Here is a 56,220-nt window from a genome sequence, read left to right on the forward strand (position 1 = left end):
CCCCCCCCCCCCCCCCCCCCCCCCCCCCCCCCCCCCCCCCCCCCCCCCCCCCCCCCCCCCCCCCCCCCCCCCCCCCCCCCCCCCCCCCCCCCCCGTCCGTGCGAGGCCGGAGCCCCGGTCAGTTCAAGGTGATCTGACGGTTGGTGAGGCCGCCACGGGCGCGCCGCTCCTCGGCCGTCAGCGGCGCGTCGTCGGCGAGCGCCGCGGCCAGCCGCTCCGCGAACGCGGCGGCCGGCTTCTCGACGTCCTCCGCGCGCACCGCGGTCGGCAGATCCCACACCGGCACGGTCAGGCCGTGCGCGCGGAACGAGCCCACCAGGCGGGTGCCTTCGCCCAGGGAGGACGTGCCCGCGGCGTGCAGCCGGGCCAGGGCGTCCAGCAGCTTCTCCTCCGGGTGGGTCATGACCCAGCGCAGGTGGTTCTTCTCCGGGGTCTCGCACCAGTAGGCGGCGTCGACGCCGGACAGCCGGACCGTCGGGATGGCGGCGGCGTTGGCGCGGTCCAGGGAGGCCGCGACCTCCCCGGTCGCGTTCTCGGCGTTCTCGACCCAGAAGTCGAAGCCCTTGTGCACGACGGGTTCGAACGGCGCCGACGTCTCCAGCAGGTCCTGCAGACGCGGCCCGTCCGTACCGGTGCGCTCGGCGGCCACGGGGCTGCCGGGAGGCGCCGTCAGGGCGCGCTGGAGCGTGTGGGCCAGGTCGCGGCTCAGGTCGCCGGACGCGGTGTCGTTCTGGAGGCCCAGCAGGACGGCGCCGTTGTCCCGGCGGAGTGCGGGCCAGGCCATGGGCAGCACGGTGGCCAGCGTCACCGACGGCACGCCCTCCGGCAGGCCGCCCTTGAGGGTGAGCTCCACGGTCGCGGCGGGTACGAGCTCGCGCAGCGCGACCCAGTCGGCCTCGCCCGGCAGGCCCTCGAAGGGGCGCTGGACGAGCTCGGCCACCGCGTGCGCGGCCTCGCGGCCGTGGCACGCCTTGTAGCGCCGTCCCGACCCGCACGGGCAGGGCTCACGGGCACCGACGACGGGGATCGGGCCGTCGACGGCCGACGGCGTGGCGGCCTTGGTCTGGGGGCGGCGCTTCTTGGCCATGGTGAGCGGGTCTCCCGTTGGGGTGCGGATATGTGCGGCGAGCCTAGCGGCAGGCCGTGCCGCGGGGCCGCCGCGCGCCGTGTCCCCGCCGGACGGGCGCGTCCGGCGCGGCACGCGTGACTCCAGGGCTCCGGAGGGCGTGACTCCGTCTTGAGGCGGCACGGCCGCGCGTGGCGGAGCCGGAGGGCGGGGCGAGGCCCGCGGGACGCGAGGACGGTGTCGCGGCCGGACGGCGGATGAGCCGCCGCCGGGCTGGAGACGTCGCCGACGGACTGGAGGAGAGCCGTCGCCGATGCTGCGCACGAGTCGGAGCCAGCCCCGGAGCAGCCAGGCGTCGCCACCAAGCCGGAGCCGCCGAGACAGAGCCGCCAGGCCAGAGCCGCCAGGCCGGAGAAGAATGAGGACCGTACGCCGACGGCGCCCATGTGAACGCGGCCAGTGTGGTGATGGGGTGCCGCGGATCCGCGGACTTCCGACGTCCGCTCCGCGGGGCACACCGGCCGTACGCAGGCGCTTCCGAGCGCGCCCGCTCATGACGACCGCGCTGGTCTACGCGCGTCGCATCGTCGTCATGCCAGCTCGTCGATATCCGTGAACGCCATCTCGGGTGCCAGCTCCATCCGCGTCGTGAAGCTGTCACGCGCCGACAGACGGGCCCATACGGTCACCTCGCCACAGGCATCCCGTACGCCCCAGTCCTGGGAGAGGGCGCTGATGATGTTCAGGCCGCGGCCCCCGCGCGCGGTCACCGAAGGTGTGGCCGGAAGTGGCCGGGTCGGGCCTCCCCCGTCCGTGACCTCGACCGTGAGCCGGCCGTGCGCGTCGAGTCTCCAGGCGGCACGTATCCCCCCGTCCTTCCCCCCGTCTCTGTCGCCGTTCTCCGGACTCAGCGGGCGCCCGTGCCGGTACGCGTTGCTGAGCAGCTCCGAAAGGATCAATACAGCGTCGTCGATGACCGAATCCGTTACCCCGCTGATGCGCAGATCCTCACGCATCCGGTGTCTTGCCTGGCCCACACCGGTTGGACCATGGGGTACGGCCATGATCGACGACGTGGGCACCTCCTGTGCCACCACCAACGCCACCCCCGAGACCTCCTTTGCCCCACGTCAGGGGATGGATGCCCCAATGGACTGGACCGGAAACCGGCCATCCCGGAGACGGTGGGGCACTCGGCGAGGTCGAACACGCACCGAACGCGCCGGTGCACTCCATGTAATGGAGCTACAGCCGGCCGAGCTGTGAAAGCACCTGTTTGGGCCGGTTCGTGATGACCGCGTCCACTCCCGCGCGGACACACAGTTCGACGTCGGCCGGGTCGTTCACCGTCCACACGTGGACCCGGTGCCCCGCGCGGTGCACCCGCGCCACGTAGCCGGGGTCCTTCCGTACGATCCGGATGCTCGGCCCCGCGATCCGTACACCCGCGGGCAGCCGGCCGTCGCGGTGGCGCGGGGAGACGAACTGCATCAGATAGACGGTCGGGATGCTCGGGGCGCCCGCCCGCACGCGGTGCAGGGAGCGCGCCGAGAAGCTCATCACGCGCACCGGTGAGGGCTCGCCCGCGGGCGGCTCGGTGAGGCCGAAGCGGCCCAGCAGGTCGAGCAGCTTCGCCTCGACCTGGCCCGCCCAGCGGGTCGGATGCTTGGTCTCGATGGCCAGCTCGACGCGGCGGTCCGCGTCGACGACGAGTTCGAGGAGCCGCTCCAGGGTGAGGACGGAGGTGGCGTCCAGATCGGGCTCCTCCTCGTCCGTGGCCATGCCCTTCCACGAGCCGAAGTCGAGGGTGGAGAGGTCGGCCAGTTCGAGGGAGGAGACCGCGCCGCGGCCGTTGGACGTGCGGTTGACGCGGCGGTCGTGGACGCAGACCAGATGCCCGTCGGCGGTGAGGCGCACATCGCACTCCAGCGCGTCGGCGCCGTCCTCGATCGCTTTGCGGTAGGCGGACAGGGTGTGTTCCGGAGCGTCCTCGGACGCTCCGCGGTGGGCGATGACGGCGAGCGGGTGGCGCTCGGGGCGGAGGTCCCGGGCCGGGTGCGCATAGGTCACCGCGTTATGGTGCCACCGCCTGGCACAATCGCGCATGCGCACTGTTTGCCTTGTTTGCCCCGGAGTAAAGGGCTACAGGTCCGGTCACAGGCTCCGCTTACGGTGGTCTGACGTGTCATGGGAAAAGCTGGCAGCAGACCGGATCCATGGCATGAGCACGGGGGTGTGCCCGTAGCCAAGGCCGGGCGCCGCGCATGACACTGATGTGCACCTGACGATGCACGTGATGAGGAGAGAGCTGTGAGCACCGAGAACGAGGGCGCTGCCGTTCCGCCTGCGCCCGGCCCGGGTACGACGCCTGCGGCGTCGGCAGCCGAGCCGGAGCGCCCCGTTCCCTCCGTACCGCCGGTGCCGAGTGCTCCGCCGGCGGCCGGTGAGGGGGCGGCCCCTTCCGCTCCGGCTTCCGCTCCCGCAGCCCCTTCCGCCCCCGCTGACGCGCCCGCTCCGGCGGAGACGGCGCAGCTTCCCGCGGCCGGTGCGGGTGAGGAGAGCGCGCCCGCTCCCGCCCAGGCCGCCGCGCCTCAGCAGCAGACCGCCGCCTTCGCGCCGGGCGCGGCGCCCGGTCAGCACCAGCCCGGCGCGCAGGGCGGCTGGTACGGCGGTGGGCCCGGCCCGCAGCAGCCGTACGGCGGCGCGCCCGCGGCCCCCGGCGGCCCGACCGGCGTGTGGGGCGCGCCGGGCGCCTACCCCCCGCCGCGCAAGCGCGCGGGCGGCCTCGTCGCCGCCGTCCTGGCGGCGGCCCTCGTCGCGGGTGGCGTCGGCGGCGGCATCGGCTTCTGGGCGGCGGACCGCAACAGCGGTGAGTCGTCGACGACGCTCACCGCGTCCGGCGACCCGAAGACGGAGAGCCGTACGCCCGGTTCCGTGGCGGACATCGCGAGCAAGGCGCTGCCCAGCGTCGTCACCATCGAGGCGCAGAGCGGCGGCGGCGAGGGCGGCACGGGCACCGGCTTCGTCTACGACAAGCAGGGCCACATCCTGACGAACAACCACGTCGTCGCGTCGGCGGCGCAGGGTGGCGGCAAGCTGACGGCGACGTTCTCCAACGGCAAGCAGTACGACGCCGAGGTGGTCGGCCGCGCGCAGGGTTACGACGTGGCCGTCATCAAGCTGAAGGACCCGGCCGGCGCGGCCCTCAACCCCATCCCGCTCGGCGACTCCGACAAGACGGCGGTCGGTGACGCGACGATCGCGATCGGCGCGCCCTTCGGTCTGTCCGGCACGGTCACCACCGGCATCGTGAGCGCGAAGAAGCGGCCGGTCGCCTCCAGCGACGGCGGCGGCACGGGCAACGCCTCGTACATGAGCGCCCTCCAGACCGACGCGTCGATCAACCCGGGCAACTCCGGCGGGCCGCTGCTCAACGCCCAGGGCGCGGTCATCGGCATCAACTCCGCCATCCAGTCCGCCAACAGCGGCGGCGGCTTCGGCGGCGGCCAGCAGCAGGCGGGCAGCATCGGCCTCGGCTTCGCGATCCCGATCAAGCAGGCCAAGAACGTCGCCGACCAGCTGATCAAGACCGGCAAGCCGGTCTACCCGGTCATCTCGGCCACCCTGAACACGCGGGAGTCCGGCAACGGCGCCAAGATCGCCTCCGGCGGCGACGGCAGCGCCCCGGCCGTCACGCCGGGCGGCCCGGCCGACAAGGCGGGCCTGAAGGCCGGCGATGTGATCACCAAGCTCGACGACACGGCGATCGACAGCGGCGCCACCCTGATCAGCGAGATCTGGACCCACCGCCCCGGCGACAAGGTCACGGTCACCTACACCCGCGACGGCAAGCAGGCGACGACGGAGATCACCCTGGGCCAGCGCGAGGGCGACCGGAACTGACATCCCACGGCCATCCCCCGGCCAACCGACCCTGCACGCACCAAATGAGCAGACGGTAGGCTGTACCCGCTCCGCAGCAGGTGGGCGGGTGCGGGGAGGCTTGCCCGAGCGGCCTAAGGGAACGGTCTTGAAAACCGTAGTGGCGGCAACGTCACCGTGGGTTCGAATCCCACAGTCTCCGCCATATGCGCGTTAGCGCAGGTCAGAAGAGGTGTCCCTGGGTGGGGCACCTCTTTCGCGTTGGGGGCTGTCTCACCTCGTACCGCCTGTTTCCCAGCTCTAACCGGCGCGTGCGGACCAGGCGCGGACCAAGGTCCGGGCGGTCGTGTGTCCGCTCTCAGCCTTAGGGCTTGTCCGGTGGGTCGGCACCGATCCGTGGGACACGCCTTCGGCCCGCCCGGCTACTGTAATCCGCCGATGTCAGGGGCAGGAGTCAATGCGGACCGAGCCGATGGTCACGGACGGGTTGAAAAACATGGGGCTTGGGCCCTGCCTAACGACGTTGCCTGTGCAGTTACGGAACTGGAAGACGGTCATGCTCCCGCTACCCGCCCTGCTGCCAACCGCGACGCTTTGGATGTGGGTGGTCAGGGACGGATTGACACATTGCCCGACGCTGACTTCCCGAGAGCTGACGGTCGTGCCGTCGTCGACTTGAAGTGAACAGGTGGCAAGAGGGGCGGCTGAGGCGGCGGTTGCGAGGATGAGGGCGGCCCCGAGTGATCCGATGGCGCTGCTGGTGCGGGCGAGCCAGGGCAGGGATGGCATGGGTGGCCTCCAAGTGTGGTCGCTGCTGTGCGCGTGCACTCCCAGGTAAATCATCTGATCGTGGGACAGTTAACGCAATCACTCACAGGAGTGGGGGGCACGAACCCGAATCCAGGGCTGACCCCTCGGACACGTCCCAGCGACGAGGCGGGGGAACGGCTCGTCGCACCAGCAACGCAACAGCTCCCCTCTGACCGTATCGGGACGGTCGGAGAGGAGCTGTTGCGAGTCGGTATTCAGGAAGCGGCGTTGAGGGCTTGGTCGATGAGCTCGTTGGATTTCTGCTGGACGCCTCGGATGATCTTTGCGTAGAAGCGGTACAGGACGGCGATGCTGTGGCCCGCTCGTCGGGCCACCTCGGCCGGTTCGACTCCGGCTTTGAGCCAGAGAGAGATTCCGGCGTGGCGAAGGGCATAAGGCACCTCGGCCAGAGGGGTCTTCAACTCCTCGGGGGCGAGGACCCTTTCGCGGGCGGTCTGCCACAGTTCGCAGTATTCGGTGGAGCGGACCCGGCCGCCGCGTGCGGCGCGGAAGAGTCGGCCGTCGGGGGCGACGCCGTACGTCCTGATGTGCTCGCGGACCATCCTTACGAACACCGGTGGGATGGGCACCGATCGGGTGGCCCGCCGAGCACGGTGCTTCAGGCCGCGTTTCTCGTAGGACTTGCCGTCGTCCGTCCATCCTGAGCCGACCTCAGGGCGACTCTCTTCGAGGAGGAGTTCCCCCCAGGCGTCTTCGTCGTCCTCGGGCGGCAGGATGAAGTCCGACTCCTTGACCGCCACGGCTTCGCTCGGGCGCGTGACGGCGTAGTAGAGGCAGCCGAAGAAGGTTTCGAGGTGTTCGCCGCGTGGTCCTTGATCCTTCACCGCCTGCATCAGTGATCTCGCGAGCCGCGGGTCCGGGACGTACCGGAAGTCGATCTCGTCGTCTGTCGGCGGCGGAGACCAGTTGATGCGCTTCATTGGGTGGACCGTGAAGATCTCGCGTTCGACGGCATAGCCGAGAACGTTGCTCAGGACCATGCGCTTGCGCTTCTCGGTGTTCTCGGCGGCCATGTCGCCGTTGAGCTTCAGGGCCAGCGCTCGGAGAGCCGTGCGCAGGTGATCAGGCTTGGCTGCCTCGGTGATCACCAGTGAGTGCTTGGACAGCCAGCTCAGAGCCGCTATGACGTCGGCGGGCGGTCTCTCGACTTCCAGGCGGCTTACCCACTCGCCTTCGTCGTCCTTGCAGAGCCTGAACGTCCAGGCGTAGAGGGCCTGTCGCATGACTTTGGGGTCGGGTGCACCCCGGGTGGTGTCGACCAGGACAGGCGTCACGATGGCCAGGGCTTCGGCGATGCTGGCCCGGTGCTTGGCCGAGGTGTCCGGCCACTTCATGAGGACGTACGCCTTCGTGTGCTCGAACCAGGTGGGCGTGTTGCGTGCGAGCAGTTCCCCGGCAGGGAGACCGGTTTCCGTGTCGAACTGCTCGCGTTTGCGGAGAGCCGCCAGCAGTTCCGATCGTCGGCCGTCTGCCTGTTCCCAGAGCCGGAAGCTCTTGGAGTGTTCCCGGCCGCCGACCACCCACCGGATCATGTGCGGCTTGGCGCGGCCCTTTCTGGTCCGGATGTCCCAGAACTTCACGTCGTAGGTCAGCACGCCATCGACTCCTCGCAGGCGACGAACCAGGCGTCGAGGTCGTTCCGGCGTACGCGTATCTGTCCGTTGGGGAGCTTCAGGATCTTGGGTGCCTTGCCGCGGGCGCGCATGCGGTAGAAGGCGGCGCGGCTCATGCGGAGTTCTTCGAGGACCTCGGGGAGGGTCAGGGCGGGGGTTCGGGTGGTGCTCATTGCCAGGGCTCCCCTTCGGTGGTGGCGCGTCGTTCTTGGTCGATGTGGTGGCGGACTTGGGCGGCGAGGAGGTGTTCGCCGGGGCTGTAGCCGGAGCCGAGATAGCGCCAGTCGGAGACGAGGAGGACCGTTTCTTCGATGCCGGTGGGAGCGTCGTGCTCGGTGGGTCGGTGCCAGGTGCGGCGGATGTCGCGGAGGGCGCCGAGGGTGGTGGAGTAGCGGCGGGATTTGGTGGAGAAGTGGCCGCGGAAGCCGAGCATGTGGGCCCATTTGCGGAGGCGGAGTTCGGCGAGTTCCTCCAGGCCGCCGAGGTCCCAGCAGGTTTCGATCATGCGGCGGGCATGGCGGCTGATTTTGAGGGTGGCGAGGGGTTCGGCCTGTCCGGTGCCGTGGCACTTGCCGCAGGGGCGGGAGGCGCCCTTCTCGGTGACGGTGGTGCCGGTGCCTGTGCAGGGGTAGCAGTGCAGCGGCCGGTCAACGGTTCCGGCGGATTCGGCGCCCTTGGTGGCGTACTTGGCGACGTAGCCCGCCACGGCCTCATCGCTCAACGGGGCGCCGGCGGAGGCTTCGGCGATCTCGCGGACGTCGATCTGTTCGCCCCACCGCAGCAGCTTCGGCCCGGTCACTGTGGAGTCCACGGAGAGCGTGACGTGCCCGGCGGCCGCGGTGATCGCGTCGGTGAGCACCTGGGTTGTGGCGGCGGCCGGGGGTGGCTGGGTGCTGCCGTCGGGGCCGTCGAAGCGGATGACCGCGTGGAAGTGGACGAGGCCGCGGCGCTGGTACTCGGCGACCTTGGCGTAGGAGAGCCGCAGGTGGTCTTTCAACTCCTTGAGGGGCAGGCCGAGGGCGCGGGCGACGTAGCGCCGGAGGTAGGTCGTGAAGCGCGCCCACAGTTCGCCTGCGTGGGCGTTCCACAGGACGGCGCCCGCGTAGTCGTACCGGTCGGGGTCCAGCGGCGTGCCGAGGACGGGGGAGCCGTCGGGGTGGGTCCGGCCGCAGCGGCAGCCCAGGGTCTTGCCGGTCTTGGCCCGGCGGTTGCCGTGGACCGGGCCGAAGGACGGGGCGGTGAGGGTGGCGAAGACGCGGGGGTGTGCACGAACGGTCTCGGGGATGTTCTTGCCGCCGGTCAGCCCGGCTTTGATCAGTTGGTAGGTGTCTCCGGCGTAGACGCGGGAGCAGGCCGGGCAGCGGGAGACGCGGCGGTTGCCGCAGGTGGTCAGCAGGCGCCCGGTCGGCTCGTCGGCGGTCGAGTACGAGCGCAGGATCTCCTGCGTGGCGGCGTCGACGGTGGCGGTCGAGCCCATGAGCTGTACGGGGCGGGTGCAGCCGCGGACCTGTCGGACCTGCTCTTGTACGCGGTCGAAGTCGGGGAGTTGGAGCAACTCGATCAGGTCGCGGACGGCGGGGCTGGCGACATGGCGGAGGTCGAGGAGGCGGGTCATGCCGTCGGGCCTTTCTTACTGGTGCTGAGGCCGCCGCCCGGCAGCAACTGCCCATTGAGACAGGCGGGTTGCTGCCGGAGGGCATGGCGGATCGAGACGGGTCGGACGAGGGATCGCCAAAGGCGGCGGGAGGGTCAGGCGGTGAGCTGGGCGTGTGCCGCGGCGGCCAGCGGGAGGCCGACACCGAGGCGGGCCCTGAGCTGGGGCACGGTGATGGGTGCCCCGTGCTCTGCCTGGTGGGACTCGGCGATGGTGCGGGCCGCCTTGAGCAGCGGCTCAGGTACCGCAAGGGCGGCGGCCGCAGGGACCGGGGCCGGAGCTGGGGACGCCGGCATGGGTGACGGGACCGGAACGGGGGCCGGGCCCGGGGCCTGTACCGGAGCCGGGGAAGGCCAAGGATCTGCGACAGGCACCGGGGCGTCGAGGACCGGTTCAGTCACCGTGGCTTCAGCGGCGGGGGCGAGCCCGACGGCGGTCTCGACGGCGGGACCGGGCACGGGCACGGGGTCGGGGGCGGGTGTGGTGACGGTGTGGAAGTGGCGCAGGAGCTGCGGGCCGACCTGACCCCAGCCGAGGAGGAGCAGCGGGGCGACCGCGTCGACGGCGGCGCGGCCGTAGTGCCCGGCGGCGATGGGTTCGGCGATATTGAGAGCCAGGGTCAGCAGGCCGGACAGGTGCATCAGGCGAGTTGCCGCCCTCAGCTCCGCCGCCGGGACACCGCGCAGGGACAGGTAGCGCAGGCCGACCAGGAGGCCGACGACGGACAGGTCAACCATGGGAGCGATCAGCGGAGCCACCGGGGCCGGGACGCCGAGGCGCAGGGCCAGGGCCCAGACGTTGCCGAAGGAGAAGACGAACGCCAGCCCGGCAATGACAGCCATGACCACGGTCACCGTGCGCTGAGTGATCCGGTTCTCCACCATGAGGATTCACCTCCTTTCACGAGGGGATTGAGTGCCGGGCAGGTCAGGCCGCTTCGGCTTCTACGCCGTCGAACTCCGCCTCCAGGCCGTGCGGGCCGGTGAAGGCGGCGAGGAGTCCGGCCGGGTCCTGGGTGAGGTGGGCGGTGGCCTCTGCGACCCGGGCGGCGTCGGCCGGGTCCACGAACGGGGTGCGGATGCGGGTGTACCCGGGGCGCCCCTGGATGGCCATGGACGCCACACCCCGGTAGACCGGGCTCTGCAAGGAAACGGGGTTGGCATCGGGCCAGTTGCGGATGTCGTCACCGAGCGCGGCAACCGAGGCTTCCGCGGTCCTCTGCGCGAAGCTGAGCCCGACCGGGCACACGTCCCGGATGAAAGTCGGGATCGCGTCACCGGTGCTCTTCTGCGTGGCGAGGATGACCAGGATGCCGACGGAACGGCCCTTCTTCACCAAGTCCTCAACAAGCCGCGCGTTCTCCGCCGCCAGCGCGGCGAGCTTCTTCGTCTCCGGGTCGCTGCCCTTGTAGTCACGGAAGTACGTGTGGGCTTCATCGATGACCAGAACGGTCAGCGGCCACGACGCCGAGGGGCCGACGTGCCACATGTTCGTGGCACCGAGGAGGCTGCGGATCGAGGCGGAGCGGTCCCGGCGCAGCTTCACCAACCGCTTGAAGAGCGCGTTCGCTTCGGCCAGATCGTCACCGACGAAGGCGAACAACCGCCCGATGACGTCCGCGTAATCACCCTCATGAGCAGCGGATACCTTGCCGTCCGCCACCGCGAACTGCACCGCCGGAGACGGCGCCATATCGCAGACGAACTTGTTGATCAGGCTGGTCTTCCCGTAGCCGGGAAGCCCGGCCACGGTCACGCCGGGAACACCGTCGAGACCGACGTCCATCGGCTCCGCGTACTCGTCCAACCCCAGGTCCCAGATGGCCAGGTCCGCAGGCTCCTCCCCGGTCGGCACGTGCTCGGTGGGCGCGCTCAGCGGGTCCACGCGCACCCCGCGGATCACCACCCGGCCGGGACCGTCCGGGAGGACGGAGACCCTGGTGCACCGCCACGCGTCCGCCAGGTACGGGGCCGCACGCTGGAACTCCTCCAAGCCGACCTTCGGCAGGCAGGTTGCCCGGACGACTACCCCGTAGTGATCGGCCGTGACCACGATCCGGGGCGTTCGCACCCGCGGTTTGGGGGTCTTGCCTTCCTTGGTGGTCAGCTCGTCCATGAACGTGGGCGTCCGGTCGGTCACCGTCAGACCGGTCAGCCGGGCCAGGCGCCGCCAGCGACGGCGGATGACGAACGCCTGCCGCATGCTCGCCCGCAGCATCCCGTCCGCCCGCACGTACCGCACGATCCCCAGCACGAGGGACAGAGTGATCAGGGCGGCGATCAGGGCGAGGACCGCCCCGGCGATGACCGGGGCGACCTCCACAACATCGGACACGTTCACCGGGCGCCCCCGGGTACGTACAGGAAGCGGTAGAGCACCTGCCGCAGGTCCACCAAGTCCTCAGTGCCCAAGCCCGGGTAGCCCCGCGACTCGATCAGAGCGCCGATGTCGAGGACCAGGCCCAGCGTGAACCGGGGATCGTAGTCACCTTCAGGAACGATCGGGAGTATCCGCCCGGCGGGCCTCACTGGACCAGCTCCAGAGACGACGCCCGGTAGGCGACACCATCCGACAGCGACCCGTTGAAGATCCGCGCCCACGGGGTGGCGATGAGGTCGACCGGCCGCAGAGCCCGGCCGGGCTGGAGACCCTCCGGCAGGCCCGAAGCCGGAACGGTGATCTTCATGACGTCGGCGCGGCCGTCCTCCATCAGCATCACCGTCACCGTGTACAGGCTCTCCCCGCTGTCCCGGTCCGTCGCGATCTCACCCGTGGCCGGGTCCTTGATCTTCGGAGCGGGCAGCGTGCCCGCCATCATCACCGCAGAAGGCAGCAGTGCAACACGAATGCGCGTCATAGCCATAGCAGTTGAGTCCTTTCATCACTCCCGGGGCGTCGTCCCGGCGTGATCACAGACAACCACACCACCTACATCACATGCAACACCTACAACACCTAGTTCATGTGTCTTAGGTGTGGTTGGTGGGTGATATAGGTGTGCCATCTGTGTGGTAAGCGCCGTATCCTGCGGGCATGACACTGCCGCTCGAAGACGATTCGAGGCCGCCGTACATGCAGGTGGCCGAAGTCCTACGCAAGGAGATCAGTCAGGGGCGGCTCAAGCCAGGCGACAAGCTTCCAACCTCCCGCGACCTGCAAGAGCGCTACAGCATCGCCAGCGCCACCGTCCAGAACGCCCTTCGTCTGATCAAGAGCGAGGGTCTGATCTACACCGTGCAGGGGCGCGGCAACTTTGTCCGCAGTGACGCCGCCGCGGAGGCGGAGCCGGGCGCGGATGCCAAGAAGGGGACGGGAAAGGCCGGGCCGGAGACCCTCCCCCCGACCCGGATGCATTCCGCCGAATACAACGAACTCGCTCAGCAGATCAACGAGTTGACCGCCACTGTGGATGACCTCCGAGCGGTCGTCCGCGAGCTCACATCAGCGCTTCAGAAGAAGTCTCGGCGATAGCGTCTGCGAGAGCCTGGATTTCCTCCCACAAAGCAGCCACCTCACCACACAGCTCCGCCAAACGCCCTTCCAGTGCCGCGATTTCGTAATCAGACATACCGCCCCCCGTCTCCGCACCTTACTTAACGATCTTGACCGGCGCAGCTCAAATACGTGACCAGCGCGCGCCATGTCGCGACCTGTTGATCAGTAGAGCAGTAAGTGCCTGTGGATAGATTTTTGCGAGCCGCCGGGTAGCTGGACGCGCACGTCACCACCAGGCCCGATGTGGCCAACAGGGCTTCAGGAACGAAAAAGGCCGCCCGAAATCCAGAGCGGCAGAAAAGGTGCGACGCCAAAGGGCGACAAGAGAAACGTCGAGGCGTCGGAGGCCGAAGTGTCAGAGGAAGTCGCGCATTCCAGCGGAAGGCGTGAGAGGCACCGCTCCCCGATACGGGGCAAAAGAGCCAGGGCGGGCGGGAGTTCAGGCGGCCCGTTGCGGGCGCATTGCGACACTGGTCAGCGTGCAGTGTCCCCTGCACAGCAGGGAAGGCAGCTCTAAGCAGCCTCTCACACCCCCTTCGGCGATCAGCGTACGAAGATCATCGCATGCACAGGCCACCCATCCGAATCAGCCGCAGTGTGATCTGAACCGGACCACGGCCACCATGCATTCGAAGGGTCCCCCTCCGATTCGGTGACAGCCGTGGAGCCCTCGGGAGCATCCTGAACGGGCTGGGGACGCGGTCTCGGTCGGTGGGGCTGGCAGAGCGTCTCGCGACGCCGGATGGTGGTGGGCGGGCAGGCTGTTCAGAGTTTCTGTACTTGTTCAAGGCGGCCCGCTGACGCGGCCCGCGCGCGCTGGCGGCCCGTGGCCGCCGCCCGCTCCTGTCTCCGCCCCGCTACACGGCGGCCCCCGGCCGCTCAGCGCGCAATACCGCTTCGCCCACCGCACAGAGCACGTCCCGACCCCCGACCATCCGGCCAGGCCCCCCACCTTCCGCCGCCGCGAGTCGCGTGCCGAGCCCCACCTCCAGGACCACGCTCCCAGCCGTGCATGTGCTGCCGACACCCGCGGTGACACGACCTCGGAGGCAGAGCCTCAGACATCAATGGCGTGGTACCTGTCCGCTACGGCTGAGCGAGGCACACGTGGCGGGTGATCGTCACAGCGCGGGCGCGTCGTGGCTGACTGGTGGGGGTGGCCGACCACGAGGGGAAGCGTGATCGGCCAGTAACTCCGGTGCAGGCAATCTGAGATCAGGTTGAGGAGATGGTCTTCAGGGCGAGGGACCTCAGCGGTGCGAGGCGGGTTCGGGCCGGGCCGTTGTAGACGGCGTTCGTGCAGACAACCAGGTAGCGGCCGGTCGACGGGGCGAGGTAGAGGCTGGTGCCGGTGAAGCCGTGGTGATACGCGACGGACCCGCCGTCGGCGAGAATCCACGACAGGCCGCGATCGAGGCCCGGTTCGATCGCGGCTTGCGGGACGAGGCTGGCGTCGAGCCAGGTGCCCAGCGGGTGGGTCTCGTCGGCGCAGAGCAGGGTTTGGGCGTAGGCGGCGAGGTCGGCGGGGGTGGAGAACACCCCGGCGTGTCCGGCCACACCGCCCATGAGTGCGGCGTTGTCGTCGTGCGCGGTTCCCCAGGTTCGAGGGGCGCCGAGGAGCCGCTGTTCGGTGGGCGCGACGTCGGGTGTGCGGGTGACCGGGCCGTAGGACGTGCTGTGCATGCCGAGTTCGCCCCACATGGCAGCCGCGAGTTCATCGAGCGGCCGACGGTGGATGTGGGTGAGGGCGAGGCCGAGAAGGATGTAACCGCGGTTGATATAGCGGTGCGTGCCCGGGGTGTCCTCCAGCGGTTCACGGCACAGGAGTTCGTGCAGCGGCAGGTCCGCACCCCGGTAGTGGTCCAGGCGGGTGGAGGCCCGGATGCCGGAGGTGTGTGCGATCAACTGCCGTACGGTCGTCTCCCCGCTGGGCGTCTCGCCGTTCATCGCGGGAAGGCTGTCGCGAACAGGGGCGTCCAGGTCGATCAGACCGTCCCGGACGGAGCGGCCGATAAGCGGCCAGGTGGCGACGACCTTCGTCAGGGACGCGATGTCGTAGAGGGTGTGCGCGGTCGGCGGCTGCGGTCCGCACTCGGGGGCGACCATGCCGGCCGCCATGACTTCCTGCTGGCCGTCGATGCTTCCGGCGACGACGACACCGCCAGGGCCCGCGCCGTCGGCAACGACCTCACGCAGCGTTTCGTGGAGGCGGGCGGTGTCATCGGCGCTGAACGGTACGGGCATCTAGTCCTCCGGTTCGACGGTGATCTCGGCGCCCAGCCTGGCCAGGTTGGCGAGCAGATGGCCGTAGCCGCGCCGGAGATGGTGCAGGCCCCGGATCGTAGAGGTGCCGTCGGCCGTCAGGGCGGCGATCAGCAACGCCGTCACCGCCCGGATGTCCGCGGCCTGCACGTCCGCAGCGTGAAGCCGCTCGGGGCCGCGCAGGCGGATCATTGACCCGGTGGTGGTGATGTCCGCGCCGAAGGCCCGCAGCGGGGCGACGTGGGTGTCGCGTCGTGGATACACGCGTTCGCCGATCAGCGAGGCCCCGGCAGCCTGCGTGAGCATGGCCGCCAACTGCGGGGCTGTGTCGGTGGGCAGGCCGGGGTGGGGGCCGGTAGCCGTCTCCACCCCTGACAACGTCCCGGCGAGCCGTACGCGGACGGTTTGGCCGTCGGCAGTGAGGGCGATGCCCGCGCGGGCGAACGCGGCGATCAGTCCCCCGGGAAGATGGGCGAGTGTGATGCCGTCCAGATCGATGCTTCCGCCAGTCGCAGCAGCCGCCATGGCGACGGTGGCTGCCTCGATGCGGTCGCCCGCCACCGTGAAGGTGCCGCCGTCGATCCAGTCGCTCCCTGATACGTGCAGCCCTTCCACGTCCCAGCCGATCGCCACACCCCGCCCGGCGAGGAACCGGCAGGTCTCGGTGACTTCGGGCTCGGTGCTCGCACTGGTGATCAGCGAGGTTCCCGGCGTACGCGAAGCCAGCAGCAGCGCGGTCACCGTCGCTCCCAGGCTTGGCCCGTATGGGGTGTTCACGTCCACGGTGAATGCGCGCAGGCCGCGCCGCCCGGACAGAACCCGGAGGCCCTGCGTAGTGGGAATGATCTCTGCCCCGGCTGCGTGCATTGCCGCTAGATGCCGGTCGATCAACCGAGGGCAGAACGCGTCACCACCGGGGTACGGGAAGACGACCTCCCCGGCCCTGGCGAGGACGGCGGCAGCCAGTACGACCGCCGTGCGGATCTGCCGACCGAGATCCTGATGGATCACCGGGCTCAACGTGTCGGCCGGGCTGACCATGAACCGGTTGCCGTCGAACGTCGCATCCGTGCCGGTGTGCTGGAGGATGCGGGCACAGACGCCGGTGTCCACGATGTCAGGCGCCCGCTCCAGGACCAGCGGGACGTTGACCAGGAGTGCGGCCGCATACAGGTGCAGGGCGATGTTCTTGCTGCCCTGCACCGGATACCGGCCAGCCAGGACCCGGTTACCGGTGACCTGTACGAGCCCGTCCGGGACGGTGGCCATGCCGGTCACCTGGCCCGTGATCCGGCGGGCAGAAAGCCGCCGATGTGGTCGCGGGGGTAGAGCACGGTGCCGGGTCCGATCAGCGTGCCCGGCGACAGCATCGTCCCGGCGGGCAAGGCGACCTCGTCCCCGATGACCGCGCCGAATTTGGTCTGGCCGCTGCCGATCCGGTGGCCGTCCAGATTGACGGTGATTTCCTCGATCGCCGGTTCGGCGACCGGTCCGCGGTCGCATCGCAGGCCGGTGGTCGAGCTGAAGGCGCCGAAGTTGACCCGGCGCCCGATCACGGAGTCGCCGATAAAGCAGGGGTGCTTGGCGAAGATGTGCCCGGCCAGCAGGCTACGGGTGATGTCCGCGCCGAAACCGATCCGGCAACCGGGGCCGATCACGGCATAGTCGCGCACCAGTGCGCCAGCCCCGATGACCGTGCCGGAGCAGATCACAACGGGGCCGGTCACTTGGGCCCCGGCTTCGATGCGTGCCCCCGCCTGCACGATGACCTCGCCCCGGCACAGCGCTCCGTCCTCGATCGTGCCGCCCCGGTCCTCGTCCAGGCCGCAGGCGACCGGGTCGTCCAGGTCCGCGACCATGGTCGGCTTGATGTCGAACACGGTCCGGCAGCGGGCCAGCAGCCCCGCGACGTAGGGGCCAAGGTCGTCGGGGCCGAGGTAGTAGCCCGTGCTGAGCCGTACGTCATCCGCCGTCGCTGCGGAATCAGGAAGGTGCTGCTGCATAGGGATGCCTCCCATAGCGTCGAAGGGGCCGAGGTGAGGAGAGGTCCGCGCGCCGCACAGGCACACAGGGCCTGTTGTGTGCGGGCGTTGAAGGCCCCGGCGTCCGGCAGCATGGGTCGATACCGGACGCCGGAGGCGGTCTAGGCGGGGGCGTCGGCGGCCGGATCGGCATCCGGGGCGGCCACTGCGAACCCCGAGTGTCTGGAACCGGCGTTCACGTCGTGATCGACGATCACCGCCAGGAGCGAGAACCCGGCGACCGTAGCGGCCAGCCAGGCGATCACGCCCGGGACCTCGTAGTCGATTCGCGACCGGTGGCGGCCCATCACCGCGGCACCATCGAACGGGCTCGTTCGCGGGCGGACAGAGCCCGTTCGACCTGGATGGCTACCGCGTACAGCTGACCCGGGTCGAGCACCAGTTCCGTACGGATGGCTCCGCCGTCGCGAAGGCGCACCTCCACCGGCAGCCGGGCTTCCTCCAAGGCGTGGTCGTAGCGGGCGTCCCGCTGCATCAGGACCACGCGATCGATCACGAGGGCATTGTCAGATCCGCAGGTGCCCTGGGCCGTCTGGCCAGCAGCCATGCTGTGCGTAACCTCCTCCGGAGGGACGCCGGTTCTGCCTGTTCCCGTGCCGTGCATCGTGGGATCACCGTCTCTTCTGTTCACCAGGGCCGCCGAGACAGGGGGAAGCGCTGGCGGCCGGGCCGCGGGTACGGGATGTCATGCCGAGGCTTGGACGATCAGTCGGCGATGCCAGTTAAGGACGGAGCGACGAGCGCGGTAACCCCATACAGGGGGCACCCACGGTGGGTACATTCCGTGGGGGGTACCACCAACTCAGGGGGTAGGCATGGAACTTCCGGCGTCACCGGCAGCACTCCCACCAGCCTTGCTGAATGATCAGCGCGTCACCGATGCGCTGGCCCGCCGTGATGTCGGCGCCGTGTTCGCCCTGGCCCACGAGGCCGGCATCAGCTTCAACCGCATCAGCGAGGCGTGTGGCATCCGTGCTGAACGAGTGAGCCAGATCGCGCGGGGGAATGGGGCAGTCACGTCCTTGCGGGGCCTGGAAAAGGTCACCGACGGCCTTCGGATTCCGGGCCGGGACTTAGGCTTGGCCGAGAGGCCATGGGAGAGCGCAGGCTCACGAACTCCCCTACAACATCAAGAAGATGGAGAAGACCCCATGAAGCGCCGCGACGTATTGCGCGGCGCGCTCGCTGCCGGTCTGGCAGGTCCCGGGCTCGCCGCTTTGACCACCACCCGCCACGACATCGACATCGCACTTGCCGCCGACCACACGACATCCGATCTCGGCTTCTGGGAAAGCACCGCCGAGCGGTACGGGTACGGATATCACGGTCAGGCCCCGGCCGACGTGCTGTCGAATCTCGCCGAGGACTTCAGCGAGCTGAAACCCCTCCTGTCCCGGCCGCAGACAGTCAAGGGCCGGGCCACGCTGTGCTACGTGACCGGACAGATGGCGGGCATGGTCGCAATCGTCCTGCACGACCTTGGTCAGGACCGCGAAGCCCATCGGTGGTTCCGCACCGCGGGCCGGGCCGCGGAACAGTCCGGTGACAACCTCCTGCATGCCTGGGTCCTGGGCCGCGAGGCGATGGTGCCGCTCAACTACGGTGCCCCGCAGGCTGCCGCGCAACTCGCCGATCAAGCCCGGCACCTGGCGGGGGACAAGCCCAGCGCCGCTGCTGCACTGGCGTCGGCCGTCGCTTCCAGGGCTTACGCCATTGGTGGTCACACGGAGAAGGCCCGTCACGCGGTGGCCGATGTCGAAGCCCTCGCAGAGCGGCTCACCCCCCAGCAGCATGCCGACACCTGGTTCGGCTACCCGATGCAGAAGCATCACGTCCACATGAGCCAGGCCCTGACCCTGCTCGGGGAGACCGACCGGGCCTACGAGACCCAGGCGCGGGCACTGGAGCTGTCGCGTGCGCCGTCGCACATGACCAGGGCACTGATCGCCATCGACCAGGCAGCCTGCCGGGCCCGCGACGGCGACCGAGCCGAAGCGGCGCACATCGCCGCCAAGGCGTATGGCGGCCTGCCCGTCTCGTACCGGACCGGACTCACCCACACGAGGGCGCTCGCCCTGTACCGGGCGCTCCCCAGCGATACCCCCGGCCTGGACCAGCTTGCAGACGCGCTGGGCACCGCCAGCTGACCTGATCGCGGGGTGATCCCGGAGCTCGCGGACCAGGCGCGGACCAGACCTCCGTCCGAGAGCGGCAGACGGTAGGCTGTAGCCCGCTCCGCAGCAGGTGGGCGGGGCAGGGGAGAGTTGCCCGAGCGGCCTAAGGGAACGGTCTTGAAAACCGTCGTGGCAGCGATGTCACCGAGGGTTCAAATCCCTCAGCCTCCGCGTTTGTGGCCGTGCGGCCAGGTGGAAGGGGCGCCTCTGATTCGGGGGCGCCCCTTCGTCGTTGAGTTTCGACTCAGCGTTCAGCAGTGGGCCGGCAGCGCGGCGTGTGCCGTCGGCCGTATGCTGACGCCGCCCGGCGACAGATCGGTGAGCACTTATGGCGAACGCGTACGAAAAGATCGCGGACGAGCTCCGTGAGGCCATTCGTTCAGGTCGGCTTGTGCCGGGTGAGCGGCTGCCGTCGGAGGCGGCGCTCGCCGAGCGGTACGGACGGAGCGTTCCGACCATCCGGGACGCGCTCCGGCTGCTGCGGTCCGAGGGGCTGATCGAGAAGTAGCAGGGCCGTGGCAACTTCGTTCGTAAGACGCGTACGGCTGTGCTGTGCAGCAATCTCCGGTATCAGTGGGAGAAGAATCGCGCCCGCCGACCGGAATCGGAGCGGGCCGCGACCGGGGCGACGGAGCACGACACCGGCCTCGAGGTGCGGGATCTTGTTTTCCGTACCGCCTACCGCGAGGTCAAGGCGGCCAAGGAGATCGCGGATGCTTTCGGGGTGCCGGAGGGCACGGCCCTGATCGAGCGCACGTACCGGACGCGGTACGCCGCCGAGCGCGCTCCCTTCGCGCTGGTGACCTCTTATCTCGTGCGCGACATGGTGGCGGCGAATCCAGCTCTTCTGGATGTCGCCAACGAGCCCTGGCCCGGGGGCACTCAGAACCAGCTGTTCACGGTCGGGATCGAACTGGCCCGTATCGAGGAGCACGTCACCGCCCGCCCGCCGACCCTGGAAGAGGCGGACGAGCTGGAGCTGGAGCCCGGTACCGCGGTGATCCTGCTCCGGAAAACCTCCTACGACGCCGATGACCGCGTCGTGGAGCTGTCGGACATCACGCTCCCCGGGTGACCGTACGGAGATAACGTTCGTCACTCCCTTGGAAATGTGGTGAGTGGCGTGGCCAACTCACGGCTCCACGAGCCGATTTCACGTGTGACTGTGGTGGATGGCGTGGTCCGCCAGGAGCGGGGTGGCCCCTCCGCGACCCGTGCCGTCGAAGCGGAACCGCCTCGTACGGCGGCCGTGCTTTCTTCGGCAGATGTCCAATTTTGAATGAGTAAGTTGCGGCCGTCGTGGCATCGGTGACGCGTGAAGCCGTCCTGAGATAAAGGACTTTGCACTGCTTTGACTGTTTGTTTGCTCGTGGCTATGGTGGCAGCCGTAACCGGCGGTACGGATCGAGCGGCCCGGTTGCGTTGCGTCGAACGGGGGGCGAGCAGATTACTGCCGCCACGGGGGTGGATCCAGGTTGAACCTGTCAGCAGACAGAGACAGCAGTTACGACGACGTTCATGTCTGCGGTGCGCCGGCATGGGTTCGGGACGCTGACCTGTCTCTTCTGACCGCGCGTGAACGTGAAGTCCTCTTCGCGCTCGGAGACTGTCTGTCGAACGCCGACATCGCGGGCCGCTGGTTCGTCACGGAGCGGACGGTCAAGAAGCATGTCACCGGGGTCTTCACCAAACTGGAGATCTCCTCGCGGGCGGAAGCGGCCGTGATAGCGACCTACAAAAAGTGCGCCGTGAAGTGCCCCTGAGGACACTGTGCCGCTTTCCAGAGGCGTGGCATCTTCTTTGGGTCAACACTGATCTCAGGGGAGAATGACTGTGTCTGCGTCAATTCTGGTGCCGCAAAACGAAATCACCGCCGAACCGCTGGCCGCGAAGGCGGTCAGCTCGTACACCTCCGCATCGATCGGCGCCTACGTGGCCGCGACGACGGCGCCCGCACGGGCCATCTCGTCGATCCGGGCGAAGGTCGACAAGGGGCTCGTCCGTTACGACGCCTGGTTCCTGGTGTTCACCGCGGTCATCCTCGGGCTGGGGGCCACCATCTATGCCGGGCTGGTCGTCTGGTGTGTGGTGAAGCAGGACAAGAAGTTCACCGGTTCGTGGTCCTTCAAGGACTACGGGCTCAAGGTCAGCGCCGAATGCAAGTAGCCGTCTGACGGCCCGGCTTGCGAAGCGCCCAGGAAGCCCCGGCAACGGCCCGGCTTCCTGGGCACCGCCCTGATCACGGATTCGGCAAAGGACCCACGCGACAGTGTCTCTCCTGGACGTCAACGACGTCAGCTACTCCTACGACGGGATCGCCAACGTCCTGTTGGATGTTTCCTTCACGGTCGAGGAAGGCACGATCGTCGGACTCGTAGGGCCCAACGGCTCAGGAAAGTCCACGCTGGTCAAGAACATTTTCGATCTCGTGCGCCTGCAGTCCGGATCCATCAGGATCGGAGGCCATGAGCACGACCGGCCCGGGGCGAAGCGGCTGAGCATATACCTGTCCAGCAACGATTACCTTCCCGAGTTCCTCACCGCCCGCGAATACCTCTCCATGATGGGCAGACTGTTCGGCCTCGACGTCGACCACGACGAAGCCATGCTCCTGTTCCGGAAATTCTCGATGGACGGCCGCTATGACGACCTCATCGAGGACTACTCGCACGGCATGCGCAAGAAGACGCAACTGGTTTCCGCCCTCGTGATCCGCCCGCCGCTGACCGTCATCGACGAGACCCTCAACGGCATCGACCTCGAAGCGCTGCACCTCGCCGAGAAGGAGTTCAGGCGCGTCCGCGACGAAGGCGGCTCGATCCTGCTGTGCACGCACGACTTCGCCGTGCTGGAGCGCCTGTCCGACAGAACCCTCTTTCTCGACCGGGGGCACAAGGTGTACGACGAGCCGACGAAGGACCTGGTCGAAGAGCACGGATCGCTGGCCGCCATGGTGTTCGACTACCTCGAAACGTCCCAGCGATGACGGCGGCACGGCTGCGGCAGTCCGCGGTCCTGGCTCGGATGCTCCTCGTCTTCTTCCGCCGCCGGGTGATGCGGGCCGGAGCCCTGAAGTCCGCGCCGGTCAGAGTGTTCGTCATGGTGTCGGGAGTGCTGCTCCTGTGCGCCATGTGCACCGCCTCCTACTTCTTCCTGCGCCCCCTGGCCGGAGAAGCAGCCGTGTGGCGGCTGCTGTTCGACACCTCGACGGTGTCCCTCCTGCTGTGGGTGCAGATCGCGTTCCTGCTGGTGAAGGTGTTGTTCATCAACGCCGAAGGGATGCTCCGGCTCAGCTACCAGCTACCGGTCACCAACCGCGAACGCTCGACGGCGTTCCTGATGTACGAGGCGGCGATGACCGCCACCGTGGCCGCCGTAGGACTCGTCTCCCTCGTCGCGAGCGCGCTGTTGCTCCTCGGACCGTCCGCCATCGGCTACATCATGGCCTCGGTCGTCCTCCCGACCGTCCTGACCTACCTGGTGCTGTCCGTCCTCTACCAGTCGCTGACGCGGCTGTGGATGCTGATGGGGCTCAGCCGGATGGCAGGCGTGCTCAATGTGCTCGCCTTGTTCGCGGTGCTGGCGTACTACACCGCGCGGATGACACCGATGATCGAGGGCTTCTCCGGCGCGTACCTGAGCGAGCGGACCGAGTACACCTGGGTCACGTCAGTGTCCTGGCTCTGGAACGAACACGGGCCCTGGACGGCCCTGACCGCAGCGACCGCCGTATCGGCCGTGCTCACGGCCCTGACCTTCGCACTCGCCCCCAACCAGCACCTACGCCAGTCCCGCTATCTCAAGCTCCCGGGAAGCGTGCGGCTGCGAGGAGTTCTCGGACCCTACGACTGGTGCCTGCTGCGCAGCGCGCAGACCGTGGCCGCCGCCGCCATGACAGTGGCCCTGTTCACCTATCTGCTGTCGGCCGTGCCTTCGGTGAACCCTCTCTGGAGTCTCGCCGCCCTGTCCTTCGGCGGTCTGTACCAGTTCACCGCCACTCAGCCCCTGCGGGCGCTGCCCGGTGCGCGCGAACCGGCCTGGCGGGTCTACGTACGGCTCATCCGGGCGCAGCTGGTCCTGCTCGCAGTGTTCGCCGTCCCCGCGCTCGCGATCACGCTGGCGGTCCACCCGGGCCGGCTCATCTCCAGCGGGGTGGCGCTCGCGTCCTGTGCCGGCGGGGCGGTCATGACGACGTGCATCAGCATCGTGTTCCCGGCGGAGAAGGACAACCCGTTCTCCGTGTTCCTGGGGCTGTCCGTGGTCTTCGTCGTCGCGGGCGTCTCGGTGATCGGACTGGGGCTGCTCAGTCTCCCGCCATGGGCGGTGCCGGTGTGCCTTGCCGGGGCGGTCGCCGCGTTCGTCTGGTACGCGGTGCAAGGAATCCACGCAAGCGAGTCAAGGAGAAGGAATGTTCAAGGCACGGTCGGTACTGACGTCCGCGATAGGGGCCGCGCTGCTGACGCTGGGCACCGTGGCGGCGGTGCTGCTCACGCTCATGTTCTCGACGGGCACTGACGAGATCGTCGAACGGGAGGCCTTCTTCGGATCGTTGGTCTTCGAGACGGTGAAGAAGGACGACGGAGCACTGGGCATCACCACGGGGGTCGAGAACCCCATCCCGCTCATCGCCCTGTTCCTCGTGCTCACCTTCGTCCTGACGGTGACCAGGATCGCCTACCAGGTGCTGAAGGAGCGCCGTGAGCAGCTCCTCAACGCGTCCGTCGACTGAGCTGAGGCTCCGGCTCGTCGTGTGGGCGGTGGCTGCCCAGGTGTGGCCACTGCTGGCGTTCGCCGGCGCCCTCCTGGCCGCGGCCCTGGTGTGGATGGTGCGCTCCGGTGACCCGGTACCGGCCTCCATGGCCTGGGTGCTGCTGGTCAAGCCGGCCACCTTGGGCCTGGTGGTCCCGTTCGCCCTGCACGAGTCGGCACACGCCGTCGTTCTCAGGCGCATCCGTACGGTCACGCACATCACGATCGAGCGGACGGCATGGCGTACGTCCGTGATTCCGCGAGGGGCCATGACCGCACGGCAGATGGCAGGGGTGGCACTGGCCGGGCCGTCTGCCTGCGTCTCGGCGGGCGCCCTTCTGTGGTTTTCCGGACTCGACCGGTCCTTGGCCTGGTGGTACCTCGCGCACGTCGTGTTCCTGCTGCCGCTCTTCGGCGACGGCAAGGCCCTTCGGCAAGGCTTGCGGAATGCGTCGGCGGAATGAGAGGTAGCCGAATGCCCGGGCGCCGCCGACCTCTTGTGAACAGGCCCGCCCCGTAAGAATTTTCGGGGCGGGGCCTTGTCAGCCGGATCGCTTCCGGATCACTTCCAGAAGACGCCCTTGCCCAGGGTGAAGGGCTCGCCCCAGTATTCGGCCGAGGTGACCTTCACCGAGGACGAGGGGGCCAGGGCCACCGCGCAGCCCTGGGCGGTCTTGCCGCCGGTGAAACCGCTCGGGAGCGCGTCGCTCTTGCACTTGTCGAAATTGCCGATGACCATGAGGTCCTGGGCTTCGGTGCCGTCGGGCAGGTGGCCCTTCATGTGGTTCACGGCGCTGTAGGACAGGTCGGTCGTGCCGGCGTTCGTGACCGAATAGCGAATGTAGTAAGGGACCTTGCCCTTCACCTGGTCGCCGAGGTTCAGCGAGGCGAGGTCGGCCGGGTCGCCCTGGTCGATCGAGGTGACGGCCAGGGAGATCTCGCCCTTCGTCGAGCCGTAGGTGAAGGGGATCTTCGCCGCCTGCCCGAGCTTGAGGTTGTCGCCGGACTTCGCGTCCGAACCGCTTCCGCCCGCGCTGCCCGTACCGGCGCTCGACGTGCCCGGCCCGGCCGTCGAGGCCGCGCCGGTGGGGGCGCTGGGCTTGGCAGCGGGAGCGGACGGAGCCGATGAGGCGGGCTGGGCGGGCTTTTCGTCGGGACCGCAGCCGGTCAGGGCGAGCGCCCCGACGGCGACGAGTCCGCTCAGTCTCCGCGCGGCCTTGACGGTGTCGACACCGTTCATCATGTGATTCCCCCGTTGATATCGATCAATGAATTGAGAGGGGGACCGTACCGGCATTCGTGAATGGACGGTTGGCGCAAAAGCGACCTCTCATCAGTCATTGCTTCTTCTTGTGTCCGAGATCACCTGTCAGGGCATTGGATTTACGGCACGGATGGGTGAAAAGGCGCGCTTTTCGATGGCGATCGGGCCGGAATCCGTAGGAGCCGGGCAGAGGGCCCAGCCCACGGCAGCGAGGCGTTGGGCTCCGTCGTGCGTGGCGCCGTGGCGGCCGCCCCGCTGATCCAGGCCGGCAAGCGGCGGCGGACCGGTTTCCGTGGGGACCTGGAATTCCGTGGTCGTGCACCCTGATGACGTGCGGCATCTGCGGGTGGCCGCGCCCTCCAGCGCGCACTGGGGCTGTTGTGGGCCGCGGGGGACGGACGGGCGCAACATGGCTTGTGGCTGCGGGACGCTCGTCGCCACCCTCGTCGCCGACTGCATGGGGCCGCACGAGCTGCGGCTCGATCCGGTGCGGGTGTACGCGTACCCGACGGACCATCAGTTGGCGGGAATGTAACCATAGGTCCATGCCACGTTGCCTCGTTTTTACGACGTGCTAACAGAACTCACTTGCGTTCCGGGGGCTCGCGCGTGGTGGGATGAGACGATGCGAACCCCCATACGCATGCAACCTCGCCCCCGTAATCCGTACGACGAACTCGCCGCGCTCGCCGATCCCGACCCGCTTCTCGGCGAAGTGACCCAGGAGATGCCGATACCGGAGGGCGTGGCGGGGGATTCCCCGACATCTGTGCAAACCGTCCTTCCGCTGCGGATCGAGCGTGACGAGCCGTGGTCGCCGCCCGATCACCGGCGGACCGGGAAAGGGCGGCGTGCCAAGCGGAGCCGTCGGCGGCGCCGGGGGCCGTTCGCCGCGGTGCCCCGGGCCCTGAAGCTGGTGTTCGCGCTTCTCGTGTGTGCCGGATTTCTCGTGCTGGCGGACCGGTGCGCGGCGATGTACGCGGAGAAGAAGGCACAGCGGGCGCTCCAGGAACAGCTCCATCTCGTGGCCGCCCCGCAGGTGGACATCCACGGATTTCCCTTCCTCACGCAGGTGCTGGACAAGCGCCTGGAGCGCGTCGATGTCACCGTGCCGCATGTCGCCGCGGACCGGGTGTCGCTCGCGAAGGTCAAGGCGAGCGCACACGACATCCGGCTGACCGGCGATCTGCCGAGCGATATCCGCGGCGCGGTCGTCGGAAATCTTGACGGCGAAGTCGTGATGTCCTTCGACGACATGAATCGCGAACTCGCGGCCTCGCAGGTGAAATTCAGCCGTCGCGACGACAATTCCATCAGCGCGGACGGGCGGCTCACGATCGCCGGGCAGGAACTGCGCGTACGGGCACAGGCCCAGCTCCGGCTCGTCGACAACCGGGAACTGTCCACCGACATCGACGGCATGAGCCTCGACGTGCCCGGCATCGCGACCTACCGCCCGGGGCACGGCCGTGGCCTGACCCTGCACCGCGAGACGGCCGAGCGCGTCAGCCGGGACGCGGCGCGCGTGAAGGCGCTGCTGTCGGTGCCCGCCGTGGTCGAGCGGCTCGGGGTGCCGGCGGACGTCGTCGCGGAGGCGCTGCGGGACGAGCGGAAGCTGCACGAGCTGACGGGGGCGCCTCGATTCGTCGAGCAGCTCACCCATGTCAATCTCGTCGACGTCGTGGTCGACCGGCCCTGGCTGCTCTCGAAGATCGGCATCGATCCCAAGCTGATCGACGGCCTGATCCATATGCGGCCGCCGGAGCTTTCCGATCGTCTGTCCTTCTCCTTCTCCTTGCCGAAGGAGGCGCGGGTGCTTCAGTTGCGGGGGGTGAAGGTTGAGGGGGACGGGATTCGCGTGAGCCTTTCGGGGATGGAGTTGGCGGTCGGTAAGAGCGGGTAGCCGGGGGCGGGGTTCGCTTTTCGGTGCGCCTGCGGCGGGCTTCTTCCCCTCCCCGGCCCTTCCCAAGCCCCGATCTGCGGGCCGGTTGCCGCCTGCGGCGGGAGCGGCCTGCGGCCGCGTCCTCAATCGCCGGACGGGCTGATTGGGAACCCTGAGGCGGACACGTCCCGCACTTGCCCACCCCCGGCACTCACCACGACCCAAGCCCGGCCGGCGATTGAGGTCACCCGAACCGCAACCACAATGCACTCGAACCCCACCAGCCCCAGAAAGAACGTTAATCCCCACCCCCCTCACGAAAAGGCCGAATAAAAGCCGGAACGGTTCTCCCCATGGGGCGCAACGGCTCCAAGGGAAGAGCGAGCCCCCTGGGACGCACCGGACGCACGCTAAGTGGAGTGTCGGGGTTTATTCGTGAGCGGTCATGCTTGCGAGGGAATGAGAAGCGACGGGTGGTTCGCCGGGGATTCGGTGGGCACAACATCATCAGCGACGTCGGCGACATCGCTGGGCGGTAGGCCAACTGCTCGGCACTAAGCAGTAGTTCCGTTCTGTGTTCTGGAGGAATTGACATGGCAAGCACCCGCACTGCTCGCGTCCTCGCCGCTGTTGCCGCTCTCCCGATGGCCGCTCTGCTGTTCTCCGGCATCGCCTCGGCCGACGACGGCGGCCAGCTGGCGAACCGGGGATCCAACGTGGCCGCTGCCGCGATCGTGGGCAGCGGTGTCGGGCACACCAACAACGGAAACTCCACGACGGGCCTCCAGCAGGCCACGGGTTCCGGTGCCTCGAACCAGGCCACCACGGCGAGCGTCAACAACTCCCACGACACCGCCATCCGCCAGGACAACGTCTCCGTGACCTTCTCGAAGCTCTGGTAGCCGCTGGATCGGGGCGACACCCGTGACCGGGTGAGAGTGGACAGGGTCTGGTGATGGTTGCGCGGCGGCACCCCCGGTGCCGCCGCGCGGCTTTTCCCCCGCACGGGTCACCCGGGTCCGCGCGCCCTTGACAGTCCGAGTTTTTCTGACGGACAGTCAGAAAAACTCGGGAAGGGGAGCCGGTGGACGACCCCGAAGACGTATCTCCGCTGCTCAAGAAGCTCAAGAGCTATGAGGGCCGGCCCGCGGGCTCCGGCCGGGGCAAGGACCCGGTCAACGCCCCGATGATCAGGCACTGGTGCGAGGCCATGGGGGACACCAACCCGGCCTACGCGGGCACCGACCCGATCGCCCCGCCCACCATGCTCCAGGCATGGACGATGGGCGGCCTCTCCGGGCCCGCCGGGCGCGCCGCCGCGTACGCCGAGCTGCTCGCCCTGCTCGACTCCGCCGGCTGCACGGCCGTGGTCGCCACCGACTGCGAGCAGGAGTATCTGCGCCCGCTCCGGCAAGGGGACGTGATCACATACGAAGCGGTCATCGAGTCCGTGTCGGCACGCAAGACCACCAAGCTGGGCACGGGGCACTTCATCACCACGCGGATGGACGTCCGGGCCGATGGAGAGCTCGCCGGGACGCACCGCTTCCGCATCCTCAAGTACGCTCCCGCGAAGAGTGAGCGCGCGACCGCGGCCGCCCGGCCGCGGCCCGTCGTCAACAGGGACAACGCCGGTTTCTGGGACGGCGTGGCCGAGCGGAAGCTGCTCATCCAGCGGTGCGACACCTGCGCGGCGCTGCGGTTCCCCTGGCTGCCGGGGTGCGGCGGCTGTGGGTCGCCGGAGTGGACGGCCGTCGAGGCGTCCGGCGCCGGGACGGTCTTCTCGTACGTGGTCATGCACCACCCGCCGTTCCCCGCCTTCGACCCGCCCTACGCGGTCGTGCTGATCGAACTCGCCGAAGGCGTACGGATGATCAGTAACGTCACCGGGGTCGCCCCGGAGCGGGTGCGGATCGGGATGCCCGTCGAGCTGGAGTTCGTCCGTGTGGACGGCGGGCAGCTCCTGCCCGTATTCCGCGCCCTCGCGGCACGGGTGGCGCGATGAGAGCGGGCGACGAACTGCCTGCGCTCACCGTGCCCGTCACCCGTACGCTCGTCGTCGCGGGTGCGCTCGCCTCCCGTGACTTCACGGACGTGCACCATGACGCAGAGGCGGCGCGGGCCAAGGGCTCTCCAGACATTTTCATGAACATCCTCACCACCAATGGACTCGTGGGCCGGTTCGTCACCGACCATTTCGGGCCGGAGGCGGTCCTGCGGCGGGTTTCGATCCGTCTCGGTGTGCCCAACTATCCCGGCGATGCACTGGTGTTGACCGGAAGGATCGTCTCCGTGAACGATCGCACCGCCGAAGTCTTCGTCGTCGGCACGAACCGGCTGGGCCCCCACGTCACCGGTACGGTCACGGTGACCCTCCCGGCCCCGGACCCCGCGTGAGCGCCCGGCGCCCCGACCGCCTCGGCGGCCTGGCGGCCGTCGTCGGGATCGGGGCGACGGAGTTCTCCAAGGACTCCGGCCGCAGCGAGCTGGCCCTGGCCGCCGAGGCCGTCCGCGCGGCCCTCGCCGACGCCGGACTCACCCCCGCCGACGTCGACGGCCTCGTCACCTTCACCATGGACACCAGCCCCGAGATCACCGTCGCGCAGGCGACCGGCATCGGGGAGCTGTCCTTCTTCTCCCGTGTCCACTACGGAGGCGGCGCCGCCTGCGCCACCGTGCAGCAGGCCGCGCTCGCCATAGCGTCCGGCGTCGCCGAGGTTGTCGTCTGCTACCGCGCCTTCAACGAGCGCTCTGGCCGCCGCTTCGGTGCCGGGGTGCAGCGGCGCGAGCCCTCCGCCGAGGGCGCCGCGCTCGGCTGGGCGCTGCCCTTCGGGCTGCTCACGCCGGCCTCCTGGGTGGCGATGGGCGCCCGCCGCTATCTGCACACGTACGCCCTGGAGCCCGAGGTCTTCGGGCACGTCGCCGTCACCGACCGCCGCCACGCCGCGACCAACCCCGCCGCGTACTTCCACGGCAGACCGATCACCCTCGCCGACCACGCCGCGTCCCGCTGGATCGCCGAGCCGCTGCGGCTGCTCGACTGCTGCCAGGAGACCGACGGCGGCCAGGCGCTCGTGGTGACCTCCATCGAGCGGGCCCGCGCGCTCCCGCACCCGCCCGCCGTGATCGTCGCCGCCGCCCAGGGCGCGGGCCGCGCGCAGGAGCAGATGACCAGCTTCTACCGCGACGACCTGGCCGGGCTGCCCGAGATGGGAGTGGTCGCGCGGCAGCTGTGGGGCAGCAGCGGACTGTCCCCGGAGGACATCGACGTGGGCATCCTCTACGACCACTTCACTCCGTACGTCCTGATGCAGCTGGAGGAATTCGGCTTCTGCGGGCCCGGCGAGGGCGCGGCCTTCGTCGCCTCGGACGCGCTGCCGCTGAACACCCACGGCGGCCAGCTCGGCGAGGCGTATCTGCACGGCATGAACGGCATCGCGGAGGCCGTGCGCCAGCTCCGCGGCACGGCGGTGAACCAAGTGGCCGGGGCCGGGCGGGTGCTGGTCACCGCGGGTACCGGAGTTCCCACGTCCGGGCTGCTTCTCGGGGCAGACGGATGAACCGGCGGCGTGTCAGCGGACAGGCCCACCCCCGGCCCCCTTTGACTCACGTCATGGCACGAAGAAGGAAGATCATCGGATATCTCGTCGCCCTGATGGTCGCGCTGACCCAACTGACCTCGGGTATCGCGCCCGCCGCGGCCGGGGACCGGGGCGATCCGCGCGACGAAGGAGCCAAGATCTTCAAGGGGTGGGGCATCGACGCCTGCCAGGCCCCCTCCCTGACCGCCCTGCGCGCCTGGAAGGACTCCGACTACCGCGCCGTCGGCGTCTACTACGCCGGCCGCGCCCGCGCCTGCCCCCACCAGACCTACCTCAACGCGGGCTGGCTCAGCAGCGCCCGGGGCCTGGGCTGGAAGATCCTGCCGATCTTCGTCGGCTCGCAGTCGCCCTGCGTCCGGGCGGACAACAAGAGGACCTACGGCATCGGCGACTACCCCTACGACCAGGGCCAGGACGAGGGCCAGGAGGCGGCGAACCGGGCCTCCGCGCTCGGCATCGCCCCCCGCAGCCCGCTCTACCTCGACATGGAGGCGTACGACGACGGCGACGACGAGTGCGCCGACATCACCCTCTCCTTCATCCGCGGCTGGAGCGCCACCGTCCGCGACCTCGGCTATCTGCCCGGCTTCTACAGCAGCGCGGACTCCGGCGTACGCCACATGGACCGCGCCCGGCGCAACGGCACCTCCGGGCTGCCCGACGTGATGTGGTTCGCCCGCTGGCGCACGGACCCCACGACCGACGGCGAGCCGGCGCTGGGCCGCGGCGCCTGGACCCCGCACCGCCGTATCCACCAGTACAAGGGCAACGTCACCGAGAGTCACGGCGGCCAGAAGCTCACGGTCGACCGGAATCTGGTGGACGCACCGGTGGCGATCATCGACTAGGGCAGCGTTCTCCCCCTCTGGGAGGTGGGGGCCGCCCCACACATACGACCTGAGGGGGATCGCTCTTCGGCACCTCCGGCCGATCCGCCAGGTGCGGGTGCGCTCCTAGCGTTGAGGCATGACAGCTTCCGCGACGCCTGTGTGCACCAGCGCCTCCACCGCCGTGTACCCGTCGTTCACCTCGTACGTACGGGCACGCGGCCCGGTGCTCCAGCGCACCGCCCGCTCGCTCACCTCGAACCCGTGCGACGCCGAGGACCTGTTGCAGACGGCGCTCACCAAGACCTACCTGGCCTGGGAGCGCATCGAGGACCACCGGGCGCTCGACGGATACGTACGGCGCGCGCTGGTGAACACGCGCACCTCGCAGTGGCGCAAGCGCAAGGTCGAGGAGTTCCCGTACGAGGAACTCCCCGAGCGCGAGTCCACCGCCCTGGACCCCGCCGAGCAGCAGTCGCTGCACGATGTGATGTGGCGGGCGGTGCGCAGGCTGCCGGACCGGCAGCGGGCCATGGTCGTCCTCAGGTATTACGAGGACCTCACCGAGGTGCAGACGGCGGAGCTGCTCGGCGTCTCCGTGGGCACGGTGAAGAGCGCGGTCTCGCGCGCGCTGGGCAAGCTGCGCGAGGATCCCGAGCTCGCGTGCGCGGCCTGACAGCGGCCTTGCCCGGGGCCTGACAGCGGCCGGACCGGGGCCTGACCGCGGCCTTCCGGCGAGGGGACGTGGTGTGGCCTGCGTCTTAGCAAGTGGGTAGTGACTTACCAGGAGTTACCGCAGGAGAATCAGCGGACGATCACTATTCCGCTTTTGTCCTTCGGGAGGCCCCCCGGTGCTCAGCACGATGCAGGACGTACCGCTCACCGTCACCCGCATCCTCGTCCACGGTGCGCTCGTCCACGGGGACGCCACGGTGACGACCTGGACCGGTGACGGCGAGCCGCGGCGGCGGACCTTCCGTGAGATCGGCACGCGGTCCGTGCGGCTCGCCCACGCGCTCCGGGAGGAGCTCGGGGTCGTCGGCGACCAGCGCGTCGCCACGCTGATGTGGAACAACAGCGACCACGTGGAGGCGTATCTCGCCGTCCCCGCCATGGGCGCCGTCCTCCACACCCTCAACCTCCGCCTGCCCGCCGAGCAGCTCGCCTGGATCGTCGGGCACGCCGCCGACCGCGTCGTCATCGTCAACGGCTCCCTGCTGCCGCTGCTCGCGCCGCTGCTGCCGCACCTGGACTCCGTCGAGCACATCGTTGTCTCGGGCCCGGGCGACCTGTCCCTCCTGGCGGGCTGTCGTCCTCAGGTGCACGACTACGAGCAACTGCTCGCCGGGCATCCCGGCGACCACTTCGACTGGCCGGAGCTGGACGAGCGCCAGGCCGCCGCCCTCTGCTACACCTCGGGCACCACGGGCGAGCCCAAGGGCGTGCTCTACAGCCACCGTTCGATCTATCTGCACGCCATGGAGGTCAACGCGGCGGCCTCCTTCGGCCTGACCCCGGACGAGATCTGCCTTCCTGTGGTCCCCATGTTCCACGTGAACGCCTGGGGGCTCCCGCACGCGGCGTTCATGGCCGGTACGTCGATGCTGATGCCCGACCGCTTCCTCCAGCCGGGCCCGCTCGCCGAGATGATCGAGGCCGAGCGGCCCACGGTCTCCGCCGGCGTCCCCACCATCTGGGCGGGCCTGCTCGCCGAGCTCGACGCCCGGCCGCGCGACATGTCCTCCCTGCGCACGGTGATCAGCGGCGGTTCCGCCTGCCCGCCCGTGCTGATGCGCGGCTTCGAGGAGCGGCACGGCGTGCGGCTCGCCCAGGCGTGGGGCATGACCGAGACCTCCCCGCTGGGCTCCGTCGCCTACCCGCCCGCCGGCGTCACCGGCGAGGACGCCTGGCCGTACCGCGTCACGCAGGGCCGCCTCCCCGCCTCCGTCGAATTCCGGCTGACCGGCCCCAGCGGCGAACTCCTGCCCTGGGACGGGAAGTCCGCGGGCGAACTGGAGGTACGCGGCCCGTGGATCGCCGGCGCGTATTACGGCGGCGCCGGGGCGGAGCCTGTGCGGCCCGACGACAAATTCAGCGCCGATGGGTGGTTGCGTACGGGTGATGTCGGGACGATGTCTCCCGACGGTTATCTCACGCTCACGGACCGGGCGAAGGATGTCATCAAGTCCGGTGGTGAATGGATTTCGTCGGTCGAGCTCGAGAATCACTTGATGGCGCATCCGGAGGTCGCGGAGGCGGCTGTCGTGGCCGTGCCGGATGAGAAGTGGGGGGAGCGGCCGTTGGCGGCGGTCGTCCTCCGGGACGGGTCGGAAGTCTCGTACGAAGTGCTGCGGGGCTTCTTGGGCGAGCGGGTGGCTCGGTGGCAGGTGCCGGAGCGGTGGGTGCGGGTTTCTTCCGTGCCGAAGACTTCTGTCGGGAAGTTCGACAAGAAGGTGCTTCGGCGGCTTTATGCGGAGGGGGCTTTGGAGGTTTCGGTGCTGGGGTAGTTGGGCGGGTTGCCGGCGCCTGCGGCAGGCTTTCCCCTACCCGCCCCTTCCCGAAACTGGGGGTGATCCCCCAGACCCCCAGCAACACGGCTTCGCCGCGTTGTCCTCAAACGCCGGACGGGCTGGATATCCAGCCCGTTGGGGGCACCTCCCAGCGTTAGCTGGGGGAGTTTGAGGACGCGCCCGCAGGGCGCTCCCGCCGAAGGCGGCAACGCACCCGCAGCCGGGGGCCTGGGGCACGCGACCCCCACCCCCGCCCGCCGCAGGCGCCCCGTCGAGGCCGTCGGCACTCGCCCCCTTGTCCGGAAGGCGCCTTGGTGTCGTCGCGTCCCGGCGCGAGACTGCGGAGCGCCGGAAAATCCCAGAGCTTCACACAGCCACGGGAGAATCGCATGACACTGCTGGAGCGGCAGCCGGATCTCACCGAGCTCCGGAACATCATGTACGAGCTCGGCTTCGGGAGTCACTACGACTTCCCTGAGCGGATCCCGGTGATCAGGCCGCAGGACGTGCCGGAAAGCCACTGGGTGCCGCCTGCCGGAAATCCCATCTCGGGCTACGGCGTGGGTGGTTGGTGGGACCTGATGTCCTACGACTTCGGTCGCGCCACCTCGCTGGGGAAGGCGGTCTTCAACGAGACCGGCAACCCCGTCGAGCGCGAGATCGGCGGCGAGGAGACCATCGGCACCTCGCACACGTTCGAGATCTCCTCCACCGTCGAAGCGGGTTTCTTCGACATCGTGAAGGCGTCGGTCACCACGTCGTTCTCCACCAGCTGGAGCAAGGAGACGACGTTCAAGGACTATCTGACCGTGACGATCCCGCCCGGCTATGTGGGCTGGCTGGAGCTCGTGCCGGTGATCCGGCGGCTGGACGGCAGTTTCGTCTACATGCGGCACATTCTCGGCCACCGGTTCATCGGCCGGTTCAGCGGTGAGGTGGCGGCACCGGGCGTGGAGGGCGAGCTGTCCGACGTGATCCGGGTGCGCGAGCGGCCGATTCCCCGCAAGGCCGGCCGCGCGCTGCGCGAAATGGTCGACCACGGGTCGAGGACCGTCGAGGAGAGCGACGGCATCGTGTCGCTGCCCGCCGACCTGCTTCCGGATTCGTGGCGCGCGGACGCCGACGCCAGGGACGTCACCCGGCTGCTCCGCTCCCGCCCGTAGCCGCACGCCGCACGTCGCATCAGGAAGGGGTCGACATGCCGTTCATCCACTACAAGGACCGCGACAACAAGGCGAAGCGGCTTGGCGGGCAGATGCCCTTCATCCTGTACTGGCACAAGCGGGACGGTGACCGTTTCTACCCCGTCGGGCTGTGGGAGGGCAAGGACTTCAGCCCCAAGGAGTCGGTGTCCCGGGACGACGTCGTGCAGCTCAAGTTCGACGCCGAGGGCGACCTCGACGCGCTCTCGCTCCTGGACGCCTCGCTGTTCTTCCGCGTGGGGAGCGGCGCGTGGTCCCGGCCCGTCCAACGCAAGGGGAAGTACCACTATCTGGCCGCGAACGGCTCCAGCAACTCCATGCGGCAGGTGAAGAGCGCCAAGATCTACGACGAGGAGATCCGCTTCGCCCTCCGCATGGACATCGCCGGGGCGGGCGACTCGTGGATCGCTGACGAGGAATACACGGGATCCATCCGGATGAGGGACACGGAGGCGCGGCGCGCGTATCTCGTGGCCGTACGGCACGGCACGGCTTTCGACGACCCGTTCGGGGACGTGCTGACGTTCCGGGCGCGGTCTTGGGCGGATCTGGTGGGGTAGGGGTTTTGGCGTAGGGCGGTGCGGGGCCAACTCCCCGGCCTGTACGGCTGGTTCGGGAGGTGGCTGGTCCGACGGTGGCCGGCAGTCCTCACAGACACTGAGGCCGGAAAAGATCACCAGTTGCCTTGGGTGGAAGATGTGAGCGCCGTTTTTGCCGTAGACCGGCGATTGGTCAACTCCCGTGCGGGAGGCCGCTATTGTCTCTCGCGGCGCACCTCGTGCGCCCCCTCCCACGAGGACGCATGTCCCTTCCGGACGCTCGCCCAGGGCGCCCGGCCAGGGCGTTCTCCGGAGCACTCCCGGACTGGGGTGCGACGTAGGGAGGGGGCGCCCATGGGCCGCCACCGGAAGAAGTCGCTTGCCGAACGGATCCTCGCGGTGAACCGCGAGTGCGGGAGTGGCTGATCCGGCGGTGACCGGAGGTGCTCGTAGACGTGGGCCTGTCACCCGGTCGCCCCGGGATTCCATGTCATGCGTCCCGCGTGGATCACATGGCTGTTCACCGGGTCCGCGGCGGGGACGGGGCCTTCGGCGTAGCGGGTGACCAAGGCCGGGCCTGTGAGGTCTTCGGTGGGGGTCAGACGCATCGCGTGCAGTTCGGCCGCGATGTCCTCCGGGGTGAAGCAGCTGAGCCAGGGCTCGCCGAGTTCGGCCACCATTTCGGCCGCCGCCTCGCGTACGGCGCGGAGTTCGGGGGACAGCGTCGGCGGGGCCTCGCCGTAGTAGTCGAAGACCATCCGCACCGGGGCGGGGTGGCCGGCCATGGAGCGGAGAGTGGTGAGGACGGCGTCGCGTGTGAGGTACGCCGTGACGCCGAGCCAGAGGAAGAACGCCGGGCGGGTGCGGTCCAGCCCGGCGTTGGCCAGAGCGGTGGGCAGGGGGTCGCGTTCGAAGTCGACAGGGGCGTAGGTCACCGACTCGGGGATCTCGATTCCGGCCGCCGCCAGTTGGCGGCGCTTCCACGCCTGGGTGGACGGGTGGTCGACCTCGAACACCCGGAGCTCTGGGTGGGGGTTGCGGTACGCGAAGGTGTCCAGGCCCGCGCCGAGGATCACGAGCTGCCGGGTGCCGGTGGCCACGGCGGCGGACAGCGCGTCCTCGGCGAAGCGGCTGCGGGCGGCGAGGAAGCGGAGGCCGTAGAGGTCGAGCGGGTCGTCGGGCAGCGGCGGTAGCCCGGCGGGGTCCAGGCCCAGGATCTTGGGCGCCAGCGGGTCGGTGAGGATCCGCCGGGGGTCGGCCTGGTGGCGCGCGCGGCCGTGCGCCGCGCGCATCGCGGTGCGGCTGGGCTGACCGGTTTCCATGAGGGCTCCTGATCGAGTCGGGATCGTGTCGGGAATCAGCTCAGGATCAGGGCGGAGGGCGTTTCGGTGACAGGGCAGGATCTGCACTGTCACCGGCGCCAAAGGGTTTGTCTGCCGTCGTGGCCTCCGTCGAAAATGTCCGGATGGACCGCGAGATCGCGCTGCGTGAATTCCTGATGTTCCACCGTTCGCGGTTGAGCCCTGGTGAAGTGGGGCTGCGCGTCCACGGGCCGCGGCGGGTCGCGGGGCTGCGCCGGGAGGAGGTGGCCGATCTGGCCTCGGTCAGCGTCGACCAGTACATCCGCCTGGAGCGGGGCCGGACCGCTCTGGTATCGGACGGGGTTGTCGACGCGGTCGCCGGGGCGCTTCGGCTCGCGCCGGGCGAGCGGCGTTATCTGCGGGCTCTCGCCGGGCGCCCGCTCCCGTCCGATGCCGGGCCCTCGGGCGGGGCGGTTGTCCGGGACGGTGTGCAGCGTGTTCTTGACTCCCTGCGCGAGTCCCCGGCGTATCTGGTCGGCCGTAACGGCGCCATCCTGGCGTGGAACCGGGCCGCAACCCGCGTCTTCTTCGACTTTCCCCGGATTCCGGCGCGCGATCGGTCGCTCGGGCGGTTGATGTTCACCTATCCGCGGGCTCGGTCGCTGTTCCTTGATTGGGAGCGGTCCGCGCGGGAGATCGTGGCTTATTTGCGGACGGAAGTGGTGGTGCGGCCTCGTGATGCGGAACTGTCCGCGCTTGTGGGTGAGTTGACGGCCGTCAGTGGGGACTTTCGGCGGCTGTGGGCTTCGCAGTTCTGCTTCGATCGTGGCAGTGGGGTTTCCAGGCTGGCCTGTCCTGAGCTCGGGACTGTCTTGCGGTTGGCTTCGTCGGCGTTTCAGCCGGTGGGGTGTGCGGGGGAGTGGGTGGTCGTTTATACGGCTTGTGGGGCGTAGGTGGGGGCGGGTCTGTTGCCGCCTGCGGCGGGAGCGCCCTTCGGGCGCGGCCTCAAGCGCCGGCCGGGCTTTGGTCGTGGCTGGTGCCGGGGGTGGGTCTTCCGGGGCGGCGCCCGGCGTCGGCACGTACGGCTGCGGTAGGTCGCGACGGCGCCGCCTGGGTCCGCGAACCCCTCCGGCCGCAAGGCCGCGATGCCCGTAAGGCCCGCGACAACCCGGCCATTGCTAACGGCCGCACAGCGCCGCGTCCACGACCTTCTCCACCCGCCCCGTGACCTCCGCGTCCGGCGGAATCTCGGTCACCGCCACACTGACCGCGCGGCCGTCTTCGGTGACCCCGCCCCGGGTCTCGTAACCCGGGATGTCGCCGCCGTGACCCCAGTACACGCCCCCGCACGACAGCGGCCGGCTCATGAGGCCCAGGCCGTAGCCCGCGCCGCCCCCGACGGGGACGGTGGTACGCATCTGGGCCAGCTGGGCCGCCGGGAGCAGACGGCCGCCGAGCAGCGCGCCGAAGAACCGGTTGAGGTCGGAGTTCGTCGAGATCAACTGGCCCGCCGCCCAGCCCCAGGAGGGGTCGATGTCCGTGAAGTCACGGAGCGGGGCGCCTGCTTCGTCCTGGTAGTAGCCCTTGGGGTGCGGCTCGCGGACGGTCCTGTCGCCTGGGGTGGGGAAATAGGTGCGCCGCAGCCCGACGCGCTTGATGACGCGCCGGTCCATCTCCTCGGCGAGCGGCCGGCCCGTGACCTTCTGCACGATCAGGCCCGCCAGCAGGTAGTTCGTATTGCTGTACTCCCATCGCGCGCCCGGGGCGAAGTGCGCCTTGTGCTGGAGGGCGATGTCGAGGAGGTCGCGGGGGTCGTAGTACTGGTGCTGAAGGGCATGGTCGTCGAGGTAGTCGCCGTACTCCGGCAGCCCGCTGGTGTGCTGGAGCAACTGGCGGACGGTGATGTGGCGCCCGTCGATGCCGTCGCCCCGTACGAGCCCGGTGAGGTAGGTGTCCACCGGGGCATCGAGGCCGACCTTCCCCTCCCCGACCAGTTGCAGCACGACCACCGCCGTGAACGTCTTCGTGTTGCTGCCGATGCGGACCTGGCCGTCCACCGGCACCTTCGCCCTGGTCGTCACGTCGGCGACACCGGCCGTGTAGTTACGGGTGCGCCCCTCGCGGTCCTTCACTCCGGCCAGCGCGGCGGGCAGGCCGTCGGACCGCACCAGCGCGTCAAGGCCCTGCTGGACGGAGTCCGGCCGGGCGGCGGACGCCGCGGGCGGGGCTCCCGTCGTCATGACACCGACCGCCAGCGCGGCCGCGACCGCCAGCGCCACCGCCCGGCCCCGGCCCTGATCACCGTCTCGGCCGAACCTCTGCCGTGCCTGCTCGCGCATGCGTCAACTCCTGGGGAATGAAAGGGGCTGTGGAATGAGAGGGACTTCAGTACTTCAGTTGCTTCCGGTGAGGTGCTCGCGGACGCACTGCGTGTACTGGTGGAAGCTGTCGGGCCGATAGCAGGCCTGCGTGTGGTTCGCGTACCAGACCATGAGGACGGCGACCAGGACGGACACCATGATCGCCAGGCCGACGACCCCGAGGATCAAGGCGGTCACCGCGAGACCGTTCCTGCCCGGCGGCGCTCCCAACCCCCGGGCCACTGTTCCTTCCCGTACTTCTCGTCGTACTTCTCGCGTGTTCATCGACCGTGCTCCCGTCAGCTGCTCAGGGCTCGATCGTGGCTTTCGGGACCGCGGGCGCGCATCGCGGAAAGGCGGGAGAATCCGCTCCCCCGATCGGGGGAGGTCGCAGGTCAGCGGCCCGGTCATACTGACCGGACCATGTTGAGGAGAATCCGGCCGCTGCTGCGCGGCTCCACCTGTACGGGCGTGCTGTTCGCCTCTTGCGGCGCGTTGGCGAGCCTTCCGCTGCTGCCCTTCGCGATGCTGCCGGGCCTGGTGTGGCGGTCCGCTCCGTACGGCGTGCTGATGGGTCTGGGCCTCCTTGTCTGGGCGGCGCTGATCGGCGCGGCCGGGCTCGCCCGCACCACGCGGCGGGCGCTGATCGTGGCCGCCCGCCGGCTGCTGAGGGTGCCGCTGCCGGATCCCGCATCCGTACGGTCACCCGACGCCGGCCATTGGCGGACTCCCCTCTGGTTGCTGCTGCACGTGGCACTGGGCTGGACGGCGACCCTGGTCGGCGGACTGCTCCTCATCGCCGCCCTCACCCTCCCCGGGGGCTGGCTCGATGCCGAGGCGGGGCTGAGTCTGTTCGGCTGGACGGTGCGGGCGGAGGGCGGCTGGTCGCGCTGGGCGATGGCGCTCGGCTGCGCGCTGCTCGCGGCGGCCGTGTGCGCGGCGGTGACGTACGCGCTGCGGTGGCTGGCGCCCCGTCTCCTCGGCCCCTCGTCGGCCGAGCGGCTCGCCCTGGCGGCCGAGCGGGAGCTGCGGCTCGCCGAGCGCAACCGGCTTGCCCACGAGTTGCACGACTCCATCGGACACACGCTGACGGCCACCACGATCCAGGCCGCGGTGGCGGGCGAGCTGCTCGCCGCCGACCCGGTGGCGGCCCGCGGCGCGCTGCGCAGCATCGAGGAGTCGGCCCGGGCCGCGCTCGAGGACCTGGACTACGTTCTGGGTGTGCTGCGCGAGGAGAAGGCGGAGGCGGCTCCGACCCGCACCCTGGCCGACCTCCCCGGACTGCTCGACCGGCTGCGGCACGCGGGCGCGGTGGTGGAGCCGGAGCTGTCGGGCGACCTGGCCCAGGTGCGGGGCACGCTCTCGCGGGCGGCGTACCGGATCGTGCAGGAGGGCCTGACGAATGCCCTGCGGCACGGGGCGGGCGGCCCGATCGAGGTCCGGGTGGCTGTCGCACAGGACGTCCTGGAGCTCGGCGTGGTCAACCGGACGGGCCCGGCCACGGGCGGCTTCCCGACGTCCGGGCACGGGCTGCCCGGCCTGACCGAGCGCGTACGGCTGCTGCACGGCGAGATCGAGTCCGGCCCGGACGGCCGGCACTGGCGACTGGCGGTCCGGCTGCCGGTACGGACGTCGGCATGACGGGTGCCACCACGGGCGAAGCCGCCATGACCGGCCCCGGCGGGAAGGGAGACGTCAGCTTCCCGGGAGACGTCACCCTCCTGATCGCGGACGACGACGCCGTGACCCGCAGCGGCCTGTGCCTGCTGCTCGGGGCCCAGCCGGGGATCACGGTGGTCGGGGAGGCCGCCGACGGCGTCGAGGTGGTCGAGCAGGCGCGGCGGCTGCGGCCGGACGTGGTCCTGATGGACGTACGGATGCCACGGCGCGACGGGATCGAGGCCACCCGGCAACTCCTCGCCACGTCAGAGGGGTTGACCGATCCGCCCAGGGTCGTGGTGATCACCACCTTCGAGAACGACGGCTACGTCACGGCCGCGCTCAGCGCGGGGGCCAGCGGGTTCGTGCTCAAGCGGCGCCCGGTCCCGCAGATCGCGGAGGCGGTGCGGGTGGTGGCCGCAGGCGAGGCGATCCTCTTCCCGGCGGCCCTGCGCCGCATGGTCGCGGCCCGCCCGCTGGACTCCGCCGAGGCGCTGCCGAGGGCCGCCCTGACGGACCGCGAGGAGGAGGTTCTGCGGTCGATGGCCACGGGCCTGTCCAACCCGGAGATCGCGAGGTCCCTCACGGTGAGCCTGGAGACGGTGAAGACGCACGTCGGGAACGTACTGACGAAGCTTGGTGCGCAGAACCGGACGCATGCGGTTGTCATTGCGTATGAGTCGGGGTTGGTGGTGCCGGGGTTCCCGGGCTGAGCTCCCCTCGGGAACTGCGGAAGTCCAGCCGCGGTCCGTCGGTGGCCGGGCGCGCGGTTCCCCGCGCCCTAGCCGCGGCGGGGGATGAACTTGCCGATGCCCGCTCGGACCGCTTCCACCTGGCGGTGGAAGTTCTCGTCGAAGGACTCCGCCAGCCAGCCTTCGTTCGGGCCGTCGGCGCGGCAAGCGCGGCAGCGGCCGCCCGGGAGGGCGCGGGCCGGGGCGCCGCAGCCCTCGCATTCCGTGAGGTGGGCGGGTGGTGGCGGCGCCTGGACGCGTCGCGGGGGGAGTTTCGACTTCAGGCGGGTGCGGGCCAGCGCGCCCGGGGAGTGGACCTCCGGGGGGAGGCCCGTCGTCAGGGCCCGTACGAGTTCGGCCTCGGTCGCCCCTCTGGCCAGCCATTCTTCGGCCAAGGGCGTCAGCTGGGCGCATTCCGTCGCCGAGAGGGCCATGCGGGGGTCCGTGCCGCCCACGTCCGCCAGGATCCTGTACGCGGGCGGCGGCGCCTCCTCCGTAGGGGTGGGTTCCGCCTCCGCCGGGACGTCGCCCCGCAGGAAGCGGCGCCACCACGACTCGTCGCGCGCGGTCCGCGAGAAGTACGTACGGAACACCCACTGCGTACGGCCGTCCCCGACGGTCTCGCGTCTGCGGAAGAGGTGGCCTGCCCTGGTCAGGGCGTTGAGCGCGGTGCGTACGGCCTGCTGGCCGTAGGCCGCCAGCTCCTTCGCGAGCGTCTTCACATCGATCGCCGCGCCGTCGGGGAGGCGGTCGATGTACGTCGCGATCGCCGCCTCGCGGGCGGGGAGGTGCGAGAAGTCGCCCTTGCGGCGGGGCTTCTGGGCGGGAGCGGAGCGCTTGCCGTAGCCCGCAGGGGCCATGAGAGGACTAAAGTTGGCGACAGCCACGGGGATCCTTGCGTGATCTCTGGTGGTCAGACCCCCGTTCGGTGTTGGTAGCACCGGCGGGGGTTGCTTGTTGCTGCGCACGCTACACACCCTGCGCACACCGTCGCCACTCGGCTACCTAAAGTCATACGAGTTGTGGTACGCGGGAGTTGGGAGGGTGGGTGGGTTGAGCCTGCCACCCGTTCCTTGGGTAAGTCGCTCGGGTCTCGACCCCCGTCCCCCGAAGCTCAAGCGTCGGCCGACGCGTAGGTTATGAAATCCGCCCAGGAGTGGGTGGGTATGGAGAGTTGGGGGCTGTGGGTGAGCTTCGAGTCTCTGACGTGGATGGTATGGGCGTGGCTCGCGATTTCGATGCAGTTACCTCCTTGGTCCTGGTTGCTGTAGCTGGACTTGAACCAGGGGTGGGCGACTTCGACGCAGTTACCGGTCTCGTTGTCGCTGTAGCTCGACTTCCGCCAGGAGTAGGCGATTTCGACGCAATTACCGCCCCCGTGGTCATCGCTGTGGCTGGACTTGAACCAGATCAGCTGGTTGCTCAAAGTTCCTCCATCAGATTGCCGATGAACTGCCTGGAGTCTTCCTCGTTGAGAGCCTGCATGCGAAGCATCGCGAAGCGACTCGTCATCTCGCTCACTGCTTCGCCGTCACCGTTCAGCTGTGCAGTTCGCTGGCATTCGGTGTAGACGAACTGCTCCTGTTCCGAGGTCTCAAGCAGCACGAACGGGCCGGACATGCCGGGGAAGTACCCCGGTCCCATGGGCAGGATCTGGATGAACACGTTGCGCTGTTCACCTACCGCCAGCAGGTGTCGGAGCTGCTTCTTCATCACCTCAGGGCCGCCCAGCATCGTGCGCAAGGCCGCTTCGTAGATGACGAAGTTGAACAGCACGGTCGGCTCGTCGAGTCGTTTCTGCCGAGTCATGCGATACGCGACGCCCGACGCGACCTGCTCCTCCGTGCGGGGAGGGATATGCGACTGGATGAGCGTCCTCGCGTATTCCTCGGTCTGCAGCAACCCCGGGATGAGGACAAGCTCGAAGGTGTGCATGGCGACGGCCTGCTGCTCCGTAGCCATGAACTCCGGCGCATGCACTTGCACCGGCTCTGGCTGAAGATACGGGCAAGCCGCCAGCAACAGACCCTGCGCCCCGCACATCTGGTCCGCGACCTCCAGGAGGCGTCGCGTCGGTTTGCGGCGGCCCTGTTCCATCGACTTGACGGTTTCCACGCCGTAGTTGGACTCCTTGGCCAAGTCCTCGCGGCTGACGCCCGCGATCGTTCGCCATGACTTGAGTTGGTCGCCGCAGTACCGCCACGACACGGGCGGGTTGGCAATGCCACGCATCAGCATTGGGGCTCACCTCACGCTACGCACCCTTATGGTCACCGCGCAGGCTAGACCTGGCCAGAGCTTCGGAGGCCCTGTACAAGAAAAAATTCGCCCGCACGGGTGCGCGAGGTGTTCAGCCCAACTTCGAGAGGAGATCGACGATCCGGCCCTGGACCTCCGCGCTGGTGGAGCGTTCGGCGAGGAAGAGGACCGTCTCCCCGGCCGCCAGCAGGGCGAGTTGGGTGGGGTCGGTGCTGGGGGAGGTGTAGACGACGAGCGGCGTACGGCTGAGGAGGCCGTGGCCGCGCAGCCAGTCGACGATGCCGGCGCGGCGGCGGCGGACCTGCATGAGGTCCATGACGACGAGGTTGGGGCGGAGTTCGGCGGCGAGGGTGACCGCGTCGGCGTCGCCGGTCGCGCGGGCGACCTGCATGCCGCGTCGCTCCAGGGTGGCGGTCAGGGCGTCGGCGATGGCCTCGTGCTCCTCGATGAGGAGGACGCGGGAGGGGTGCATCTCGCTGTCGCGGGGGGCGAGGGCTTTGAGGAGTACGGCGGGGTCGGCGCCGTACGCCGCTTCCTTCGCGGCCTGGCCCAGACCGGCCGTGACCAGCACCGGGACCTCGGCGGCGACGGCGGCCTCGCGCAGGGACTGGAGGGCGGTGCGGGTGATCGGGCCGGTCAGGGGGTCGACGAAGAGGGCGGCCGGGTAGGCGGCGATCTGCGCGTCGACCTCCTCGCGGGAGTGGACGATCACGGGGCGGTAGCCGCGCTCGGTGAGGGCGGTGCGGGTGGAGTCGTCGGGGGCGGGCCAGACGAGCAGCCGGCGGGGGTTGTCGAGGGGCTCCGGGGGGAGCTCGTCGTCCATCGGCGGGCGGGGGGTGTTGACGACCTCGACGGCGCTGTTCGGGCCGTCGAGCGGCTCGGGGCCCTCCGAACCGTCGTCCGGGGCTCCTATGGCGAAGGCGCGGCCCTGGGGGTTGCCGGGGGTCTGCGGGCGGGGGGCGGCGGCCGAGGGGGTGGGCGTCTGGCGCTCCTCCTCGGAGGGGTTGCCGAGCTTGCGGCGCCTGCCGGAGCCGACGGGCGTGCCGCCGGGGGGCGTCTCACCGGATGCGGGGCCCTGCCCGAGCATGCGGACGCTGATGGGACGTGCGGCATCGGCCGCGCCGGGCTCCTCGGCGAGGGCCCTCCGGGCGCGGCGGCGACCGGTGGGAGGCGTGGGGTCGGCGTCGGCTTCGGGGTGCGGTGCCGTGCTTCGCGCGGTGTTCTGAGGGCTGTCCGCGCCTCCGGGCGCGGCGGCCTCGCCCCCGGCGCTCGGCGCGGGGGCCTGCGGGGCGCCTGCGGCGGGCGGCGCGGGGTGGGGCTGCGGGTGGTCCGTGCCGTCGGGCGCCGCGGCCGTCCCGGGGCTCGCGCCGGGACCCTGGTCGTCGCCGGGGACCGCGGCGGCGCCGTGCGGCGCCGGGCCGCCGCCCTGCGCGGGGGCAGGGCTTCCGCCCGGTCGTGCGGTGCCCCGGGTGGGGTGGTTCCGCTGGGTGCCGGCGTCGTCGGGCGCCTGGGGCCGGGCGGCTTCGCCTGCGGCGGGCCCCTGGCCGGGGGCGGCGAGGAACGCGCCGGTGCCACCGGTGTTCGGGTGACCCGCGGCGTCGTAGGGCGCCGTGTCGTCGCCGGGTGCGGGCCAGCCCGCGGTGTTCTGCGGGGCGCTCGCGTCGGCGGTCGCACCGCCCTGCGCGGGCCAGCCGCCGTGCGGGACGGGGGCGTTGCCGCCGGGCGCGGAGCCAGCGCCGGGGCGCTGCCCGCCGTCCGCCGCGGGCCCTTGGGCAGGGTCGGCGTCGCTGGGTGCGGGCCAGGTGCCGGGGGCGGGGCTTGCGTCCGGCCGGACCTGGGTGCGTGTCGCGCTCGGCGCGGGGTGGTTCCGGGGAGTGCCGTCGGGTGCGGAGCCGCCTGGCGTGGGGCCGTGGTTCGGGTCGCCGAGGAACGCGGCCGTACCGCCCGCGTTGTCGTACGGCGCCGCGCCGTCGCCGGGCGCGGGCCAGGTGCCGGGCTCGGGGCTTTCGCCCGGCCGGACCTGGGTGCGCGTCGCGCTGCGCGCGGCGTGGTTCTGCGGGGCGTCGGCGGCCGCGCCGCTCGCGCCGTCGGTGAGGAAGGCGGCGGTGCCGCCGGTGTTCGGGTTGGCCGCCGCGTCGCCCGGTGCGGGCCAGCCGCCGGGCGGGGTGGCTGCGGGGCCGCCGGGGGCGGAGCTCGTGCCGCCGGTCTGCTGGGGGGTGCCCGCCGACGGTGCGTTGCCCGGTGCGGGCCAGCCGCCGGGCGGGGTGGTTGCCGGGTTTGCGTGGCCGCCGGGGGCGGAGCCTGTGCCGCCGGTCTGCTGCGGGGTGCCCGCCGACGGTGCGTTGCCCGGTGCGGGCCAGGTGCCCGGCATGCCCTGCGCGGGAGCGGTGCCCCGCGTGGGGTGGTTCTGCTGGGTGCCCGCGTCGTCGGCCGCCTGGCGCCGGTCCGCGCCGGATCCCTGGTCGGGGCCGGTGAGGAAGGCGGCGGTGCCGCCGGGGGCGGAGCTCGTGCCGCCGGTCTGCTGCGGGGCGCCTGCCGACGGTGCGTTGCCCGGTGCGGGCCAGGTGCCGGGCGGGCCAGGGTTCGGGTTCTCGCCCGGCTGGGCCGGGGCGCCTGCCGGGGACGCGTTGGCTTCGGGCGCGGAGGCGGGTCCGCGCGCGCCGCCCGGCGTCGAGCCGTGGTCGGGGTCGCCGAGGAAGGCGGCGGTGCCGCCGCCCTGCTGGGGGGCGCCCGGGGCGGCGGGATGTCCCGGAGCGCCCGCCGACGGCGCGTTGCCCGGTGCGGGCCAGGTGCCGGGCGTGCCGGAGGTCGGGTTCTCGCCGGGCCGGGCCGGGGTGGCTGCGGGCGCGGAGCCCGGTCGGCTCGCGCCGCCGGTCTGCTGCGGGGTGCCTGCCGACGGCGCGTCGCCCGGTGCGGGCCAGCCGCCGGGCGGGGCCGGGTTGCCGTCGGGTGCGGAGCCGCCTGGCGTGGGGCCGTGGCCCGGGTCGCCGAGGAACGCGGCGGTGCCGCCCGCGGGGGCGTACGGTGCCGCGCCGTCGCCCGGCCGGGCCGGGTTCGCGTCGCCGCCGGGCGAGGAGCTCGCGCCACCCGCGGCCTCATGCGGCGGGAGGGCCGCCTGACCCTGGTGCGGGGCGCCCGGACCGCCGGGCGCGGAGGGCGCGCTGTCCGGCGCGGCCGCGGGCGTGCCGCCCTGTGCCGGGAAGGGCCCCGGCCGTGCGGGCTGCCCCTGATGCGCGGAGGGCGCGCCGCCCTGCGCGGCCGCGGGCGTGCCGCCCTGTGCCGGGAAGGGGCCCGGCTGCCCCTGCTGCGGGGTCGCGGCCGGGTCCGCCGGCGCGTCCTTCTTCTCCGGCGCCGACGGGCCGGCCGGAAGCGCGAACGCCGTGCGCGGGGCGTCCGGTTCCGCGGCGGCCTGGCCCGGGATCGGACGCTCAGGGGTCTGTGTGGCCGTGCGGCGGGCGCGGCGGCCCGTCGGCTCGGGCGCGCGGTCCGCCTCGGCGGGCGGCAGGGCGAACGCCGTGCGCGGCGCCTCGGCCTCCGCGGGCCGCTGGTCCCGCCGCGCGCGCCGCCCGGTCGGCGCGGGCGCGCCCTGCTGGGGGACGAGCCCGGCGCCGTCCGTCGACGCCTCCTCGTCCGCGCGCGGCCGCGCCCGGCGGCGCCCCGTCGGCTGGGGCTGCTCGGGTGCCTCGTCGGGCCGCTCCGGCGCGGCCGTGCCCCGGGCCCGCTGCGCGGGCACCGGCATGACGGTCGTGGCGTTCATCGCGTCCGTGACGGGCCGCTCGGGAGTGCCGGTCACCGGGCCGTTCGCGGCCGAGACCGGCACCTCCAGGACGTAGGCGTTGCCGCCCGCACCCGGCATGTCGTGGGTCTGGAGCACACCGCCGTGGGCCCGGACGATGCCCCGCACGATCGGCCCGTGCACCGGGTCGCCCCCCGCGAAGGGGCCGCGCACCTCGATGCGCACGACCTCCCCGCGCTGTGCCGCCGCCACGACGATCGTCGAATCCCCGGAGGACCGGGGAGGGACCGCCGCGTTCCCCGTGGCGTCGACGCCGGCCACGTCCGCGATCAGGTGCGCGAGCGCCTGGGCGAACCGCTCCGCGTCGATCTCCGCCTCGATCGCGGGCGCGTGCACCGCGAACTGCGCGCGGCCGGGACCGATCAGCTCGACCGCGCCCTCGACACCGGCCGCCACGACCTCGTCCAGCGGGACGGTCTTCCTGGCCAGCTTGGTCTCGCCCGCGTCCAGCCGCTGATAAGCCAGGACATTGTCGACAAGAGTCGACATCCGGGCGTATCCGGCCGAAAGGTGATGGAGGATCTGATTCGCCTCCGGCCACAGCTGTCCGGCCGGGTCGTCGGCCAGCGTGCCGAGCTCGCCGCGCAGTTGTTCCAGCGGGCCCCGCAGCGAGGAGTCCAGGACGGCGAGCAGCTGGGCGTGGCGGGCGGCCAGCGCGTCGTACGGGCGGCGGTCGGTGAAGGTCATCACCGCGCCGACGAGCTGGTCACCGTCGCGCACGGGCGCGGTCGTCAGGTCGACGGGCACCGCGCGCCCGTCCTTCGCCCACAGCACCTGCCCGCGCACCCGGTGCTTGCGCCCGGAGCGCAGGGTGTCGGCGATCGGGGACTCCTCGTAGGGGAAGGGCGTGCCGTCCCCGCGGGAGTGATGGACGAGCGGATGCAGCTCCTGGCCGCCGAGGTCGCTGGCGCGGTAGCCGAGGATCTGCGCGGCGGAGGGATTGACCAGGACGACCTTGCCCTCGGTGTCCACACCGACGACGCCCTCGGCCGCCGCGCGCAGGATCATCTCCGTCTGGCGCTGCTGGCGGGCGAGTTCGGCCTCGGTGTCGAGCGTGCCCGTGAGGTCGCGGACGACGAGCATCAGCAGCTCGTCACCGGTGTAGGAGGAGTGGTCGGCGTACGGCGTGCGGCCGTCCTCGAGATTGGCGCTGGTCACCTCGACGGGGAACTGCGAACCGTCCGTGCGCCGCGCGACCATCCGCGTCGGCTTGGTGCGGCCGTCGTCGCTGTCGGGCAGCCGCATCGAGCCGGGGATGCGCCGCGAGTCGAAGTCCGGCAGCAGGGAGAGCAGTCCGCGCCCCACGAGACCGGTGCCGGGGACCTCGAAGGTCTCCAGCGCTATGTGGTTGGCGTTGACGACCGTGCCGTTGCAGTTGACGAGCAACAGGGCGTCGGGCAGGGCGTCGAGTATGGCTGCGAGGCGAGCAGCGCCTCGGGATGGCCTGCTGCTCACGACGACGCTTCCTCCCTGGATACCGCAACCTTGCAGACTTCGCCGGACGGGCAGCGCCTTCTCCGGCGCCCTCCAGGCGTGTCACTGGGGGGAAGTCTACGGGCTGTGGAGGCGGGCGCGACGGCGGATGACGCGTGCGGCGGGGCGTGCGGACCGGCCGCCCTCCGGCCTTCCCCGGGCCGTTGCGGGGCGTCCCGCCGCAGGCCGGACATGCCTCTTGTGTCAGTCCTCGTCGGAGACTTCCGGGTTGCCGAGGAGCTCGGAGAACTTGTTCCACCGCTCCATTTCGCACCCGTTCGTCCGGCTGAAGTCGGCGTCGACCGGCTTGCCCGCCCAGCGCCCGGAGATATGGGCCCGCTGCGGCCCGCCGTAGATGTCCGTGCACATCTGGGTCTTGGCCACGGGTGCGAAGAGGTCCTTGCCCCAGCGCGCCTGCTTGTCGAGCTGGGCGCACGCCTCCTTGGGGCGGTGGTGCGTGCCGCCGTCGGGGTGGCAGTAGAGCTCGTAGCGCCCGTTGAGCCGGCCGGCGTCGCTGACGGACACCGTGAGGTGATCGCCGCCGTTCTCCGGCTGCGGCAGGGGGAGGGGCGCGGCCGAGACCGCGGGGGCGGCGAGCAGGGCCGGGACCAGGGCCACGGCGGTGAGGGCGACTCTGCGGAGCAGCATGCGGAACTCCAGGGGCGACGGGGGTGCGGCCGCCGGACGACCGGGCGGGCGTAGGCGCCGGAAGCGCGGCCGGTGGGCCGGAGGGGCCCGAACGGGACCCTTCACCCCTCTAACGCCTGAGGACGCAACGCGTTGCGCACCGGGAAACATCTTTGCCCCAGCCGGTGAAAGCCCGGTACCGTAGGGAGCGATTGGTGGCCGACCGCGAGGCTGTGTCATCATCTGCAAGCACCACCCGCGCATGCGCGGGTGAGCGTGGAGGCGTCGCCTAGTCCGGTCTATGGCGCCGCACTGCTAATGCGGTTTGGGACTTAAATCCCATCGAGGGTTCAAATCCCTCCGCCTCCGCTTGTGTGTGGCCCCGGTCGTCTTCCGAGACGGCCGGGGCTTCTGCGTTCACGGGCGGCGGTTCCGGACGAGAGGGCCCTCGGCGATCTTGTCTGAGGGGTGTTTTCGCAGGTCAGGCGGCAAGTGGCTAATGGATTTCGCGTCACGGCGCAGTTCATGTAATGTTGTCCACGCAACGCCGACCGGCAAGAAAAACCGCCGGGAAGCCGAGCGCTCGTAGCTTAACGGATAGAGCACTTGACTACGGATCAAGAGGTTGCAGGTTCGAATCCTGCCGAGCGCACAGCCGAGAGACCGATCTCACATTTGCTGAAATCGTTCTTTCGTCCGTCGCGGGGTGGAGCAGCTCGGTAGCTCGCTGGGCTCATAACCCAGAGGTCGCAGGTTCAAATCCTGTCCCCGCTACTAAGACCGCAGGCCCGGCACTCTTCGGAGTGCCGGGCCTGCGGCGCTTTTGGCGGGATCTTGTGGTCGGCTGCGGGTTGTGTCGTCCGCACCACCGCTGCGCGGCGGTGTCCTCAAGCGCCGGACGGGCGGGATTTGGCTGAGGCGCGTGCGCGTTCCCGCCTGCCGGGTCGCCTGCGGTCAGTCTGCCAGGGGCAGTGTCTCCGCGAGTGTGCGCCATTCCGCGACCGGGAGCTCGCCCGCCTTGCGGCGGGCCGGGGCCAGGACGACCTGGATCGCCACGTGGTCCGCGCCCGCCTTCAGGAAGGCGTCCACGCGGGTCCGGATCGCCGAGGCGTCGCCGAGGGCGAAGACCGCGTCGAGGAGGCGGTCGCTGCCGTCGCCCTCGAAGTCCCGCTCCGTGAAGCCGAGGCGCAGCAGATTGTTCGTGTAGTTGGGCATCGGGAGATAGAAGGCGAGATAGTCGCGGGCCGAGCGGCGGGCGCTCGCCAGGTCGTCGTCGAGGACGACCTTCAGCTCCGGGGCGAGCAGCGGGCCCGTGCCGAGCGCCTCGCGCGCCCGCGCGGTGTGCTCGGCCGTGACCAGATACGGCACGGCGCCCGCCGCCCGGTCCCGGGCCAGCCTCAGCATGCGGGGGCCGAGCGCGGCCAGCGTCCGCCGGTCCGCGTGCGGCCCGTCCGGGGTGGCGTCGAGCTCGTCCAGATACGCCTTCATCGCGGAGTACGGGCGCGCGTACCCCTCGACCATGTGCCGGTGGCTGACGCCCAGGCCCAGGACGAACCGCTCCCGCGCGGCCGGCGCGAGCCTCGCGTACGCGGCGGCGACCCGCGCGGCCGGGTGCTGCCAGATGCTGAGGATGCTGGTCCCCACGCGCACGCGGCGGGTCGCCGCCAGCAAGTGCTCCGCCTGCGAGACGGCCGGGCTGCCGCCGGCCCACAGTGTGCCGTAGCCGAGCTCCTCCAACTCCGCCGCCGCCGCGCCGATTTCATCCCCTCTGGCCGGATCGTCCAGCCGTAGCTCGTTGCTCCAGACGCCGATCCTGCCGAGCCGTGGTTTCGTCATGGGCCCCACCGTACGGAAGGAGGGCCACGGATTCTCAGACGAATCACAGGAAGCCGAAAGGCACCTCTCAGCCTGCTCGCCCAGGATCCCCCGTATGACCTCGATCTCGCCTGCCGCGCGAACGGAACTGCTGCACGACGACGGAAGTGCCGTACGGGTGCTGGTCGTCGACGACGAGGCACCGCTGGCCGAACTGCTGTGCCTGGCCCTGCGCTACGAAGGCTGGGAGGTGCGGACCGCCGCCGACGGCACGGCCGCCCTGCGGGCCGCGCGTGACTTCCGGCCCGACGCCGTCGTGCTGGACGTGATGCTGCCCGACATGGACGGGCTGACCGTCCTCAGCCGCCTGCGGGGCGAACACCCCGACGTCCCCGTCCTGTTCCTCACCGCCAAGGACTCCGTCGAGGACCGCATCGCCGGTCTCACCGCCGGTGGCGACGACTACGTCACCAAGCCGTTCAGCCTGGAGGAGGTCGTCGCCCGGCTGCGCGGGCTGCTGCGGCGCGCCCGTACGGTGGCGCCGCGCGCGGACTCCGTCCTCACCGTCGGCGACCTCGTGCTGGACGAGGACAGCCATGAGGTGTCGCGGGGCGGCACGGAGATCCATCTGACGGCGACCGAGTTCGAGCTGCTGCGGTTCCTGATGCGGAATCCTCGGCGGGTGCTCAGCAAGCCGCAGATCCTGGACCGGGTGTGGTCCTATGACTTCGGGGGGCAGGCGAATGTGGTGGAGCTCTACATCTCGTATCTGCGGCGGAAGATCGACGCCGGTCGCTTGCCGATGATTCACACTCGGCGTGGGGTGGGGTATCTGATCAAGCCGGCCGCTGCGGCGTGAGGGTGGGCGCCTGCGGCGGGCTTTTTCCCCAGCCCCGCCCCTTCCCGAAACCGGGGGAGGGCCCCCAGACCCCCTGCAACACGCTTCGCGCGTTGTCCTCAATCGCCGGACGGGCTGGATATGGCTGATGAGTCCGCCGCAGGCGGCAACGGCGGGGCAGCCGGGGGTCCGGGGCGCGTGGCCGGCAAACCCCGGCGCGTCCGGTCGCTGCGCGCGCGTCTCGTCGTGTCCACCGTCGTCCTCGTCGCCGTCGTCTGCGCAGTCATCGGCACCGTCACCACCATCGTGCTGCGCAGCTATCTCTACGGGCAGCTCGACACCCAGCTCAAGGAAGTGGCCCGGAGGGCGGCCGGGCCGCCCGGGGGGCACCGGTTCGGGTCGCGTGAGGACGAGCCGCTCGAGTTCCTGCGAGGCGGCGGGCAGCCGATCGGAACCGTGGGGGCCGTCACCGACGGGGGCGCCATGCGGGACGCCGCCGTCAGTGCCGCCGGGTTCCCCCGGCCCGTACTCGACCCGCTCACCGACGAGCAGCGCGCCGCGCTCGGGCGGCTCCGGCGGGACGGACGGCCGCATGACGTGGAGCTGCCGGGGCGGGGGGACTTCCGGGCGCTGTCGGTGGTGTCGGGGGACGGAGAGATGTCGTATCTCGTCGGCATCCCCACCGCCGTCGCCCAGGACACGCTCGACACGCTCATCCTGGTGGAGGTCTGCGTCACCGCCGCCGGGCTCGTCGCGGCGGGCATCGCCGGGGCCGCCAACGTCGGGATCGCCCTGCGGCCGCTGCGCCGCGTGGCCGCCACCGCAACCCGCGTCTCCGAACTGCCCCTGCACAGCGGTGAGGTGGCGCTGCACGAGCGCGTGCCGGACGCCGAGGCGGATCCGCGCACGGAGGTCGGGCAGGTCGGCGCGGCGCTCAACAGGATGCTCGGACACGTCGGTTCGGCACTGGCCGCGCGGCAGGAGAGCGAGACGCGCGTACGGCAGTTCGTCGCCGACGCCAGCCACGAGCTCCGTACGCCGCTCGCCTCCATCCGCGGCTACGCCGAGCTCACCCGCCGGGGCGGCGAGGAGGCCGGGCCCGCGACCAGGCACGCGCTGGGCCGCATCGAGTCCGAGGCGCACCGGATGACCGGGCTGGTCGAGGACCTGCTGCTGCTCGCGCGCCTCGACGCCGGGCGCCCGCTGGCCCACGACGCGCTCGACCTCTCGCCGCTCGCCGTCGACGCCGTGAGCGACGCCCGGGCCGCCGGGCCCGGCCACAGGTGGCGCCTGGACCTGCCCGCCGAACCCGCCGAGATCCGCGGCGACCCCGCGCGCCTGCACCAGGTGCTGGTCAACCTTCTGGCCAACGCCCGTACGCACACGCCGAAGGGCACCACCGTCACCGCCCGGGTGCGCGAGGCCGGCCCGTACGCCGTGCTGGAGATCGAGGACGACGGGCCCGGCATCCCCGCGGAGCTGCTCCCGCACGTCTTCGAACGGTTCGCGCGCGGCGACGCCTCGCGGTCCCGCGCGGGCGGGGGCACGGGCCTCGGGCTCGCGATCGTGCGCGCCGTCGTCGCCGCGCACGGCGGGCGGGTGAGCGTGGACAGCGCGCCCGGCCGTACGGTCTTCACCGTCGAACTGCCCCGGCAGGCCAGGGCCATTCACAGCCCGGTCACAGGCTGACCACACGGGCGGGACAGCGGCGGCCGGAAGGGTCGGCGCATGACCCAGCCACCTCCCGGCGCGGCCCTGCCGGCGCGTGCCCCGCTGTCCGCGGAACGGGCCGCGACGGTGCTCGACGTCGTGATCCCCGTCCACAACGAAGAGGACGACCTGGAGGGCTGCGTACGCCGCCTCCACGCGCACCTCACGGAGACCTTCCCGTACGGCTTCCGGATCACCGTCGCCGACAACGCCAGCACCGACCGCACGCCCGAGGTGTCCGCCTTCCTCGACGACACCATCGAGGAGGTCACCGCCGTCCGGCTGGAGCAGAAGGGGCGCGGGCGGGCGCTGCGCACGGTGTGGACGATGTCGGAGGCACCGGTGCTCGCCTATATGGACGTCGACCTGTCCACCGACCTCAAGGCCCTGCTCCCGCTCGTGGCCCCGCTGATCTCCGGCCACTCCGACCTCGCCATCGGGTCGCGGCTGACGGGCGGTTCGCGGGTGGTGCGGGGAACGAAGCGGGAGTTCGTCTCCCGGGCCTACAACCTCATCCTGCGGACTGGGCTGGCCGCCCGCTTCTCCGACGCGCAGTGCGGCTTCAAGGCGATCCGCAAGGACGTCGCCGACCGGCTGCTGCCGCTGGTCGAGGACACCGGCTGGTTCTTCGACACGGAACTGCTCGTGCTCGCCGAGCGGGCGGGCCTGCGGATCCACGAGGTGCCCGTCGACTGGATCGACGACCCCGACAGCTCCGTGCACATCGTCCGCACCGCCGCCGACGACCTGCGCGGCGTCTGGCGGATCGGCCGCGCGCTGGCCACCGGCACGCTGCCGCTCGACCGGCTGCGCCGCCCCTTCGGCGACGACCCGCGCGACCGCGCCGTGCCGGGCGTGCCGCGCGGGCTGGCCCGGCAGGCGGTCGGCTTCTGCCTCGTCGGGGCGGTGAGCACCTGTCTCTATCTGGCGCTGTACTCGCTCTTCCGGACGGGCATGGGGGCGCAGGGCGCGAACGCTCTGGCGCTGCTGCTCTCCGCTGTCGCCAATACGGCCGCCAATCGGCGGCTCACGTTCGGCGTGCGTGGTCGTGACCGGGCTTTCCGGCATCAGGCGCAGGGGCTTGTGGTCTTCGCGATCGGACTGGCGCTGACCAGTGGGTCGCTGGCGGCGCTTTCTCTGGCGAGTGGTTCGCCTTCGCACGGTACGGAGGTGGCTGTGCTGATCACGGCGAATCTGGCGGCTACGGCGCTTCGGTTCCTGCTGCTGCGGGCTTGGGTTTTCGCTCCGTTTTCCGATGACGTCTCTGGGAGCTCTTGTTGAGTGCCGGGTTTTTTCCCCAGCCCCGCCCCTTCCCGAAACTGGGGGGTACCCCCAGGCCCCCGACTCGGGGCTCTGCCCCGGGCCCCGAACCGCGCTTCGCGCGGTGTCCTCAATCTCCCCCAGCTAACGCTGGGAGGTGCCCCCAAGGGCTGGACATGGCTGATGAGAGTGCGCAAATTCAGCCCGTCCGGCGATTGAGGACGCTCCCCCAGACTTCGTCCGGGGGGACCCCCAAGGGCGCTCCCGCCGCAGGCGGCGACGTGCCCGCAGCCGGGAGTCCGGGGCGAGCCCGCCGCAGGCGGGGTCGTGTCGCGCTCGGCGCGCTGCTGGTCGGTACCGCTCTGCTCTACCTCTGGGATCTCAGCTCCTCCGGCTACGCCAACGCGTTCTACGCCGCCGCCGCGCAAGCGGGAAGCGCCAGCTGGAAAGCGTTCTTCTTCGGCGCCTCCGACGCCGCGAGTGCCATCACCGTCGACAAGCCGCCCGCCGCGCTCTGGCCCATGGGGCTCTCCGTGCGGATCTTCGGGCTGAGTTCGTGGGCGATCCTCGTGCCCGAGGCGCTGATGGGCGTCGCGGCCGTGGGCGTGCTCCACGCGACCGTGCGCCGGTACTTCGGGCAGGCCGCCGGGCTGCTCGCGGGGGCGGCGCTGGCGGTGACGCCGGTCGCGGCGCTGATGTTCCGCTTCGACAATCCCGACGCCCTGCTCTGCCTGCTGATGGTGTGCGCGGTGGCGTGCGTGCTGCGGGCGCTGGAGACGGCCGCGACCCGCTGGCTG

General features: G+C 70.6%; 52 protein-coding genes, 5 tRNA genes and 1 pseudogene (1 of these 58 only partly in view). 33 read left to right on the forward strand and 25 right to left on the reverse strand.

The window, feature by feature from the left end:
- Positions 1-118: 118 nt before the first annotated feature.
- The 3 genes from ACZ4A5_RS19730 to ACZ4A5_RS19740 all read right to left on the reverse strand — a co-directional run bounded on the left by ACZ4A5_RS19730 (position 119) and on the right by ACZ4A5_RS19740 (position 3,136).
- A complete protein-coding gene (locus tag ACZ4A5_RS19730; protein WP_467585318.1) occupies positions 119-1,087 on the reverse strand; it encodes a DUF5926 family protein in 969 nt (322 codons plus the stop codon).
- 569 nt (positions 1,088-1,656) lie between these two features.
- Positions 1,657-2,130, reverse strand: coding sequence for an ATP-binding protein (locus ACZ4A5_RS19735; protein ID WP_467585610.1), 474 nt, complete (start codon positions 2,128-2,130; stop codon positions 1,657-1,659).
- A 181-nt stretch (positions 2,131-2,311) separates the two neighbouring features.
- Positions 2,312-3,136: a glycerophosphodiester phosphodiesterase gene (locus ACZ4A5_RS19740; RefSeq protein ID WP_467585321.1), complete on the reverse strand. Its 825-nt coding sequence runs from the start codon at positions 3,134-3,136 to the stop codon at positions 2,312-2,314.
- 240 nt (positions 3,137-3,376) lie between these two features.
- Between ACZ4A5_RS19740 and ACZ4A5_RS19745 the strand changes: the two genes are divergently transcribed.
- Positions 3,377-4,969 carry a S1C family serine protease gene (locus ACZ4A5_RS19745; RefSeq protein ID WP_467585324.1) on the forward strand — a complete coding sequence of 531 codons (1,593 nt, stop codon included), beginning with the start codon at positions 3,377-3,379 and terminating at the stop codon, positions 4,967-4,969.
- Positions 4,970-5,063: 94 nt separating this feature from the next.
- Positions 5,064-5,153: transfer RNA gene (locus ACZ4A5_RS19750), tRNA-Ser, on the forward strand.
- A gap of 820 nt (positions 5,154-5,973) precedes the next feature.
- Here the strand turns inward: ACZ4A5_RS19750 and ACZ4A5_RS19755 are convergent.
- The 7 genes from ACZ4A5_RS19755 to ACZ4A5_RS19785 form a co-directional block, all read right to left on the reverse strand.
- A complete protein-coding gene (locus tag ACZ4A5_RS19755) occupies positions 5,974-7,374 on the reverse strand; it encodes a tyrosine-type recombinase/integrase (protein ID WP_467585327.1) in 1,401 nt (466 codons plus the stop codon).
- Entirely contained in the window at positions 7,368-7,565 is a 198-nt protein-coding gene (locus ACZ4A5_RS19760) for a helix-turn-helix transcriptional regulator (RefSeq protein WP_467585330.1), read from the reverse strand. The genes ACZ4A5_RS19755 and ACZ4A5_RS19760 overlap by 7 nt, the downstream gene beginning before the upstream one ends.
- Entirely contained in the window at positions 7,562-9,007 is a 1,446-nt protein-coding gene (locus tag ACZ4A5_RS19765; RefSeq protein WP_467585332.1) for a replication initiator, read from the reverse strand. Before ACZ4A5_RS19765 ends, ACZ4A5_RS19760 begins: the two co-directional genes overlap by 4 nt.
- Before the next feature lie 134 nt (positions 9,008-9,141).
- Entirely contained in the window at positions 9,142-9,930 is a 789-nt protein-coding gene (locus tag ACZ4A5_RS19770) for a DUF2637 domain-containing protein (RefSeq protein ID WP_467585336.1), read from the reverse strand.
- A 43-nt stretch (positions 9,931-9,973) separates the two neighbouring features.
- Positions 9,974-11,380 (reverse strand): FtsK/SpoIIIE domain-containing protein, encoded by a 1,407-nt coding sequence (locus tag ACZ4A5_RS19775; protein ID WP_467585338.1) that lies wholly within the window; start codon positions 11,378-11,380, stop codon positions 9,974-9,976.
- Positions 11,381-11,382: 2 nt separating this feature from the next.
- Complete coding sequence (locus ACZ4A5_RS19780) at positions 11,383-11,574, reverse strand: hypothetical protein (RefSeq protein ID WP_467585341.1); 192 nt, start codon at positions 11,572-11,574, stop codon at positions 11,383-11,385.
- Complete coding sequence (locus ACZ4A5_RS19785; RefSeq protein ID WP_467585345.1) at positions 11,571-11,909, reverse strand: SCO3933 family regulatory protein; 339 nt, start codon at positions 11,907-11,909, stop codon at positions 11,571-11,573. Before ACZ4A5_RS19785 ends, ACZ4A5_RS19780 begins: the two co-directional genes overlap by 4 nt.
- A gap of 170 nt (positions 11,910-12,079) precedes the next feature.
- Between ACZ4A5_RS19785 and ACZ4A5_RS19790 the strand changes: the two genes are divergently transcribed.
- A complete protein-coding gene (locus ACZ4A5_RS19790; protein ID WP_467585348.1) occupies positions 12,080-12,517 on the forward strand; it encodes a GntR family transcriptional regulator in 438 nt (145 codons plus the stop codon).
- Positions 12,518-13,756: 1,239 nt separating this feature from the next.
- Here the strand turns inward: ACZ4A5_RS19790 and ACZ4A5_RS19795 are convergent.
- From ACZ4A5_RS19795 to ACZ4A5_RS19815, 5 genes are all read right to left on the reverse strand, one after another.
- On the reverse strand, positions 13,757-14,785 hold the full coding sequence (locus ACZ4A5_RS19795) for a serine hydrolase domain-containing protein (RefSeq protein WP_467585352.1): 1,029 nt from the start codon (positions 14,783-14,785) through the stop codon (positions 13,757-13,759).
- Positions 14,786-16,072 carry a UDP-N-acetylglucosamine 1-carboxyvinyltransferase gene (locus ACZ4A5_RS19800; protein WP_467585356.1) on the reverse strand — a complete coding sequence of 429 codons (1,287 nt, stop codon included), beginning with the start codon at positions 16,070-16,072 and terminating at the stop codon, positions 14,786-14,788.
- A gap of 5 nt (positions 16,073-16,077) precedes the next feature.
- Positions 16,078-16,806, reverse strand: coding sequence for an LbetaH domain-containing protein (locus ACZ4A5_RS19805; RefSeq protein WP_467585359.1), 729 nt, complete (start codon positions 16,804-16,806; stop codon positions 16,078-16,080).
- A 140-nt stretch (positions 16,807-16,946) separates the two neighbouring features.
- Positions 16,947-17,090, reverse strand: a complete 144-nt coding sequence (locus ACZ4A5_RS19810) for a hypothetical protein (protein WP_467585362.1) — start codon at positions 17,088-17,090, stop codon at positions 16,947-16,949.
- A 41-nt stretch (positions 17,091-17,131) separates the two neighbouring features.
- Positions 17,132-17,341: a hypothetical protein gene (locus ACZ4A5_RS19815; RefSeq protein WP_467585365.1), complete on the reverse strand. Its 210-nt coding sequence runs from the start codon at positions 17,339-17,341 to the stop codon at positions 17,132-17,134.
- Positions 17,342-17,660: 319 nt separating this feature from the next.
- Between ACZ4A5_RS19815 and ACZ4A5_RS19820 the strand changes: the two genes are divergently transcribed.
- The 9 genes and pseudogenes from ACZ4A5_RS19820 (at position 17,661) to ACZ4A5_RS19860 (ending at position 24,232) form a co-directional block, all read left to right on the forward strand.
- Positions 17,661-18,992, forward strand: coding sequence for a hypothetical protein (locus ACZ4A5_RS19820; RefSeq protein WP_467585367.1), 1,332 nt, complete (start codon positions 17,661-17,663; stop codon positions 18,990-18,992).
- Positions 18,993-19,103: 111 nt separating this feature from the next.
- Positions 19,104-19,190: transfer RNA gene (locus ACZ4A5_RS19825), tRNA-Ser, on the forward strand.
- A gap of 157 nt (positions 19,191-19,347) precedes the next feature.
- A pseudogene (locus ACZ4A5_RS19830) lies at positions 19,348-20,137 on the forward strand (GntR family transcriptional regulator).
- A 357-nt stretch (positions 20,138-20,494) separates the two neighbouring features.
- On the forward strand, positions 20,495-20,782 hold the full coding sequence (locus ACZ4A5_RS19835) for a helix-turn-helix domain-containing protein (RefSeq protein WP_467585368.1): 288 nt from the start codon (positions 20,495-20,497) through the stop codon (positions 20,780-20,782).
- Between the two features lie 70 nt (positions 20,783-20,852).
- Entirely contained in the window at positions 20,853-21,185 is a 333-nt protein-coding gene (locus ACZ4A5_RS19840; RefSeq protein ID WP_467585370.1) for a hypothetical protein, read from the forward strand.
- Positions 21,186-21,288: 103 nt separating this feature from the next.
- Positions 21,289-22,005: an ABC transporter ATP-binding protein gene (locus ACZ4A5_RS19845; RefSeq protein WP_467585372.1), complete on the forward strand. Its 717-nt coding sequence runs from the start codon at positions 21,289-21,291 to the stop codon at positions 22,003-22,005.
- A complete protein-coding gene (locus tag ACZ4A5_RS19850; protein WP_467585375.1) occupies positions 22,002-23,534 on the forward strand; it encodes a hypothetical protein in 1,533 nt (510 codons plus the stop codon). Before ACZ4A5_RS19845 ends, ACZ4A5_RS19850 begins: the two co-directional genes overlap by 4 nt.
- The gene (locus ACZ4A5_RS19855; protein ID WP_467585378.1) at positions 23,500-23,748 is read left to right on the forward strand and encodes a hypothetical protein; all 249 of its coding nucleotides are present in this window, start codon (positions 23,500-23,502) and stop codon (positions 23,746-23,748) included. Before ACZ4A5_RS19850 ends, ACZ4A5_RS19855 begins: the two co-directional genes overlap by 35 nt.
- Positions 23,717-24,232, forward strand: coding sequence for a hypothetical protein (locus ACZ4A5_RS19860; RefSeq protein WP_467585381.1), 516 nt, complete (start codon positions 23,717-23,719; stop codon positions 24,230-24,232). The genes ACZ4A5_RS19855 and ACZ4A5_RS19860 overlap by 32 nt, the downstream gene beginning before the upstream one ends.
- A 98-nt stretch (positions 24,233-24,330) precedes the next feature.
- Here the strand turns inward: ACZ4A5_RS19860 and ACZ4A5_RS19865 are convergent, their stop codons facing one another.
- The gene (locus ACZ4A5_RS19865) at positions 24,331-25,008 is read right to left on the reverse strand and encodes a hypothetical protein (RefSeq protein ID WP_467585385.1); all 678 of its coding nucleotides are present in this window, start codon (positions 25,006-25,008) and stop codon (positions 24,331-24,333) included.
- A gap of 355 nt (positions 25,009-25,363) precedes the next feature.
- Here ACZ4A5_RS19865 and ACZ4A5_RS19870 point away from each other — a divergent pair, with 355 nt between their 5' ends.
- From ACZ4A5_RS19870 to ACZ4A5_RS19920, 11 genes are all read left to right on the forward strand, one after another.
- On the forward strand, positions 25,364-25,567 hold the full coding sequence (locus ACZ4A5_RS19870; protein WP_467585389.1) for a hypothetical protein: 204 nt from the start codon (positions 25,364-25,366) through the stop codon (positions 25,565-25,567).
- A 90-nt stretch (positions 25,568-25,657) separates the two neighbouring features.
- The gene (locus ACZ4A5_RS19875) at positions 25,658-26,935 is read left to right on the forward strand and encodes an LmeA family phospholipid-binding protein (RefSeq protein ID WP_467585393.1); all 1,278 of its coding nucleotides are present in this window, start codon (positions 25,658-25,660) and stop codon (positions 26,933-26,935) included.
- 572 nt (positions 26,936-27,507) lie between these two features.
- Positions 27,508-27,816 carry a hypothetical protein gene (locus ACZ4A5_RS19880; RefSeq protein WP_467585396.1) on the forward strand — a complete coding sequence of 103 codons (309 nt, stop codon included), beginning with the start codon at positions 27,508-27,510 and terminating at the stop codon, positions 27,814-27,816.
- Positions 27,817-27,998: 182 nt separating this feature from the next.
- A complete protein-coding gene (locus ACZ4A5_RS19885; protein ID WP_467585399.1) occupies positions 27,999-28,919 on the forward strand; it encodes a bifunctional MaoC family dehydratase N-terminal/OB-fold nucleic acid binding domain-containing protein in 921 nt (306 codons plus the stop codon).
- Positions 28,916-29,311, forward strand: coding sequence for a MaoC family dehydratase (locus ACZ4A5_RS19890; RefSeq protein ID WP_467585402.1), 396 nt, complete (start codon positions 28,916-28,918; stop codon positions 29,309-29,311). Before ACZ4A5_RS19885 ends, ACZ4A5_RS19890 begins: the two co-directional genes overlap by 4 nt.
- A complete protein-coding gene (locus ACZ4A5_RS19895) occupies positions 29,308-30,474 on the forward strand; it encodes a lipid-transfer protein (RefSeq protein WP_467585405.1) in 1,167 nt (388 codons plus the stop codon). The genes ACZ4A5_RS19890 and ACZ4A5_RS19895 overlap by 4 nt, the downstream gene beginning before the upstream one ends.
- Before the next feature lie 53 nt (positions 30,475-30,527).
- Positions 30,528-31,364 carry a glycoside hydrolase domain-containing protein gene (locus tag ACZ4A5_RS19900; protein WP_398870961.1) on the forward strand — a complete coding sequence of 279 codons (837 nt, stop codon included), beginning with the start codon at positions 30,528-30,530 and terminating at the stop codon, positions 31,362-31,364.
- 118 nt (positions 31,365-31,482) lie between these two features.
- Complete coding sequence (locus ACZ4A5_RS19905) at positions 31,483-32,019, forward strand: SigE family RNA polymerase sigma factor (protein ID WP_467585408.1); 537 nt, start codon at positions 31,483-31,485, stop codon at positions 32,017-32,019.
- Between the two features lie 175 nt (positions 32,020-32,194).
- Positions 32,195-33,850 (forward strand): long-chain fatty acid--CoA ligase, encoded by a 1,656-nt coding sequence (locus tag ACZ4A5_RS19910; RefSeq protein ID WP_467585411.1) that lies wholly within the window; start codon positions 32,195-32,197, stop codon positions 33,848-33,850.
- 392 nt (positions 33,851-34,242) lie between these two features.
- A complete protein-coding gene (locus ACZ4A5_RS19915) occupies positions 34,243-35,016 on the forward strand; it encodes a hypothetical protein (protein ID WP_467585414.1) in 774 nt (257 codons plus the stop codon).
- A 35-nt stretch (positions 35,017-35,051) separates the two neighbouring features.
- Positions 35,052-35,615: a hypothetical protein gene (locus ACZ4A5_RS19920; protein WP_467585417.1), complete on the forward strand. Its 564-nt coding sequence runs from the start codon at positions 35,052-35,054 to the stop codon at positions 35,613-35,615.
- A gap of 443 nt (positions 35,616-36,058) precedes the next feature.
- Here ACZ4A5_RS19920 and ACZ4A5_RS19925 read toward each other — a convergent pair whose 3' ends face one another.
- Positions 36,059-36,916 (reverse strand): class I SAM-dependent methyltransferase, encoded by an 858-nt coding sequence (locus ACZ4A5_RS19925; RefSeq protein ID WP_467585420.1) that lies wholly within the window; start codon positions 36,914-36,916, stop codon positions 36,059-36,061.
- A 143-nt stretch (positions 36,917-37,059) separates the two neighbouring features.
- Here ACZ4A5_RS19925 and ACZ4A5_RS19930 point away from each other — a divergent pair, with 143 nt between their 5' ends.
- Entirely contained in the window at positions 37,060-37,848 is a 789-nt protein-coding gene (locus ACZ4A5_RS19930) for a helix-turn-helix transcriptional regulator (protein WP_467585423.1), read from the forward strand.
- Positions 37,849-38,073: 225 nt separating this feature from the next.
- On the opposite strand, the gene ACZ4A5_RS19935 is transcribed toward ACZ4A5_RS19930, so the two are convergent.
- A complete protein-coding gene (locus ACZ4A5_RS19935) occupies positions 38,074-39,234 on the reverse strand; it encodes a serine hydrolase domain-containing protein (protein WP_467585427.1) in 1,161 nt (386 codons plus the stop codon).
- 54 nt (positions 39,235-39,288) lie between these two features.
- Entirely contained in the window at positions 39,289-39,453 is a 165-nt protein-coding gene (locus ACZ4A5_RS19940) for a hypothetical protein (RefSeq protein ID WP_467585430.1), read from the reverse strand.
- 225 nt (positions 39,454-39,678) lie between these two features.
- Between ACZ4A5_RS19940 and ACZ4A5_RS19945 the strand changes: the two genes are divergently transcribed.
- Positions 39,679-40,896: a sensor histidine kinase gene (locus ACZ4A5_RS19945; protein WP_467585433.1), complete on the forward strand. Its 1,218-nt coding sequence runs from the start codon at positions 39,679-39,681 to the stop codon at positions 40,894-40,896.
- 26 nt (positions 40,897-40,922) lie between these two features.
- Positions 40,923-41,627 carry a response regulator transcription factor gene (locus ACZ4A5_RS19950; RefSeq protein ID WP_467585613.1) on the forward strand — a complete coding sequence of 235 codons (705 nt, stop codon included), beginning with the start codon at positions 40,923-40,925 and terminating at the stop codon, positions 41,625-41,627.
- Between the two features lie 68 nt (positions 41,628-41,695).
- Here the strand turns inward: ACZ4A5_RS19950 and ACZ4A5_RS19955 are convergent, their stop codons facing one another.
- From ACZ4A5_RS19955 to ACZ4A5_RS19975, 5 genes are all read right to left on the reverse strand, one after another.
- Positions 41,696-42,505: a hypothetical protein gene (locus ACZ4A5_RS19955; protein ID WP_467585436.1), complete on the reverse strand. Its 810-nt coding sequence runs from the start codon at positions 42,503-42,505 to the stop codon at positions 41,696-41,698.
- A 254-nt stretch (positions 42,506-42,759) separates the two neighbouring features.
- Positions 42,760-43,071 carry a DUF397 domain-containing protein gene (locus ACZ4A5_RS19960; protein ID WP_467585439.1) on the reverse strand — a complete coding sequence of 104 codons (312 nt, stop codon included), beginning with the start codon at positions 43,069-43,071 and terminating at the stop codon, positions 42,760-42,762.
- Positions 43,068-43,883, reverse strand: a complete 816-nt coding sequence (locus ACZ4A5_RS19965; RefSeq protein ID WP_467585442.1) for a helix-turn-helix domain-containing protein — start codon at positions 43,881-43,883, stop codon at positions 43,068-43,070. The genes ACZ4A5_RS19960 and ACZ4A5_RS19965 overlap by 4 nt, the downstream gene beginning before the upstream one ends.
- A 112-nt stretch (positions 43,884-43,995) precedes the next feature.
- Entirely contained in the window at positions 43,996-49,155 is a 5,160-nt protein-coding gene (locus ACZ4A5_RS19970; RefSeq protein ID WP_467585445.1) for a PAS domain-containing protein, read from the reverse strand.
- 222 nt (positions 49,156-49,377) lie between these two features.
- Positions 49,378-49,821 (reverse strand): SSI family serine proteinase inhibitor, encoded by a 444-nt coding sequence (locus ACZ4A5_RS19975; protein ID WP_467585448.1) that lies wholly within the window; start codon positions 49,819-49,821, stop codon positions 49,378-49,380.
- Between the two features lie 257 nt (positions 49,822-50,078).
- Between ACZ4A5_RS19975 and ACZ4A5_RS19980 the strand changes: the two genes are divergently transcribed.
- The 3 genes from ACZ4A5_RS19980 to ACZ4A5_RS19990 all read left to right on the forward strand — a co-directional run bounded on the left by ACZ4A5_RS19980 (position 50,079) and on the right by ACZ4A5_RS19990 (position 50,574).
- Positions 50,079-50,169 (forward strand) — tRNA-Ser (locus ACZ4A5_RS19980).
- 210 nt (positions 50,170-50,379) lie between these two features.
- Positions 50,380-50,452, forward strand: a tRNA-Arg gene (locus ACZ4A5_RS19985).
- A gap of 48 nt (positions 50,453-50,500) precedes the next feature.
- A tRNA-Met gene (locus ACZ4A5_RS19990) sits at positions 50,501-50,574 on the forward strand.
- A 180-nt stretch (positions 50,575-50,754) separates the two neighbouring features.
- On the opposite strand, the gene ACZ4A5_RS19995 is transcribed toward ACZ4A5_RS19990, so the two are convergent.
- On the reverse strand, positions 50,755-51,636 hold the full coding sequence (locus ACZ4A5_RS19995) for a TIGR03620 family F420-dependent LLM class oxidoreductase (RefSeq protein ID WP_467585451.1): 882 nt from the start codon (positions 51,634-51,636) through the stop codon (positions 50,755-50,757).
- A gap of 94 nt (positions 51,637-51,730) precedes the next feature.
- Between ACZ4A5_RS19995 and ACZ4A5_RS20000 the strand changes: the two genes are divergently transcribed.
- From ACZ4A5_RS20000 to ACZ4A5_RS20015, 4 genes are all read left to right on the forward strand, one after another.
- Positions 51,731-52,474 (forward strand): response regulator transcription factor, encoded by a 744-nt coding sequence (locus ACZ4A5_RS20000; protein WP_467585454.1) that lies wholly within the window; start codon positions 51,731-51,733, stop codon positions 52,472-52,474.
- Between the two features lie 120 nt (positions 52,475-52,594).
- Positions 52,595-54,142: a sensor histidine kinase gene (locus ACZ4A5_RS20005; protein WP_467585457.1), complete on the forward strand. Its 1,548-nt coding sequence runs from the start codon at positions 52,595-52,597 to the stop codon at positions 54,140-54,142.
- Positions 54,143-54,181: 39 nt separating this feature from the next.
- Positions 54,182-55,444 (forward strand): bifunctional glycosyltransferase family 2/GtrA family protein, encoded by a 1,263-nt coding sequence (locus ACZ4A5_RS20010; protein WP_467585460.1) that lies wholly within the window; start codon positions 54,182-54,184, stop codon positions 55,442-55,444.
- Positions 55,445-55,599: 155 nt separating this feature from the next.
- Positions 55,600-56,220: the 5' end (the start) of an ArnT family glycosyltransferase gene (locus ACZ4A5_RS20015; RefSeq protein WP_467585463.1), read on the forward strand. 1,530 nt of this gene lie beyond the right edge of the window; only the first 621 of its 2,151 coding nucleotides appear in the window; its start codon is at positions 55,600-55,602; its stop codon lies off the right edge, out of view.

It is taken from the genome of Streptomyces sp. NPDC025618 (assembly GCF_055558795.1).

Coding starts and splice junctions, on each gene's coding strand:
- ACZ4A5_RS19730 (WP_467585318.1), bottom strand. CDS start 1,087: ATGGCCAAGAAGCGCCGCCCCCAGACCAAGGCCGCCACGCCGTCGGCC.
- ACZ4A5_RS19770 (WP_467585336.1), bottom strand. CDS start 9,930: ATGGTGGAGAACCGGATCACTCAGCGCACGGTGACCGTGGTCATGGCT.
- ACZ4A5_RS19925 (WP_467585420.1), bottom strand. CDS start 36,916: ATGGAAACCGGTCAGCCCAGCCGCACCGCGATGCGCGCGGCGCACGGC.
- ACZ4A5_RS19915 (WP_467585414.1), top strand. CDS start 34,243: ATGACACTGCTGGAGCGGCAGCCGGATCTCACCGAGCTCCGGAACATC.
- ACZ4A5_RS19955 (WP_467585436.1), bottom strand. CDS start 42,505: ATGGCCCCTGCGGGCTACGGCAAGCGCTCCGCTCCCGCCCAGAAGCCC.
- ACZ4A5_RS19905 (WP_467585408.1), top strand. CDS start 31,483: ATGACAGCTTCCGCGACGCCTGTGTGCACCAGCGCCTCCACCGCCGTG.
- ACZ4A5_RS19785 (WP_467585345.1), bottom strand. CDS start 11,909: ATGGCTATGACGCGCATTCGTGTTGCACTGCTGCCTTCTGCGGTGATG.
- ACZ4A5_RS19935 (WP_467585427.1), bottom strand. CDS start 39,234: ATGCGCGAGCAGGCACGGCAGAGGTTCGGCCGAGACGGTGATCAGGGC.
- ACZ4A5_RS19850 (WP_467585375.1), top strand. CDS start 22,002: ATGACGGCGGCACGGCTGCGGCAGTCCGCGGTCCTGGCTCGGATGCTC.
- ACZ4A5_RS19920 (WP_467585417.1), top strand. CDS start 35,052: ATGCCGTTCATCCACTACAAGGACCGCGACAACAAGGCGAAGCGGCTT.
- ACZ4A5_RS19865 (WP_467585385.1), bottom strand. CDS start 25,008: ATGAACGGTGTCGACACCGTCAAGGCCGCGCGGAGACTGAGCGGACTC.
- ACZ4A5_RS19790 (WP_467585348.1), top strand. CDS start 12,080: ATGACACTGCCGCTCGAAGACGATTCGAGGCCGCCGTACATGCAGGTG.
- ACZ4A5_RS19800 (WP_467585356.1), bottom strand. CDS start 16,072: ATGGCCACCGTCCCGGACGGGCTCGTACAGGTCACCGGTAACCGGGTC.
- ACZ4A5_RS20005 (WP_467585457.1), top strand. CDS start 52,595: ATGGCTGATGAGTCCGCCGCAGGCGGCAACGGCGGGGCAGCCGGGGGT.
- ACZ4A5_RS19875 (WP_467585393.1), top strand. CDS start 25,658: ATGCGAACCCCCATACGCATGCAACCTCGCCCCCGTAATCCGTACGAC.
- ACZ4A5_RS19735 (WP_467585610.1), bottom strand. CDS start 2,130: ATGGCCGTACCCCATGGTCCAACCGGTGTGGGCCAGGCAAGACACCGG.
- ACZ4A5_RS19900 (WP_398870961.1), top strand. CDS start 30,528: ATGGCACGAAGAAGGAAGATCATCGGATATCTCGTCGCCCTGATGGTC.
- ACZ4A5_RS19760 (WP_467585330.1), bottom strand. CDS start 7,565: ATGAGCACCACCCGAACCCCCGCCCTGACCCTCCCCGAGGTCCTCGAA.
- ACZ4A5_RS20000 (WP_467585454.1), top strand. CDS start 51,731: ATGACCTCGATCTCGCCTGCCGCGCGAACGGAACTGCTGCACGACGAC.
- ACZ4A5_RS20010 (WP_467585460.1), top strand. CDS start 54,182: ATGACCCAGCCACCTCCCGGCGCGGCCCTGCCGGCGCGTGCCCCGCTG.
- ACZ4A5_RS19965 (WP_467585442.1), bottom strand. CDS start 43,883: ATGCTGATGCGTGGCATTGCCAACCCGCCCGTGTCGTGGCGGTACTGC.
- ACZ4A5_RS19890 (WP_467585402.1), top strand. CDS start 28,916: ATGAGAGCGGGCGACGAACTGCCTGCGCTCACCGTGCCCGTCACCCGT.
- ACZ4A5_RS19995 (WP_467585451.1), bottom strand. CDS start 51,636: ATGACGAAACCACGGCTCGGCAGGATCGGCGTCTGGAGCAACGAGCTA.
- ACZ4A5_RS19945 (WP_467585433.1), top strand. CDS start 39,679: ATGTTGAGGAGAATCCGGCCGCTGCTGCGCGGCTCCACCTGTACGGGC.
- ACZ4A5_RS19820 (WP_467585367.1), top strand. CDS start 17,661: ATGGAACTTCCGGCGTCACCGGCAGCACTCCCACCAGCCTTGCTGAAT.
- ACZ4A5_RS19795 (WP_467585352.1), bottom strand. CDS start 14,785: ATGCCCGTACCGTTCAGCGCCGATGACACCGCCCGCCTCCACGAAACG.
- ACZ4A5_RS19975 (WP_467585448.1), bottom strand. CDS start 49,821: ATGCTGCTCCGCAGAGTCGCCCTCACCGCCGTGGCCCTGGTCCCGGCC.
- ACZ4A5_RS19930 (WP_467585423.1), top strand. CDS start 37,060: ATGGACCGCGAGATCGCGCTGCGTGAATTCCTGATGTTCCACCGTTCG.
- ACZ4A5_RS19805 (WP_467585359.1), bottom strand. CDS start 16,806: ATGCAGCAGCACCTTCCTGATTCCGCAGCGACGGCGGATGACGTACGG.
- ACZ4A5_RS19880 (WP_467585396.1), top strand. CDS start 27,508: ATGGCAAGCACCCGCACTGCTCGCGTCCTCGCCGCTGTTGCCGCTCTC.
- ACZ4A5_RS19765 (WP_467585332.1), bottom strand. CDS start 9,007: ATGACCCGCCTCCTCGACCTCCGCCATGTCGCCAGCCCCGCCGTCCGC.
- ACZ4A5_RS19950 (WP_467585613.1), top strand. CDS start 40,923: ATGACCGGCCCCGGCGGGAAGGGAGACGTCAGCTTCCCGGGAGACGTC.